The 53,602-nt window shown below is 58.3% G+C and carries 61 protein-coding genes and 1 tRNA gene (1 of these 62 cut by a window edge); 26 read left to right on the top strand and 36 right to left on the bottom strand.

The window, feature by feature from the left end:
• From OK142_RS22310 to OK142_RS22300, 3 genes are all read right to left on the bottom strand, one after another.
• On the bottom strand, window positions 1–518 hold the 5' portion of the coding sequence (locus OK142_RS22310) for a DMT family transporter (RefSeq protein WP_498685234.1). The gene continues 403 nt to the left of window position 1, outside the view; 518 of the gene's 921 nt are visible here — the first part of the coding sequence; its start codon is at window positions 516–518; its stop codon lies beyond the left edge, outside the window.
• A 96-nt stretch (window positions 519–614) separates the two neighbouring features.
• A complete protein-coding gene (gene glnA / locus OK142_RS22305; RefSeq protein WP_003495537.1) occupies window positions 615–2,024 on the bottom strand; it encodes a type I glutamate--ammonia ligase in 1,410 nt (469 codons plus the stop codon).
• 73 nt (window positions 2,025–2,097) lie between these two features.
• Window positions 2,098–2,436: a P-II family nitrogen regulator gene (locus OK142_RS22300; RefSeq protein ID WP_003508042.1), complete on the bottom strand. Its 339-nt coding sequence runs from the start codon at window positions 2,434–2,436 to the stop codon at window positions 2,098–2,100.
• A 358-nt stretch (window positions 2,437–2,794) separates the two neighbouring features.
• Between OK142_RS22300 and OK142_RS22295 the strand changes: the two genes are divergently transcribed.
• Window positions 2,795–4,270 carry an NAD(P)H-hydrate dehydratase gene (locus tag OK142_RS22295; RefSeq protein WP_498685231.1) on the top strand — a complete coding sequence of 492 codons (1,476 nt, stop codon included), beginning with the start codon at window positions 2,795–2,797 and terminating at the stop codon, window positions 4,268–4,270.
• A 166-nt stretch (window positions 4,271–4,436) separates the two neighbouring features.
• On the opposite strand, the gene OK142_RS22290 is transcribed toward OK142_RS22295, so the two are convergent.
• Window positions 4,437–5,474 (bottom strand): GlxA family transcriptional regulator, encoded by a 1,038-nt coding sequence (locus OK142_RS22290; protein WP_082184385.1) that lies wholly within the window; start codon window positions 5,472–5,474, stop codon window positions 4,437–4,439.
• Between the two features lie 271 nt (window positions 5,475–5,745).
• Window positions 5,746–5,961, bottom strand: a complete 216-nt coding sequence (locus OK142_RS22285) for a hypothetical protein (RefSeq protein ID WP_082184710.1) — start codon at window positions 5,959–5,961, stop codon at window positions 5,746–5,748.
• Between the two features lie 241 nt (window positions 5,962–6,202).
• On the opposite strand from OK142_RS22285, the gene OK142_RS22280 reads away from it, so the two are divergent.
• Window positions 6,203–7,141, top strand: coding sequence for a LysR family transcriptional regulator (locus OK142_RS22280; protein WP_175414376.1), 939 nt, complete (start codon window positions 6,203–6,205; stop codon window positions 7,139–7,141).
• A 57-nt stretch (window positions 7,142–7,198) separates the two neighbouring features.
• On the opposite strand, the gene OK142_RS22275 is transcribed toward OK142_RS22280, so the two are convergent.
• Window positions 7,199–8,116 (bottom strand): methylenetetrahydrofolate reductase, encoded by a 918-nt coding sequence (locus tag OK142_RS22275; protein ID WP_498685228.1) that lies wholly within the window; start codon window positions 8,114–8,116, stop codon window positions 7,199–7,201.
• A 95-nt stretch (window positions 8,117–8,211) separates the two neighbouring features.
• Entirely contained in the window at window positions 8,212–8,988 is a 777-nt protein-coding gene (locus tag OK142_RS22270; RefSeq protein ID WP_498685277.1) for a formyl transferase, read from the bottom strand.
• Between the two features lie 176 nt (window positions 8,989–9,164).
• On the opposite strand from OK142_RS22270, the gene OK142_RS22265 reads away from it, so the two are divergent.
• Both OK142_RS22265 and OK142_RS22260 read left to right on the top strand, forming a co-directional pair.
• Window positions 9,165–9,326, top strand: a complete 162-nt coding sequence (locus tag OK142_RS22265) for an entericidin domain-containing protein (RefSeq protein WP_003495552.1) — start codon at window positions 9,165–9,167, stop codon at window positions 9,324–9,326.
• Between the two features lie 132 nt (window positions 9,327–9,458).
• Complete coding sequence (locus tag OK142_RS22260) at window positions 9,459–10,211, top strand: phosphodiester glycosidase family protein (protein ID WP_498685226.1); 753 nt, start codon at window positions 9,459–9,461, stop codon at window positions 10,209–10,211.
• Window positions 10,212–10,220: 9 nt separating this feature from the next.
• On the opposite strand, the gene OK142_RS22255 is transcribed toward OK142_RS22260, so the two are convergent.
• Together OK142_RS22255 and OK142_RS22250 are read right to left on the bottom strand one after the other, a co-directional pair.
• Window positions 10,221–10,571, bottom strand: a complete 351-nt coding sequence (locus tag OK142_RS22255; protein WP_498685223.1) for a hypothetical protein — start codon at window positions 10,569–10,571, stop codon at window positions 10,221–10,223.
• 222 nt (window positions 10,572–10,793) lie between these two features.
• On the bottom strand, window positions 10,794–11,207 hold the full coding sequence (locus tag OK142_RS22250; RefSeq protein WP_498685220.1) for a hypothetical protein: 414 nt from the start codon (window positions 11,205–11,207) through the stop codon (window positions 10,794–10,796).
• 20 nt (window positions 11,208–11,227) lie between these two features.
• Between OK142_RS22250 and OK142_RS22245 the strand changes: the two genes are divergently transcribed.
• Both OK142_RS22245 and OK142_RS22240 read left to right on the top strand, forming a co-directional pair.
• The gene (locus OK142_RS22245) at window positions 11,228–12,631 is read left to right on the top strand and encodes an L-serine ammonia-lyase (RefSeq protein WP_498685218.1); all 1,404 of its coding nucleotides are present in this window, start codon (window positions 11,228–11,230) and stop codon (window positions 12,629–12,631) included.
• A 65-nt stretch (window positions 12,632–12,696) separates the two neighbouring features.
• Window positions 12,697–13,131 (top strand): DUF1489 family protein, encoded by a 435-nt coding sequence (locus tag OK142_RS22240; RefSeq protein WP_498685216.1) that lies wholly within the window; start codon window positions 12,697–12,699, stop codon window positions 13,129–13,131.
• 94 nt (window positions 13,132–13,225) lie between these two features.
• On the opposite strand, the gene OK142_RS22235 is transcribed toward OK142_RS22240, so the two are convergent.
• The 3 genes from OK142_RS22235 to OK142_RS22225 all read right to left on the bottom strand — a co-directional run bounded on the left by OK142_RS22235 (window position 13,226) and on the right by OK142_RS22225 (window position 15,976).
• The gene (locus OK142_RS22235; protein ID WP_137037757.1) at window positions 13,226–13,831 is read right to left on the bottom strand and encodes a transglutaminase-like cysteine peptidase; all 606 of its coding nucleotides are present in this window, start codon (window positions 13,829–13,831) and stop codon (window positions 13,226–13,228) included.
• Window positions 13,832–14,616: 785 nt separating this feature from the next.
• Window positions 14,617–15,234 carry a PilZ domain-containing protein gene (locus OK142_RS22230; protein WP_498685212.1) on the bottom strand — a complete coding sequence of 206 codons (618 nt, stop codon included), beginning with the start codon at window positions 15,232–15,234 and terminating at the stop codon, window positions 14,617–14,619.
• Between the two features lie 184 nt (window positions 15,235–15,418).
• A complete protein-coding gene (locus OK142_RS22225) occupies window positions 15,419–15,976 on the bottom strand; it encodes a PAS domain-containing protein (RefSeq protein ID WP_035242429.1) in 558 nt (185 codons plus the stop codon).
• A gap of 355 nt (window positions 15,977–16,331) precedes the next feature.
• Between OK142_RS22225 and OK142_RS22220 the strand changes: the two genes are divergently transcribed.
• Both OK142_RS22220 and OK142_RS22215 read left to right on the top strand, forming a co-directional pair.
• Window positions 16,332–17,069: a rhomboid family intramembrane serine protease gene (locus tag OK142_RS22220; protein ID WP_003495565.1), complete on the top strand. Its 738-nt coding sequence runs from the start codon at window positions 16,332–16,334 to the stop codon at window positions 17,067–17,069.
• Window positions 17,070–17,225: 156 nt separating this feature from the next.
• A complete protein-coding gene (locus OK142_RS22215; protein WP_498685207.1) occupies window positions 17,226–17,660 on the top strand; it encodes a CBS domain-containing protein in 435 nt (144 codons plus the stop codon).
• A 258-nt stretch (window positions 17,661–17,918) separates the two neighbouring features.
• Here the strand turns inward: OK142_RS22215 and OK142_RS22210 are convergent, their stop codons facing one another.
• From OK142_RS22210 to folE, 3 genes are all read right to left on the bottom strand, one after another.
• Window positions 17,919–18,857 (bottom strand): patatin-like phospholipase family protein, encoded by a 939-nt coding sequence (locus OK142_RS22210; RefSeq protein ID WP_003495567.1) that lies wholly within the window; start codon window positions 18,855–18,857, stop codon window positions 17,919–17,921.
• Window positions 18,858–18,952: 95 nt separating this feature from the next.
• Complete coding sequence (hisI, locus tag OK142_RS22205) at window positions 18,953–19,405, bottom strand: phosphoribosyl-AMP cyclohydrolase (protein ID WP_082184379.1); 453 nt, start codon at window positions 19,403–19,405, stop codon at window positions 18,953–18,955.
• 26 nt (window positions 19,406–19,431) lie between these two features.
• Window positions 19,432–20,058 carry a GTP cyclohydrolase I FolE gene (folE, locus tag OK142_RS22200; protein ID WP_003495569.1) on the bottom strand — a complete coding sequence of 209 codons (627 nt, stop codon included), beginning with the start codon at window positions 20,056–20,058 and terminating at the stop codon, window positions 19,432–19,434.
• Between the two features lie 286 nt (window positions 20,059–20,344).
• On the opposite strand from folE, the gene OK142_RS22195 reads away from it, so the two are divergent.
• The 4 genes from OK142_RS22195 (at window position 20,345) to thrS (ending at window position 23,802) form a co-directional block, all read left to right on the top strand.
• Window positions 20,345–20,791, top strand: a complete 447-nt coding sequence (locus OK142_RS22195; protein WP_498685205.1) for an iron-sulfur cluster assembly scaffold protein — start codon at window positions 20,345–20,347, stop codon at window positions 20,789–20,791.
• A gap of 3 nt (window positions 20,792–20,794) precedes the next feature.
• Window positions 20,795–21,154, top strand: a complete 360-nt coding sequence (yidD, locus tag OK142_RS22190; protein WP_137037753.1) for a membrane protein insertion efficiency factor YidD — start codon at window positions 20,795–20,797, stop codon at window positions 21,152–21,154.
• Window positions 21,151–21,672 (top strand): DUF1697 domain-containing protein, encoded by a 522-nt coding sequence (locus tag OK142_RS22185; protein ID WP_498685275.1) that lies wholly within the window; start codon window positions 21,151–21,153, stop codon window positions 21,670–21,672. The genes yidD and OK142_RS22185 overlap by 4 nt, the downstream gene beginning before the upstream one ends.
• 126 nt (window positions 21,673–21,798) lie before the next feature.
• Window positions 21,799–23,802, top strand: a complete 2,004-nt coding sequence (gene thrS, locus OK142_RS22180; protein ID WP_498685203.1) for a threonine--tRNA ligase — start codon at window positions 21,799–21,801, stop codon at window positions 23,800–23,802.
• 240 nt (window positions 23,803–24,042) lie between these two features.
• Here the strand turns inward: thrS and OK142_RS22175 are convergent, their stop codons facing one another.
• Window positions 24,043–25,035: an RgsD C-terminal domain-containing protein gene (locus OK142_RS22175; protein WP_137037750.1), complete on the bottom strand. Its 993-nt coding sequence runs from the start codon at window positions 25,033–25,035 to the stop codon at window positions 24,043–24,045.
• A 111-nt stretch (window positions 25,036–25,146) separates the two neighbouring features.
• On the opposite strand from OK142_RS22175, the gene OK142_RS22170 reads away from it, so the two are divergent.
• The 3 genes from OK142_RS22170 to OK142_RS22160 all read left to right on the top strand — a co-directional run bounded on the left by OK142_RS22170 (window position 25,147) and on the right by OK142_RS22160 (window position 27,605).
• Window positions 25,147–25,728, top strand: a complete 582-nt coding sequence (locus OK142_RS22170; protein ID WP_498685200.1) for a nitroreductase family protein — start codon at window positions 25,147–25,149, stop codon at window positions 25,726–25,728.
• Complete coding sequence (locus OK142_RS22165; RefSeq protein ID WP_003495582.1) at window positions 25,728–26,339, top strand: flavin reductase family protein; 612 nt, start codon at window positions 25,728–25,730, stop codon at window positions 26,337–26,339. Before OK142_RS22170 ends, OK142_RS22165 begins: the two co-directional genes overlap by 1 nt.
• A 111-nt stretch (window positions 26,340–26,450) precedes the next feature.
• A complete protein-coding gene (locus OK142_RS22160; protein WP_003495584.1) occupies window positions 26,451–27,605 on the top strand; it encodes a DUF2336 domain-containing protein in 1,155 nt (384 codons plus the stop codon).
• A gap of 202 nt (window positions 27,606–27,807) precedes the next feature.
• On the opposite strand, the gene OK142_RS22155 is transcribed toward OK142_RS22160, so the two are convergent.
• On the bottom strand, window positions 27,808–28,245 hold the full coding sequence (locus tag OK142_RS22155; protein ID WP_313611140.1) for a hypothetical protein: 438 nt from the start codon (window positions 28,243–28,245) through the stop codon (window positions 27,808–27,810).
• A 105-nt stretch (window positions 28,246–28,350) separates the two neighbouring features.
• Here OK142_RS22155 and OK142_RS22150 point away from each other — a divergent pair, with 105 nt between their 5' ends.
• Complete coding sequence (locus tag OK142_RS22150) at window positions 28,351–28,806, top strand: GNAT family N-acetyltransferase (protein ID WP_313611139.1); 456 nt, start codon at window positions 28,351–28,353, stop codon at window positions 28,804–28,806.
• A gap of 197 nt (window positions 28,807–29,003) precedes the next feature.
• Here the strand turns inward: OK142_RS22150 and OK142_RS22145 are convergent, their stop codons facing one another.
• Window positions 29,004–30,242 carry an AI-2E family transporter gene (locus OK142_RS22145; RefSeq protein WP_003495590.1) on the bottom strand — a complete coding sequence of 413 codons (1,239 nt, stop codon included), beginning with the start codon at window positions 30,240–30,242 and terminating at the stop codon, window positions 29,004–29,006.
• Window positions 30,243–30,471: 229 nt separating this feature from the next.
• Here OK142_RS22145 and OK142_RS22140 point away from each other — a divergent pair, with 229 nt between their 5' ends.
• Window positions 30,472–32,205 (top strand): ABC transporter ATP-binding protein, encoded by a 1,734-nt coding sequence (locus OK142_RS22140; RefSeq protein WP_498685193.1) that lies wholly within the window; start codon window positions 30,472–30,474, stop codon window positions 32,203–32,205.
• A 25-nt stretch (window positions 32,206–32,230) separates the two neighbouring features.
• On the opposite strand, the gene OK142_RS22135 is transcribed toward OK142_RS22140, so the two are convergent.
• Window positions 32,231–32,458, bottom strand: coding sequence for a hypothetical protein (locus OK142_RS22135; protein WP_498685191.1), 228 nt, complete (start codon window positions 32,456–32,458; stop codon window positions 32,231–32,233).
• 142 nt (window positions 32,459–32,600) lie between these two features.
• On the bottom strand, window positions 32,601–32,966 hold the full coding sequence (locus OK142_RS22130; RefSeq protein ID WP_498685189.1) for a VOC family protein: 366 nt from the start codon (window positions 32,964–32,966) through the stop codon (window positions 32,601–32,603).
• Window positions 32,967–33,280: 314 nt separating this feature from the next.
• On the opposite strand from OK142_RS22130, the gene OK142_RS22125 reads away from it, so the two are divergent.
• Complete coding sequence (locus OK142_RS22125; protein WP_080834675.1) at window positions 33,281–34,606, top strand: Nramp family divalent metal transporter; 1,326 nt, start codon at window positions 33,281–33,283, stop codon at window positions 34,604–34,606.
• A 6-nt stretch (window positions 34,607–34,612) separates the two neighbouring features.
• On the opposite strand, the gene OK142_RS22120 is transcribed toward OK142_RS22125, so the two are convergent.
• The 6 genes from OK142_RS22120 to OK142_RS22095 all read right to left on the bottom strand — a co-directional run bounded on the left by OK142_RS22120 (window position 34,613) and on the right by OK142_RS22095 (window position 43,292).
• Entirely contained in the window at window positions 34,613–34,900 is a 288-nt protein-coding gene (locus tag OK142_RS22120; RefSeq protein ID WP_082184706.1) for a helix-turn-helix domain-containing protein, read from the bottom strand.
• 34 nt (window positions 34,901–34,934) lie between these two features.
• Entirely contained in the window at window positions 34,935–35,936 is a 1,002-nt protein-coding gene (locus OK142_RS22115; protein WP_498685187.1) for an RES family NAD+ phosphorylase, read from the bottom strand.
• Window positions 35,937–36,028: 92 nt separating this feature from the next.
• Window positions 36,029–39,847, bottom strand: coding sequence for a vitamin B12-dependent ribonucleotide reductase (locus tag OK142_RS22110; RefSeq protein WP_498685186.1), 3,819 nt, complete (start codon window positions 39,845–39,847; stop codon window positions 36,029–36,031).
• Window positions 39,848–40,686: 839 nt separating this feature from the next.
• Window positions 40,687–41,184, bottom strand: a complete 498-nt coding sequence (gene gpt, locus OK142_RS22105) for a xanthine phosphoribosyltransferase (protein WP_035223425.1) — start codon at window positions 41,182–41,184, stop codon at window positions 40,687–40,689.
• Window positions 41,185–41,465: 281 nt separating this feature from the next.
• Window positions 41,466–42,311 carry a universal stress protein gene (locus OK142_RS22100; protein WP_035223055.1) on the bottom strand — a complete coding sequence of 282 codons (846 nt, stop codon included), beginning with the start codon at window positions 42,309–42,311 and terminating at the stop codon, window positions 41,466–41,468.
• 189 nt (window positions 42,312–42,500) lie between these two features.
• Entirely contained in the window at window positions 42,501–43,292 is a 792-nt protein-coding gene (locus tag OK142_RS22095; protein WP_082184364.1) for a competence/damage-inducible protein A, read from the bottom strand.
• A 278-nt stretch (window positions 43,293–43,570) separates the two neighbouring features.
• Here OK142_RS22095 and wrbA point away from each other — a divergent pair, with 278 nt between their 5' ends.
• Window positions 43,571–44,170 (top strand): NAD(P)H:quinone oxidoreductase type IV, encoded by a 600-nt coding sequence (gene wrbA, locus OK142_RS22090; protein WP_035242433.1) that lies wholly within the window; start codon window positions 43,571–43,573, stop codon window positions 44,168–44,170.
• Between the two features lie 482 nt (window positions 44,171–44,652).
• On the opposite strand, the gene OK142_RS22085 is transcribed toward wrbA, so the two are convergent.
• Window positions 44,653–44,898: a DUF982 domain-containing protein gene (locus OK142_RS22085; protein ID WP_003495620.1), complete on the bottom strand. Its 246-nt coding sequence runs from the start codon at window positions 44,896–44,898 to the stop codon at window positions 44,653–44,655.
• Between the two features lie 93 nt (window positions 44,899–44,991).
• The gene (locus tag OK142_RS22080) at window positions 44,992–45,297 is read right to left on the bottom strand and encodes a hypothetical protein (RefSeq protein ID WP_003495622.1); all 306 of its coding nucleotides are present in this window, start codon (window positions 45,295–45,297) and stop codon (window positions 44,992–44,994) included.
• Window positions 45,298–46,072: 775 nt separating this feature from the next.
• On the opposite strand from OK142_RS22080, the gene OK142_RS22075 reads away from it, so the two are divergent.
• Window positions 46,073–46,225, top strand: coding sequence for a DUF3309 family protein (locus OK142_RS22075; protein WP_003495626.1), 153 nt, complete (start codon window positions 46,073–46,075; stop codon window positions 46,223–46,225).
• Window positions 46,226–46,463: 238 nt separating this feature from the next.
• Window positions 46,464–46,537 (top strand) — tRNA-Cys (locus tag OK142_RS22070).
• Window positions 46,538–46,741: 204 nt separating this feature from the next.
• Here OK142_RS22070 and OK142_RS22065 read toward each other — a convergent pair.
• From OK142_RS22065 to OK142_RS22040, 6 genes are read right to left on the bottom strand one after another with little or no spacing between them, the layout of a single operon-like run.
• Complete coding sequence (locus OK142_RS22065; RefSeq protein WP_498685183.1) at window positions 46,742–46,993, bottom strand: DUF6074 family protein; 252 nt, start codon at window positions 46,991–46,993, stop codon at window positions 46,742–46,744.
• Window positions 46,990–47,370: a hypothetical protein gene (locus OK142_RS22060; RefSeq protein WP_498685182.1), complete on the bottom strand. Its 381-nt coding sequence runs from the start codon at window positions 47,368–47,370 to the stop codon at window positions 46,990–46,992. The genes OK142_RS22065 and OK142_RS22060 overlap by 4 nt, the downstream gene beginning before the upstream one ends.
• Window positions 47,367–48,185, bottom strand: a complete 819-nt coding sequence (locus tag OK142_RS22055) for a hypothetical protein (protein ID WP_498685181.1) — start codon at window positions 48,183–48,185, stop codon at window positions 47,367–47,369. Before OK142_RS22055 ends, OK142_RS22060 begins: the two co-directional genes overlap by 4 nt.
• Window positions 48,182–48,685, bottom strand: coding sequence for a hypothetical protein (locus OK142_RS22050; protein ID WP_498685180.1), 504 nt, complete (start codon window positions 48,683–48,685; stop codon window positions 48,182–48,184). Before OK142_RS22050 ends, OK142_RS22055 begins: the two co-directional genes overlap by 4 nt.
• A gap of 32 nt (window positions 48,686–48,717) precedes the next feature.
• Complete coding sequence (locus OK142_RS22045) at window positions 48,718–49,086, bottom strand: hypothetical protein (RefSeq protein WP_498685179.1); 369 nt, start codon at window positions 49,084–49,086, stop codon at window positions 48,718–48,720.
• Between the two features lie 57 nt (window positions 49,087–49,143).
• Window positions 49,144–49,305, bottom strand: a complete 162-nt coding sequence (locus tag OK142_RS22040) for a hypothetical protein (RefSeq protein WP_498685177.1) — start codon at window positions 49,303–49,305, stop codon at window positions 49,144–49,146.
• Between the two features lie 107 nt (window positions 49,306–49,412).
• Between OK142_RS22040 and OK142_RS22035 the strand changes: the two genes are divergently transcribed.
• The 5 genes from OK142_RS22035 (at window position 49,413) to OK142_RS22015 (ending at window position 52,465) form a co-directional block, all read left to right on the top strand.
• A complete protein-coding gene (locus OK142_RS22035) occupies window positions 49,413–49,652 on the top strand; it encodes a helix-turn-helix domain-containing protein (protein WP_019564356.1) in 240 nt (79 codons plus the stop codon).
• Window positions 49,653–49,691: 39 nt separating this feature from the next.
• Entirely contained in the window at window positions 49,692–49,895 is a 204-nt protein-coding gene (locus tag OK142_RS22030) for a hypothetical protein (RefSeq protein WP_265612986.1), read from the top strand.
• Window positions 49,892–50,854 (top strand): site-specific integrase, encoded by a 963-nt coding sequence (locus OK142_RS22025; protein WP_498685175.1) that lies wholly within the window; start codon window positions 49,892–49,894, stop codon window positions 50,852–50,854. Before OK142_RS22030 ends, OK142_RS22025 begins: the two co-directional genes overlap by 4 nt.
• Before the next feature lie 67 nt (window positions 50,855–50,921).
• On the top strand, window positions 50,922–51,500 hold the full coding sequence (locus OK142_RS22020; RefSeq protein WP_498685174.1) for a DUF6932 family protein: 579 nt from the start codon (window positions 50,922–50,924) through the stop codon (window positions 51,498–51,500).
• The gene (locus OK142_RS22015; protein WP_498685173.1) at window positions 51,500–52,465 is read left to right on the top strand and encodes a hypothetical protein; all 966 of its coding nucleotides are present in this window, start codon (window positions 51,500–51,502) and stop codon (window positions 52,463–52,465) included. Before OK142_RS22020 ends, OK142_RS22015 begins: the two co-directional genes overlap by 1 nt.
• Window positions 52,466–52,486: 21 nt before the next feature.
• Here the strand turns inward: OK142_RS22015 and OK142_RS22010 are convergent, their stop codons facing one another.
• Window positions 52,487–53,071, bottom strand: coding sequence for a hypothetical protein (locus OK142_RS22010; RefSeq protein ID WP_498685172.1), 585 nt, complete (start codon window positions 53,069–53,071; stop codon window positions 52,487–52,489).
• 4 nt (window positions 53,072–53,075) lie between these two features.
• Window positions 53,076–53,297 (bottom strand): hypothetical protein, encoded by a 222-nt coding sequence (locus tag OK142_RS22005; RefSeq protein ID WP_019564363.1) that lies wholly within the window; start codon window positions 53,295–53,297, stop codon window positions 53,076–53,078.
• Between the last annotated feature and the right edge of the window lie 305 nt (window positions 53,298–53,602).

Below are 53,602 nucleotides of genomic sequence, written 5' to 3'. Positions count from 1 at the left end.
GCGATTGCCGCCGTCAATATGGCGAAATCGCCGATGTTGAAATTCATGTGCCAGAGAGCGGACATATCGCCTTTCAGCACGATCGCCGCCACGCCCGCAAAGGCGATGATCATGCCCACGACTTCGAGCTTTCTGATGGGGCGGCCCTGGAAGATGCGCTGGAACAGGATGATGAACAGCGAGGATGTCGTATAGATCAGCGTGCCGTTGGCGGCCGTCGTCATGGTCAGGCCCCAATAGACCACGCCGCCGCAGATGCCCATGCCGAGAATGCCCAGAACGAGCCACAGCAGCGTTTTCTGCCGCACGAAGGCGAGGCAGTTTCGCCAGTCGGCGATCATGAAGGGTGCGATGATAAGGGTCGATCCAATCCAGCGGATGAAGGCGGCGATGAAGGGCGAGACCTCACCGACGACGCCACGGCCGAAAATGACATTGCTGGAGAAAAAGAACGGCACAGCCAGAAAGATGAGCCAGTCCGTGAGGCGGGTTTGCTGAGAGGCTGGCTTGTTCGACATTGTTCGCAATATGGCTAGGCTTCAAAAGAAAACGGCGGCCTCCTGGGAAGCCGCCGGAATGGAAAGGGACGCCCGAAAGAGCGTCCCGAATGCCGATCAGGCCGAGTAGTACATGTCGAATTCGACCGGATGCGGGGTCATTTCGAAACGCATGACTTCCTGCATCTTCAGCTCGATGAAAGAGTCGATCTGGTCGTCGTCGAACACGCCGCCGGCGGTCAGGAACTTGCGATCCTTGTCGAGGCTTTCCAGCGCTTCGCGCAGCGATCCGCAGACGGTCGGGATCTTCTTCAGTTCCTTTGCAGGAAGGTCGTAAAGGTCCTTGTCCATCGGCTTGCCGGGGTGGATCTTGTTCTTGATGCCGTCGAGGCCGGCCATGAGCATGGCCGCAAAACCGAGATAGGGGTTCTGGGTCGGGTCCGGGAAGCGGACTTCGACGCGCTTTGCCTTCGGGTTGGAGCCGAAGGGAATGCGGCAGGATGCGGAACGGTTGCGCGCGGAGTAGGCGAGCAGAACCGGCGCTTCGTAACCCGGCACCAGACGCTTGTAGGAGTTGGTGGTGGGGTTGGTGAAGGCGTTGATGGCCTTGGCGTGCTTGATGATACCGCCGATGTAGTACAGGCAGTTTTCAGACAGGCCGGCATATTCGTCGCCTGCGAAGGTCGGCTTGCCGCCCTTCCAGATCGACTGGTGCACGTGCATGCCAGAGCCGTTGTCGCCGAAGATCGGCTTCGGCATGAAGGTTGCCGTCTTGCCATAGGCATTGGCGACCTGGTGCACAACGTACTTGTAGATCTGCATCTTGTCGGCGCTGGAAACCAGCGTGTCGAACTTCACGCCCAGCTCGTGCTGGGCAGCGGCCACTTCGTGGTGGTGCTTTTCAACGACCACGCCCATTTCCGACAGAACCGTCAGCATTTCGGAGCGCATGTCCTGCAGGCTGTCGATCGGAGGAACCGGGAAATAGCCGCCCTTGACGCGCGGACGGTGGCCGAGGTTGCCGGTTTCATAGTCCGTGTCGTCGTTGGATGGCAGTTCCGACGAGTCGAGCTTGAAGCCGGTGTTGTAGGGGTCGGCCTTGTACTTCACGTCGTCGAACACGAAGAATTCCGGCTCGGGGCCGACGAATACGGTGTCGCCAATGCCGGATGCCTTGAGGTAGGCTTCGGCCTTCTTTGCGGTGCCGCGCGGATCGCGGTTATAGGCTTCGCCCGAGACCGGGTCGAGAATGTCGCAAAGGATAACGAGCGTGGACTGGGCGAAGAACGGATCAGTATGGGCGGTTGCCGGATCGGGCATCAGCACCATGTCGGACTCGTTGATGGCCTTCCAGCCGGCGATCGAGGAGCCGTCGAACATGACGCCATCGGCGAACATGTCTTCGTCAACGCAGACGACATCCATGGTGACGTGCTGCAGCTTGCCCTTGGGATCGGTAAAGCGCAGGTCCACGAACTTGATGTCGTTATCCTTGATCTGCTTCAAGATATCGTTTGCGGTCGTCATTTAAACGTCTTCCTTGAGTGTGGTGGTGACGAGGTGAAAACCCAAGCCTCCCCGGCTTGAGACCTGGTTCTGATTATATGGCGTCCACGCCTGTTTCACCGGTACGGATGCGGATGACTTCCTCGATATTGGAAACGAAAATCTTTCCGTCGCCGATACGTCCGGTCTGTGCCGCATTGCGGATCGCCTCGATGACGGCTTCCGCATTCTCATCCGCCAATACGACTTCGACTTTCACTTTCGGCAAAAAGTCCACGACGTACTCCGCTCCGCGGTAAAGTTCCGTGTGGCCCTTCTGACGACCAAAGCCTTTTGCTTCCGTGACCGTGATTCCCTGAAGTCCGACTTCCTGAAGGGCTTCCTTCACTTCATCGAGCTTGAAAGGCTTAATGATCGCTTCGATCTTTTTCATGAGAAAATATCTCTCCGCTTCTCCCGTTAAAGCAGGTTCTTCCCGCTCTGCCACAAGAATGCACGTATTGTGCCAGATCGGAAGCGGGCTTGAAGAAAAAACTTCGCTCCCTCGGCTTTCCGGCACAAAATGCATTCGGTTTTTGCGGTTTTCCGGCCAATTTCTCGCCAAAACCCGAAAATTCCATCACCAGTTCTGTGGATTTGTATTATTTTAGGAATCTTTAATATTTCGAGATGTGCGGACGACGCTCGGGCGGTTTGGTTATATTTTATGCATTTGACTATTATTTCGCCGTGGCGATCTGCTTATTTTTGTATCGATTGCCTTTCCGATGTTTTGAAGGGATGATCGGGCCATGAAATCCCTGTCGCACCTCTTCCTCATCGACCCGGTTGTGATGGCACGCATCGATGCGGCGGCCGGTCAATCCGGCATTCCCCTTTACGATCTGATGGAGCGGGCGGGGCAGGCGGTCGCCGCCTCGGCGCTGCGTCACTACCCACAGGCGCTGCGTTTCGTCGTGCTGTGCGGCGGTGGCAATAATGGCGGCGATGGTTACGTGGCGGCGCGTGTGCTTTTGCAAAGCGGGGCAGCGGTTGCGGTCCATCATCTTGGCGATGTCGCAGCGCTCAAGGGCGATGCGCGGAAGGCTTTCGAGCAAAGCGGGGTGAGGCCACTGCCGCTTGGCGACTATGCGCCGCTCTCCGGCGACGTGGTGATCGATGCTGTTTTCGGGGCCGGATTGTCCCGCGATATTCCCCCGGAACTCAACCGGGTGATCGATGCGGTGACAGAGGCGGCAGTGCCGGTTCTCTCTGTCGATCTGCCGTCGGGTCTCTGTGGCCGCCGGGGCGTGCCGCTCGGGGCCTCGTTCAGGGCGCAGCGGACGGTGACATTCATGGCACGTAAACCGGGCCATCTGTTGATGCCGGGGCGGGAGCTGTGCGGGGCACTGGAGGTTTTCGATATCGGCATTCCTTCCCGCATTCTTGCTGCTCACGAGGGCTCTGTGGCGGAAAACGACCCGCTTGTCTGGCGAGGTGCCTTGCCGCGTTCCGATATGGAAACGCATAAGTTCCGACGCGGGCACCTGACCGTCTTCTCGGGCCCGCCGCATGCCACCGGGGCAAGCCGGATGACGGCGATTGCGGCGCTGAAGGCGGGGGCGGGCATTGTGACGATCGCCGCCCCGAAGCAGGCGCTCGACGTGCTTGCGGTGACGCTGACGGCGGTGATGAGCGCCGGTCTGGATGATGCCGAGGATCTGCGGCACTGGCTGGACGACAAACGCCACGGTGCATTCGTTCTCGGCCCCGGTTTCGGCGATCTCGACAAGGCGCGGCAATTCGTGTCTCTGCTCGGCGACAAGGCGGTTGTGCTGGATGCCGATGCGATCACCGCTTTCAAGGATTGTGCGGACAACCTGTTTGACCGGGTGACGTCCGGCTCGGGCAAGTTCGTGCTGACGCCGCATGAGGGAGAGTTTGCCCGGCTGTTCCCCGATCTTGCCGCCGACACAGCGCTGAGCAAGATCGAGAAGGCACAGGTCGCCTCGGCGCGCAGCGGCGCGGTGCTGGTCTATAAGGGCGCGGATACGGTCATCGCTGCACCGGATGGGCGTGCGCTGGTCAACAGCAATGCACCGGCGAGCCTTGCCACGGCGGGGTCGGGCGATGTGCTGGCCGGCATCATCGGTGCCTTGCTGGCGCAGGGAACGCCCGCCTTCGAGGCGGCCGCTGCCGGTGTCTGGCTGCATGGTGAAGCGGGCAACAGGGCAGGCGTGGGCATGACGGCGGAAGATCTGGCCCACGCGGTGCGGCCGTTTGTCTGATTTAGAATTCCGTCACCCCGGGCTTGATCCGGGGTCCAGTGCGATCAACTCCTTGATCGCATAAGACTCGTTTCACGGCGCAGACACGCCGTGGCTGGATGCCGGATCAAGTCCGGCATGACGGAGGAGGGGCCGCACCACTGTGTCTTAACGTTTTAAAGCCGCGTCAATGCGCGGCTTTGCCCTGGCTCGCCATCGCCATTCGCGACGCACTGATCAGCAGCTTGCGCTCGGCGCGTTCCTGTTGCGGGGTGCGATTGTAGATTTCGCGATAACATTTGGAGAAATGCGAGGCCGAGACGAAACCGCAGGCGACGGCAACCTCGACCACTGGCATGGCCGATTGAACGAGCAGATGTCGGGCGCGGTCGAGGCGGATTTCGAGGTAATAGCGGGCGGGTGAGCGGCCCATTTCCTGCCTGAAGAGGCGTTCCACCTGCCGGCGCGACAGATCGGCAGCGTCGGCGATATCGAGCAGCGACAGCGGCTCGGACAGGTTGCCTTCCATCAATTCGATGATCGACAGGACCTTGCTGTTCTGGACGCCGAGGCGCGCGCGCAGCGGCAGGCGCTGGCGGTCGTTGGGGCTGCGGACCCGGTCCGTCAATTGCTGTTCGCAGACGCGGTTGACGAGGTTCTCGCCGAAATCCTGGCCGATCAGGCTCAGCATCATGTCGAGCGAGGCGGTGCCGCCGGCGCAGGTGTAGATGTTGCTGTCGACTTCAAAGAGATCGGCATAGACTTCCACCTGCGGGAAGGCCTCTGAAAAACCCGGCAGGTTTTCCCAGTGGATCGCGCAGCGCTTGCCGTTCAGCAGACCCGCCTGTGCGAGGATATGTGCGGCGGTACAGAGGCTGCCGATGGCGATGCCGCGATTGTAAGCTTCGCGCAGCCAGGCGTTGACGGATTTGTTGATGTGCTGGTCGACATCGATGCCCGAACAGATGATCGCCATTTCCGGGCGGTTCTCGCCGCTCACATAGCGCCGTTCGTCGGCAAGACAGGTATCGGCCTCGAGACAGATGCCGCTTGATGACATGACCTTCTGGCCATCAAGCGAGGCGATGCGCCACTCGTAGGCCGGGTAACCCAGCATTCGGTTGGCGATGCGAAGCGTTTCAACCGCTGCAGCGAAGGGCAGCATGGTAAATTGCGGAATGAGAAAAAAGACGATTGAGCGTTTCTTCTGGGAGTTCTTGCTCATTTGCCCGTGCTCCGTTGCGAATACGCAATTCCTCCCTTGGAATTGGTCTTCTGGATGTCCTGTTTACGACATCTTTAACGAAAAATACGCCGTGGAATCGGGGCTGTCAAAAAATAGCTTTTGAAATATGCAAAATTTGCCGTGAGCCTTTTTAAGAGGCGTTGTGTCGCATGTAAAACAGGCAGGTCATTTTACGCCGTTGCCGTTGTTTTGAAGGGCGAGTGGCGGTGGTTCGCAAGTCTCTAAGCGGTTGCGAACCACCGGTCTCGGTTTATTTGCGAACAATGCGTATGCGGTTGTTGTCTGTCGTCGGCCATCCAATGTCCTTCAATGTTTCAGGGGGCAGCCCTTCCAGCGCACGCAGCATTCTTGCGCGCTGCCACGACTGGTAAAGTCCGGAAACATAGCCCGACAGGCGATTCAGCCAGCTGGGCGAAGGGCGATGCGGGGAGCGTGTCACCGTCGGGAGATAATGTATCATGGTCATTGTCTTGATCCTTTCCTGAACCACGATCCTGTTTGCGACTTGGGTATGCGCCTGCATATTCCATCAAACAAGAGAATGAATTTTATATCACTCATCAACGTTTTGAATGACTGACCGGCGTAGTCTGCCGGCTTCGGCGCCTGCCTGTGCAGGATCAGTGCCTGGCTCCGAAGAGGCCTCGTTCGGCCCTGTCATTCGATGTCCCGGATGGTGCGCCCTTGTTGACATTCAATCAAACGAAATGATATCCATCTATAAATCAAAATATTTGAAGGCACGTGTCATGACCGTAACTTTCCGCCAACCCCTGCCGTTGCTGGATAACGACATATTGAGAACCTTCGTCGCCATTGCGGAAACGGGAAACTTCTCCACCGCCGCCGAGGTGGTGTTCAGAACGCCGTCGGCCGTTTCCATGCAGATCAAGAAGCTCGAGGAACAGTTGAAGACGACATTGTTCCTGCGCGATGCCCGCTCGGTGACGCTGACGGCGCATGGCGAAACGCTGCTGACCTATGCGCGCCGCATGATCGCGCTTTCCAACGAGGCCGTGTCGCGTTTCGTCATGCCCGAACTTTCCGGCGTGGTTCGTCTCGGCGCGCCGGAGGATATTGGAGAACGTGGTCTGCTGCCGGGCATCCTCAAGCGTTTTGCCGAGGTTTTTCCCGGTATTATGATCGACGTCACGATCGATTCCAGTTCCAACCTCTACAAGCGCATGGATGAACGGCGGCTCGATCTGGCGCTGGTCAACTGTGCCTCGCATCCGCTGCGAGATACCGGCGAGGTGCTGATGCGCGAGCGGCTGGTCTGGGCAGGGGCGAAATGCGGCACGGCCTATCTTCGCGATCCGCTGCCCATATCGATCTGGGAAGAGGGCTGTATCTGGCGTTCGGAGGCGATCAATTCGCTTGAAAAGCGCGGGCGCAATTTCCGCGTGGCCTATCTCAGCGGTCACACGATGGCGCAGCGTGCTGCCATTGCAGCCGATCTTGCCATTGCGCCCCTGCCGCGATCCTATGTGTTAAACGACATGGTCATTCTCGGCGACAAGGAAGGTCTGCCGGAACTTGGCTGTTTCGATATTCGTCTGATTACGGGTGAAAAGCCCTCACGCCCCATTCTCGCGGTGGCGGAAAGCATCCGCAACGCCTTTGTCGAAGTCGCCAAGGCGGCGTAAGGTGCATTGAGGAAACGCGCGGCGGACCGTGTCCGTCGCGCCAAAGCAGGCCCGTTCTCAGACAGCCATCGAGCCTGGCGATGCCGAACCATCCTTATCGTACGGCCAGCTTCCGCGCCCCACCAGCCAGTCGGCCGAATTCTGCAGTCCGCCAAAGGGGAAAACGTGGATTTGCCGGATCGGTCCTGACGGATTGGCCTGCCAGTGCCGTTCGATCGGTCCGACGACGCTTTCCGGCGAGTGGCCCTTCGCCAGCGTTGTCAGGGATAGCGCGTTTTTCTTCAGATAGGCGATGGAATTGCCGACGCCGCAGAGAGCGGCATATTTCAATAGCGTCGTGATCTTCGCCGGGCCGGAAACGCCGATATGCACCGGCAGGTCTATGCCTGATGCCGCAAGCCCTTCCGCCCAGGCGATGAAGCGCGCGGGATCGAAGCCGAACTGCGTGACGATGCGCATCGTCGCATCGGTTCTTTCGCCAAAATCGCGTTTCAGCCTGAGCGCGGCCATTGCCGTCTCCTCGCTGAAATCGGGGCTGCCCTCGGGGTGGCCGGCGATCGCGATATGATTTATGCCGCAGCGATCGAAGATGCCGGTCGATAGCATGTCCATGCTGGAGGCGAAGGGACCGGCTGGCCTGTCGACGCCACCGCCGACCGCCAGCACATCCGACACACCCGCTTCGCCGGCAAGTCGCTTCACCTGTTCCTCAAAGTCCGCGCGGGAGGATATGCGCCGCGCTGCGAGATGCGGCACGGGATTGTAGCCGAGTTCACGAAGATGTCTGGCGGCATCCACGAGCCTGCCTTGCGAGGCCGCTCCGGTGTCGGTCAGGTAGACGCGCACACCCTGCGGGAACAGGCCGACAAGACTTGCCGGGCCAAGCACCTGTGCGGGTGAGGCCTCTATGGAAGCAGGGATAATGGAAGAGGTGGCGATATCGGGCAATTTGTGCATGGTCCTTTTTATTATCATGCACCGGTTTTTCACCCAAGTCTTTGCCTGTTGCGGCAAGACAGGCCTGCATCTGCGACGAAGCTTGGCCTCATATGGGCTGATAATGGGCCTGCCTACCAGACCCGCTTCGTCAGCCCGTTCCACAGCCATATCCAGATAGGCGGCGGAAACCGCAGCACCGATTTTCCGGGCGAGGGCGGCTTTGGTGACAGGCTGCCGGAAAGGGCGTCCTCAATGGCGCTGACGGCAATATCAACCGAACCGGCGGTCAAAAGCAGCGGATAGGTGGCGATCGTGTCGGAAGGCGAGGGCTTCAGCCGTTTTTCATAGAGCGTCGCGCCGGTATCCACGCCCTTGTCGACCAGATGCACGGTCGCGCCGAAATTACCCCGGTCCTTTTCCACCAGCGCCCAGTACCCACCCATCTGGCCGCGATAGGCCGGATTGATGCCGGCGTGGAAATTGATGATCGGGCACTGCAATGACTGAAGGGTGTCCGGCGACAGAAGTCGGCAGGAAATGGTGAAGATAGCGGCCGGTTGTAACGTATTGGCCGCCTTGTGGCATTCCGCGTCGTTCAGTGAGGAAAACTGCGTGACGGGCACCGCGTGGTGGAGATCGGGAAGCAGCCCGTGTTCGGCAATGATCTCCCGCGTTCTTTTAAGCGTGAAGCGTTTGCCAAGCCTCGAAGCAACCATGGTTGCCATCTGGCCTGCGGCAGCGATCCAGCCGAGCCGGCGCGCCCGTCGCCTGAGAATCGCCGCTTTGCTCTCGGGCTGTTCCACAAAGACGTGGATGTCGGGGAAACGGGCGGCCAGCGCATTGATCATGACATTGGGGTTCAGGCCACCCGCCGTCATCACCAGAAGCCGATTGTTGATATCAGTCATGTCACTCACACGATTTTCCTCAGGCGCGAGTTTCCGTTACGAACTTGAAAACCATGTTAATTTTCATCGACGTGATTTTTTGAACCGCAGGTGGAACCGATTTTTACGGCTCACGTTATTGTGACGCATATCACATTGGCGCTTGCTTTGGACGCAAGTCATAGGGGAGTTTTCAAATGATCACACGTATTCTTTCGACTGTCTTCGTCGCTTTGCTGACCGTCGTGACCTTGAGTTCATGCGGCAATACCATTCGTGGCATGGGCCGGGATACGGCGAACGCCGTCGATGCAACGCAGGACGCCGGCCGCAACGTTGACCGCGCCGCCCGCCGTTAAACATCTCCCCTTGGAAAAGTGGCGCCATCCGAAATCCGGCTGGCGCCTTTTCTTTGACCTGATTTCACGGTCACAGTTCATGTTATGAGAATCGCGCCATGATGCGGGCGGGAAGGCATGAACGGACGATTTATGAAAAGATTGATGAGGCTCCTGCTGCCATTGCTGTTGCCGTTTTCGGCTCATGCGGGTGGACAGGTGGATTTCTGCAAGACCATGGACCATGCGGGAGGCCGCTATACCGTCTGCAGTTTCGATCCGGCAAAAAGCACGATCCGTATTTACGATAGCGATCATGTCTCGGGTGAGGGATATCGCTCCTTTTCCGATCTTTCCTCCGCGCTCTGGCGGCAGCACATGTTCAGCATCTTCGCCATGAATGGCGGCATGTATCATTCGGATTATTCACCCGTCGGTCTCTTTATCGAAAATGGTGTCGAGACCTCGCCGATCAGCACGGGCGGCGGCTGGGGCAATTTTCATCTTCTGCCGAATGGCGTCTTTTATCTAAAGGGAGCCACGGCGGGCGTTCTCGAAACGCAGGCCTATCTGGCGGCAGGTGTTAAGCCGGATTTCGCCACACAGTCCGGGCCGATGCTGGTGATAGACGGAAAGCTGCATCCGCGATTTCTGCCCGACAGCGACAGCCTGAAACGCCGCAACGGCGTTGGCGTGTCCAGCGACGGCAAGGTGCATTTCGCGATTTCGGAAAATACCGTGCGGTTTTACGATTTCGCCACGCTGTTCCGCGACGTGCTGGATGCGCCGAACGCGCTTTATCTCGACGGCACGATTTCCAGCGTCGACATTCCCGCGATGAAAAGGCGCGATTCGCTGTTTCCCATGGGGCCGATCATCGCTGTTGTCGAGAAGGTGCCCGATTAAGCCGAAAATTCAGATCGTGGCCTTGGGGTAGGCTTTTTCCAGGCCCGCTGATGCTGTCAGCCCCTTGCGGAAGGCAAGATAGGCCGGATGCTGGCTCGCCTTTGCCGTTTCCATGAGGCGGATCTGCAGGCGGGCCGGGGCGTTGCCGCCAAGCCATTCGCCTGATGTCTCCAGCTTCAGGCTGTTGAGGAACGGAGCGTTGGCCTGCTGGTCGAGATAAAGATTGAGGCCGGCCAGCAGATTTTTATCCTGCAAGGCGTTTTCCATCAACAGCAGCACCCAGGCCTTATCCTCGCTCGCAAGCGAAGCCAGTTTCGATGCGACCGTTTCGCGATCGGGAAAGGATGATGCCTGCTGCATGAAATGACGTGTCCCGTTACCGTTGTCTGTCGATAAAGCAGTGGTCGGAGACTTTCAATGCGCAACAGTGCAGCCGCGGAAATTCGACCTTAACGTGCCGGTTGCAACGGTTTTCAACAGGCGTTTGTGCGAAACCTTCATAAATCGGTTACACTTTGGTTCAAATTGAGGCGAGGGGTGGAAATGGCTTTGTTGACAGCCTGCCTCTAAGACTTTGTTTTTTCATATACCTATGCAATGGGCGAATGGCAGCCTGTCAAAAACGCCTTCATTTAGCCGCTTTTTGCATTTGCGTTCCCCGCCGGATTTTAATAAATGCTTCACCCACGGGCCGGGTCTTGAAGATCCCCTGGAGAGTGAATAGCTGGAGTAATCATGGAAGAAACCGCTCAGAAATCCTGCTGGGGCGTCACCTTGCGCGCACTTGCAGGCTTTGCCGCTTTTCTCGCATTGACGTACATTTTTGGCAGCCCATAAGCACTTCTCCTGAATTGACGGGTTTTGAAACGGCGCGGTTTTCCTTTGGAAACCGTGCTGTTTTCGTTTCTGCGGATGAGATGTCGCAGCTGTACAAACCACTGACGCTCTTTTGTGGCGATCCGCCCCGGCTTTGGATATGATGGTGGTGGAATCCATTATTATTCAGGACAAACCTCATGTTTCTTTCGGTTTTCGACGTCTTCAAGATCGGCATCGGTCCATCGAGCTCCCATACGATGGGGCCGATGACGGCGGCGAACCGCTTTCTCGCCCTGATCCTCTCGGATGAGTGGCCGCGTCCGGCAGGTGCCTCCGTTTCGCGTCTGAAGGTCAGCCTGCATGGCTCTCTTGCCTTTACCGGCATTGGTCATGGCACCGGGCGTGCGGTCATTCTCGGTCTCACCGGCGAGCGGCCGGACCTTGTCGATCCCGATGCGATGGACGCCATTATCGAAAAGGTGGAAAAGGCTGGCACCGTGTTGCCGCCCGGCCATCCGTCCTATGAGTTCCGACCGGCTGAAGATCTGGTCTTCGACAAGAAGAACCCGCTGCCGGGCCATGCCAACGGCATGACTTTCTCCGCCTTCGACAATCAGGGCCGGCTGCTGATCAAGCGCATCTATTATTCCGTTGGCGGCGGTTTTGTCGTGACCGATACGGAACTGGAGGCGATCAAGCAGCGCGGCAAGACAATCGATAACGGACCGCGCGTGCCTTATCCTTTCGCCACCGCGCGGGAAATGCTGGATATGGCGGGTCGTTCCGGCCGAACAATCGCGCAGATGAAGCGTGCGAACGAGGAAACGGTGGTTTCCCGCGAGGAGTTGAACGAACGTCTCGACCAGATCTGGGAAGCGATGAACGGCTGTATCGAGCGGGGCCTTAAGGTCGATGGCATCATGCCGGGCGGCCTGAAGGTGCGCCGCCGCGCCCGTTCCATCTATGAGAAGCTGAATGAGGAGTGGCGCAGCAACCGGATGAACCCGGTTCTGGCAAATGACTGGCTCAGCGTCTACGCCATGGCCGTGAACGAGGAAAATGCCGCCGGCGGCCGCGTGGTCACCGCGCCGACCAATGGTGCCGCGGGTGTCGTTCCGGCGACGGTCAGATATTTCCGGCATTTCCATGAGGATGCGACCGTCGATGACGTGCGCGATTTCCTGCTGACGGCTGCGGCCATCGGCGGCATCATCAAGCACAATGCTTCCATTTCAGGCGCTGAGGTGGGCTGTCAGGGCGAAGTCGGCTCGGCGGCGGCCATGGCGGCCGCGGGCCTTGCCGCAGTTATGGGCGGGTCGCCGGAACAGATTGAAAATGCCGCTGAAATTGCGCTGGAACATCATCTCGGCATGACCTGCGATCCGATTGCCGGGCTGGTGCAGGTGCCCTGTATCGAGCGTAACGCGCTGGGCGCCGTGAAAGCGGTGACGGCGGCGTCGCTGGCGCTGAAGGGTGACGGCCAGCATTTCGTGCCTCTCGACGCCTGTATCGAAACCATGCGTCAGACCGGCAACGACATGAGCGAGAAATACAAGGAAACCTCCACCGGCGGCCTTGCCGTCAACGTTGTGGAGTGCTGAGCGGGCAGGGCGGCGGGCATTGTCCAGATGCTTGACGCCCGCCGCAAAAAGGCATTGATAGGGCCATGCCTCTACATCTGATAAAACTTTGCGTCGGCGCGGATTCACTCCAGGATTTGAGAGACTGGGTCGCGCATCGCTCGCTGACCGCGATTGCCGCCGGCCTTGAGCCGCATAGCGTCCACACGACCCGGATGATTCCCAAGCGAGTTGAGGAGCTGCTGGAAGGCGGCTCGCTCTATTGGGTCATCAAGGGGCAGGTGCAGGCGCGGCAGAAGCTTCTCGATCTCCGCTCCTTCAAGGGCGACGACGGTATTACCCGCTGCGATCTCATTCTCGACCCCGAGGTGATCGAAACCTCGCCAGCGCCGAAGCGGCCGTTTCAGGGCTGGCGTTACCTTAAGGACGACGAAGCGCCACGCGATCTCGGGGGCGGCGGGGGCGGCGAGGATATGCCTTCCGATCTGCGCCGGGAGCTGGCCGAGCTTGGCCTGCTCTGACGCTCAGCGAATTGCATGAAAACGAAAAAGCCGGCTTCCTTGCGGAGCCGGCTTTTTCGTTTGGGGAGACGGTATTGCTGTCGCTTGAACGGCGTTAGTTGATGCCGCCGACGGCGTTGGTGGCGCGGCCATCCTGAATTTTCATCCAGCGGCCGGGGTTGGCCGTGTCCTGGCGCTTCAGGTAGGTATATTCGGTCTCCGACCAGTTCATGACCTTGTTGCGCATGTTGTCGAGGATGAAATCGCCGCGATCGGTGCGAACAGTCAGGACAGCGTGGCCTTCGCCATTCGGCTGCAGAACTACCGTGATCAGCAGGTTGGAGGCGGAGAAGCCCTTGTTCATCAGCATCTTGCGCTTCAGAAGCACGAAGTCTTCACAATCGCCGACCGTGGTCGGATAGGCCCAGCGTTCCTCAACGCCGTAGATTTCCATGTCGGTCATCGGCGTGATCGTCGTGTTGACGGTGTAGTTGACGTCCAGCATCGTCTTCCAGCGCTCTTCGGTCAGCTTCATCGGACCGGCGTCCAGCGAGGTCGGCTGGCATTCGCTCTGATAGGTCTGGCAGAATTCATAGTGGCCGATCGGCGGGTTGGCCTTGCCGATCACACGCATGACTGCGGCCGGCGATGCGCTTGCCTGGCTTGCGAAGGCGCTCACGATGAATGCGATCAGGACGAAAACGATACGGTTGTTGTTCATTGCTTGTCTCCCCGTGTTGAGGAGACATTCGCAGGTATATTTTGACCCGCCGGAAATTTAGGTGGGGCAATTTGAGCTTAAATTTCAGCAAATTAGCCGCTATTTTGAACTGTATTTGAGTGAGTTTTTATGCGTGTTCGAGATAAATTTTATTAGAATTTTAGGCATCCAGCTCTTAGTCATTTGGTAGCCATTTATTCCACTGTATTGACAGCGATTTTCTGAGCGGGGCTGTTTTCACGGCCGCGTGAAGTCATCCGGTGTAGCAGGACGGGAACGTGGATTTCCCGTTTTGGGATGGCTGTTTCTGGTTGGGACAGCATGGAAAAGCAGCGAAAAAAACTTCGAAAAAACTGCTTTTTTCTTGGAAAAAGTTCTGGAACGGGCGTTTTCCTGAGGGTCCATGTGCAGGAAACTGCCCGCAGTGGCGCTAAGTTACGCGCTGTGACCGGCCATATGGCATCTGGGTTAAGCGGAATAGACGGTGCAGGAAGTGCTGTTTAAAACCCAATCTCCGCCGCCGCCATTCCGGTTTTGCGGGAATCGCGCCGACGCGCGTTCGCGCGGTGGCATGTTTGTTCTGAACTAGGGACTTGAGCTTACTTGATCCGGCTCGAGGCCGTCATAACGGAAAGCAGTATTCGTGACCGGCTCTGGCGCACCGAAATGCTGCGCGGATATCAAGCCTGCGTCACCTTCCATGGATTGAATTTGTCGGGGCATTTCTCACCCCCAGTTTTACGCATTCTATGCGTAAAACTGCTCCAGACTGCCGCTGGAAATGTCTAGAGAAATTCGATCAGGGCGTCGGGCGACTGGACGCGGTCGAACTCGACCGCCACGCCTTCCATGAAGTGGCGCACGATCTTGCCGCTCATGGCCTTGCCGAGCTGCACGCGGCTGCCGAGCGGCGGCCGATTTTCGATTTCGATTGCGGCACCCGACAGCGAAAGGTCGATCAGCCGGCAGGTGACGAGGACGCCGTCTTCCAGAACCAGCTGGGCCTTGGCGTTGCGCGGTGTCAGGCGGTCGTGGCGGCGGTCTTCAGGCAGGCCAAGCAATTGGCGCTTGGCGATCCATGCCAATTGGGCGGCCAGCTTTTCGCGTTTGCGCTCCGGTGCATTGATGGCGATGATGAAGCCTGATGCCGTGAGCGATGTCACGGTGCCTTCGATCCGGCCGATATGCTGGAGATAGGCGATGACGCGGTCGCCGTTGCGGGCGATGCCGGAGCAGCTGAACTGTGCTTTCTCGGCAGTCATCTCGGTCGCTGTGCAATCATATTCCTGATGGTCGGGCAACATGAGACGGCCGGTGAACGACACGCGAACGGCGTCGTCGAGGGTTGCCTCTTCAACGGGACGCAGAATTTGGGCGGTGTTGGCCGAGCGAGATGAAAACATGGACAGCGCAATTGTGACGGATAATGATCACAAATCTCTACCTTGCCCGGGTTAACAGACTGTATTGTTTGATCTCTACAATTTTTCCAAATGGCAATAATCGTTACACATATGACGTTTTTTACGCGAAATTCCGGGAGGGCTGCGTGCCATCTGCCCGCACCGAGGCAGGTGGATCAGTCTTTCAACAGTTTCCCGTGCGCGGTGTGACGGCGGCTCCCGCATTCGCTGCATAATTTGCTGAGGCGATGTCCAGGTGCAGCAGGCGGCTGCCTTTCATCACAAGGCAATTGACGGGCGCGTCGAATTCGTGACGCGGCCGTTCCGGAAGCAGCGCTCCGAGCAACCGCGGGGCCGTGCCTTCGTCGGTGCGCAGCGGCAACAGCAGCATCTCGAATGCCAGCGGCGCCGCGCCATGATTATCCTCAGCCTCTACGTCGAACACGACGGGTAACCTATGCTGCAGGATGCCGCGCGCGACGCGGCAGGGGAAAACGGCTTTTTCCGCCGGCCACAGCTCCGAAAACGGACGATCCCGCAATTCCCGGCCGAACAGATCGCAGAGACGAGTCCCGGCCAGGCGAAAGAACGGTGAGTGTTCTCCCTTGTCCGTGAGGATGAAGAGATCGCCCAGATGATGTTTGAGCTTTGCGGGATCGATATCTTCGCGACGGGGGGCGGGCTTATTGCCGCGCAACTCGTCCCAATAGTTATATATGTCCAGTCCGCCGATGCTTTTCATGGCATTGTTCTCCATGTTCGTTTTTGGGACATCATGTCGTTTCGAACGTCTGTATGGACAGGTGTAGCGAATTTCGTGCCAGCCGATTTTGTTAAGGTTAACAAATGGTTGAGATTGCGCGGCGGCAGAGGCCATGGCATCGGTGCAGCCATGTCGGGGTAACGTCCGTCAGCACAATTGATGGCTCCGCCCGGGACTTTCATGGCGCTGTCTCAAGCCGGACTGTCCTTGATCCCGGCGCTTGGACCGATAGGGTTTTCGCGTCAGGTGCATCAAAGGCAGGACGGCTTTTTTTTCGTCCGGGCTTCCTATATTGCTCGGAGACGTAAAGTTCTAAAAAGACAGGGATGGGATCATGTCCTATGGCGACGGCGAGCAGCCGCCGGTTTCGGAAACGCCGGAACCGAAAGACGACACGAACAATCCCGTCTTCAACCTGCCGCCGTTTCTGGTCGGTCTATTGGCTGCATTGCTCCTGGCCTATGTGCTTCCGGCCTATTTTCTGTCGGAAGATGGCACCGCCTGGTACATTTTCACATTTGGCTTCATTCCGCTGCGTTATGCCATGTCTTTCTCCCAGCAGGGAATGGAATGGCTCTGGACGCCGGTCACCTATTCTTTCCTGCATGGCGGCATCGAGCATATTCTCTTTAACGGATTGTGGCTGATGGCCTTCGGCGCGCCGGTTCTGCGCCGGATCGGCACACTTCGATTCGTGTTGTTGTGGTGCATTTCCGCCGCCGTTTCGGCTTTTGGCCATGCGGCGCTGAACTGGGGTGATGTCACGGTGCTGATTGGCGCGTCCGGTGTTGTTTCGGCACTGATGGGAGCAGCGTGCCGTTTCGCTTTCCCCGCTCGCGGCGGTTACAGCGCCTCCTTCGGGCACCTGATGCCCCGGCAGAGCATTCTGGCGGCGCTTTCGAACAGAACCGTGCTCGTCTTCACGCTGATGTGGCTTTTCGGCAATGTGCTGATTGCGGTCGGGGTTCCGCTGTTCGGCGATGTCGGCGGTGCAATCGCCTGGGATGCGCATATTTTCGGCTTCCTGCTTGGCTTTCTTTTCTTCGGCCTGTTCGATCGTCCGCTGCGCTGAAGCGATCACGCTCCTTGACGGCCGTGGCGCAAATTTGCTTGCGCGCGTCCCATCCGGGATTGCATTCACGCGGGCCTCAGCGCACCATGCTCCATGATTTGCAACCGTCGGGGGAGACCGCGGCGTGATGCGAATTGCTGAAAAGAGGAGGAAGGCATGGCAACATTCGTAAAAGATCTTCTCGACCGCAAGGGCCGGGATGTCGTGACTGTCGGTCCGGGCGTAACCATCGGCGAGGCGGCGGGAACGCTGCATGCGCACAAGATCGGCGCTCTCGTGGTGACCGATGGCGACGGTGTCGTTCTCGGCATTTTCACGGAACGCGATCTGGTGAAAGCCGTGGCAGGCCAGGGCGCCGCTTCCCTCCAGCAACTGGTCTCGGCGGCCATGACCAGGAACGTCATCCGCTGTCATCACAATTCCACCACCGACGAGTTGATGGAGATCATGACGGGCGGACGTTTCCGCCATATCCCGGTCGAGGAAAACGGCCGTCTTGCCGGCATCATCTCCATCGGTGACGTGGTGAAGGCGCGGATCGGCGAGATCGAGTTGGAGGCCGAACATATCAAGGCCTATATCGCCGGCTGAGGTTTTGTGCGAGGGCGGGCGATGGTTTGCTGCCGGACATTGCCCAAGGTTTGACCGAGTGCCCTGACATCCTCATTCCTGTGCTTGTCACAGGAATCCAGTCGACGCGCGTCTGCGCGGCGGAAAGAGTCCTCGCAGCCCAAGGACTTGGGCTGGCTGGATTCCTGTGACAAGCACAGGAATGAGGGTGTGGGGACGAAGTGTGCTACCCCAAGCTCGAAATTCTCAGCGCTGACATAGACCCCTGTGCGCCACGCTTCAGCGTCGGAACGCCTGCTGCATGCGGGTGAGTTCGGGTATGCGGGAGCGCGTTTCCTCATATCCTCTGTCGATGGCCTCGCTGGCGCGATGGAATTCCGACAGGCCGATATCGTTTATGCGGGGATGCAGCATGAGGTCGGGCGGATCGCCCGCCAGGCGCGAGCGCGAAATCCGGTCCTGAATGATGTTGAAGGCCTGCACCATAACGCCCGGCAGGCCGGGGCGCGGCGGGTGGTCGGCAGGCGGTGCGCCGCCGCCAGGTGACGAAGCGGAGTGCTTGACCACGGCGGAGCGGCCGAACAGATCGTAATTGAGGTTGACAGCGACGACGAGCGCCTGCTCATAAGCCCGGCAGACCGAAACCGGCACGGGGTTGACCAGAGCGCCATCGATCAGGGTGCGGCCATTGCATTGCACCGGCTCGAAAATCCCCGGCAGCGCATAGGATGAGCGTAGCGCCGTGACGAGATCGCCCTGATGAATCCAGACTTCATGGCCGGTGCGCAATTCCGTGGCGACGGCGATGAAGGGATGATCGAGATTTTCGACGCGCAGGCCTTCCAGATGTTCCTGCATGCGCTTGGTCAACCGCATGCCGCCGAAGAGGCCGCCGCCGCCGATCGTCAGATCGAGCAGCCCGGCAATGCGGCGCATCGTCAGCGAGCGGGCGAATTCCTCCAGCTCATCGAGCTTGCCGGCCAGATAACAGCCGCCCACGAGCGCGCCGATCGAAGTGCCGGCAATCATGCCGATCTTCACTCCGGCCTCGTCCAGTGCCCGCAAAACGCCGATATGGGCCCATCCACGCGCTGCACCGCCGCCAAGCGCCAGCGCGATGCGGCGTGTGTCGACGATTTCGGTGACGGGCGGCTCGTTGCCGATGTTTTCGGGATTTCCAACCGCAAGAGGATTGTGACGATTTCCCCATCCCAACATGACCGCACTCCCTGCCAGTTTTCAGGTCCCGCCCTTTATCTCCCGGAACCCGCTATATTGGTAGCAAATTGATGCGGCCGATGGAAGATCGAGGTTCACTTGTCCGAATAGATGGCGGATGGATCGAAATGGCGGGTATCGTCGGTGATTTTTGTCACGGCATTGCCATCGGCAAGTTCCACCGTGCGGTAGAAGCACGAGCGGCGGCCGGTATGGCAGGTCGCATCGTGGCCGGCGACGGACACTTTCAGCCACACGGCATCCTGATCGCAATCGGTGCGGAATTCCTTCACCGTCTGCAGGTTGCCTGAGGTCTCACCCTTCTTCCAGATCTTGTCGCGCGAGCGGCTGTAATAGTGGGCGATGCCGGTTTGGAGCGTCAGCGACAGGGCTTCCGCATTCATGTGGGCGACCATCAGCAATTCGCCGTCACGGGCATCGGTGACCACGGCGGTGACGAGGCCGTGGGCATCGAATCGCGGTGAAAAAAGGCCTGCGTTTTCTAGCACTTCCTTGTCCGCGGGCGCGGACGGAAACGATGTGGACATTGCTACCCCGGAGGAAAAGCGGAACCTTAGCGGTTCCGCACCATGGTCATGAAGCGTACCTGCTCGGCCGGATCGTTCTTGAACGTGCCGGTGAAGCTGGTGGTGAGGGTCGTGGACCCCTGCTTGTTTACGCCGCGCATGGACATGCACATATGTTCGGCGTCGATCATGACGGCCACGCCGCGCGGTTTCAGCGTTTCCTCGATGGATCTCGCAATCTGCGCGGTCATGTTTTCCTGCGTCTGCAGGCGGCGGCCGAAGATTTCGACGACGCGGGCGATCTTCGACAGGCCGAGCACGCGTCCGGCCGGAAGATAGGCGACATGAGCCTTGCCGACGATCGGCACCATATGGTGTTCGCAATGGGAGAAGAAGGGGATGTCGCGCACCAGCACCACATCGTCATAACCGCCGACTTCCTCGAAGGTCGTGCCGAGCACGTCCTGGACGTTCAGCTCATAACCGGCAAAAAGTTCGCGATATGCCTTGGCGACGCGCTTTGGCGTATCCAGAAGGCCTTCGCGGGCGGGGTTTTCTCCTGCCCAGCGCAGAAGAACGCGCACTGCTTCTTCCGCTTCCGCCTGACTTGGGCGAGCCTCGGCCACATCGGGTTTTGCGCCAGCGCCGGGGAAATTCTTCACGATCGCATCCATTCCGTCTCTCCCGATGCGGTTCAAGGCCGCACCTGAACTTCGTTTTTATAAAAGCGGGATTCTGTCCGCTGTTGCTGCTATCTGGTTGTTTTACAGCATTTTGGCAAGACCGATGCTGATATTTCGGTATCGGAGCCGTTAATTTCATCACGGCTTGATGTCCAGAAAGCTCGTTAGCATATAATGAGAATGAAGGGCAGGAAAGCTTCACCGCGAGAAACGCAGTGTTTGAAAAATTTGACCTGTCCTGTTTTTGGGCATTCTTGAGCGCGCCGGACACCTGACGATGGACGATATCTACAATAATCGCATTCTGGAATTTGCCGGAAACATTCCGCTGATTGGTGTTCTCGAGGATGCCGATGCCAGCGCCGAAAAACACTCCCGGCTGTGCGGCTCGAAACTCAAGGTCTATCTGAAGGTCGAAGGCGACATCGTCACCGGTTTTTCACACGAGGTTCGCGCCTGTGCGCTCGGGCAGGCATCCGCCTCCATCATGGCGCATCATATCGTCGGTGCTTCCAGTGCAGAGCTTCGGCAGGCGCGTGAAGACATGCTTGCCATGCTGAAACAGGACGGCGAGGGGCCGAGCGGCCGTTTTGAAGATATGCGGGTGCTTTTGCCAGTCCGCGACTTCAAGGCTCGCCACGCCTCCACCATGCTGACCTTTGAAGCGGTGGTCGATGCTCTCGACCAGATCGAAGGCCGGCCAGCTCTCAACGCTGCGGGTTAGGTGATGTGCGGCGAACCGGATTGCCGGCACCAGACGAGCACGGGCAAGCCCGCACGATCCCGCAACTGGGGCGGAACTTTTGCGAAGACGCCGGGGCGACTTCTGGGCGTCGGTCTCATCCGGCTCTATCAGCTGACGCTTTCCGGCTTCATCGGAAACTCCTGTCGCCATATCCCGACCTGTTCCGAATATGGCTATGAGGCGATAGCCCGCCACGGGCTCTGGCCGGGCGGATGGATGACGCTGTTTCGCGTCGCGCGCTGCGGCCCAGGCGGCACCAGCGGGCTGGACCCCGTGCCGGAAGCGCTTGCCGCCAACAGGCACTGGTGGACGCCCTGGCGCTACTGGACATCGCACCGATGACTTATGTGGCTTTGCTGCACAGCATCGTCCTTGGCGCCGGCAAGCGGCTCCTCATGGCCGATCTGCGTGAAATGGCGCAGGAGCTCGGTTTTGGCGATTGCAGAACGCTGGTCGCGACTGGAAATCTTGTCTTTCACGCGCAGGCTGCTCCTGTTCGCGACATCGAGGACAGGCTTGAACGCGCCTTCGAGAAACGGTTCGGCAAACACGTGGATATTCTCGTTCGTTCAGCCCCTGACTGGCTGAGACTGACCGCTGAGAACCCGTTTACTGACGGTCATCCACCGGACGTCTGCGTGCGGGTGATGCGCGAACCACTCGGCAGCGACGTCCTTGGGTTTCTGGAGAAATATCGCCGGGATGAAAAGATCACCCTTGTCGGCGGCGACCTCTGGATCGATTTTGGCGGCAAGCCAAGCGAAAGCCGGCTTCTATCGGTATTGACCACCAGGAGACTTGGGGTAGGGACGACCCGCAACGCCAATACCGTCAACGGACTCGCTGAAATGCTCCGGTGAAACGCCGTTCACCTTTGACTGAAACGGCAAAATTCTTTATCAGCCTGCCTGCCCACCACTAGTCGGGCGATTATTATTCCAACACCACCCGCATTCGTTGGCGGGACTGGACAGGAGAGTTAAACAATGTCTGAAGCTGTTTCCCTTACATTTCCCGATGGATCCGTGCGCAGCTACCCCGCCGGTACGACCGGCCGCGAGGTCGCTGAATCAATCTCCAAATCGCTTGCCAAGAAGGCCGTCGCCATTGCGCTTGATGGCACCGTGCGCGATTTGTCCGAGACCATTACCGATGGCAAAATCGAGATCGTCACGCGTGAAGACAAGCGTGCGCTGGAACTCATCCGCCACGATGCAGCCCACGTCATGGCCGAGGCCGTGCAGGAACTGTGGCCCGGCACGCAGGTGACGATCGGTCCGGTGATCGAAAACGGCTTTTATTACGACTTTGCCAAGAACGAGCCTTTCACGCCGGAAGATCTGCCGAAGATCGAAAAGCGCATGAAGGAAATCATTCTGCGCAACAAGCCGTTTACCCGCGAAGTCTGGTCGCGCGAGAAGGCCAAGGAAGTGTTCGCCGCCAAGGGCGAGAACTACAAGGTCGAGCTGGTCGACGCCATTCCCGAGGGACAGGACCTGAAGATCTATTACCAGGGCGACTGGTTCGATCTCTGCCGTGGTCCGCATATGGCTTCCACGGGGCAGATCGGCACGGCCTTCAAGCTGATGAAGGTGGCCGGGGCCTATTGGCGCGGTGACAGCAACAATGCGATGCTGTCGCGCATCTACGGCACCGCCTGGGCGACGCAGGAAGAGCTGGACAATTATCTGCATGTGCTGGCCGAAGCCGAAAAGCGCGACCATCGCCGTCTCGGCCGCGAAATGGACCTCTTCCATTTCCAGGAGGAGGGACCGGGCGTCGTGTTCTGGCACGGCAAGGGCTGGCGTATGTTCCAGACTTTGACGAGCTATATGCGCCGGCGGCTCGCCAATACCTATCAGGAAGTCAATGCGCCGCAGGTGCTGGACAAATCGCTGTGGGAAACCTCCGGTCACTGGGGCTGGTATCAGGAAAACATGTTCGCGGTGAAATCCGCGCATGCCTTTACCCATCCCGACGACGAAGAAGCCGATCAGCGCGTCTTCGCACTGAAGCCGATGAACTGCCCGGGTCACGTGCAGATCTTCAAGCATGGCTTGAAGTCTTACCGCGAAATGCCCGTCCGCCTTGCGGAATTCGGCACCGTGCATCGTTATGAGGCTTCCGGGGCTCTGCATGGCCTGATGCGCGTTCGCGGCTTCACGCAGGACGACGCGCATGTCTTCTGCACGGAAGAGCAGATGGCGGCGGAATGCCTGCGCATCAACGACCTCATCCTCTCCGTCTATGAGGATTTCGGTTTCAGCGAAGTCGTCGTCAAGCTCTCCACGCGCCCTGAAAAGCGCGTCGGTTCCGACGATCTCTGGGATCGCGCCGAAAGCGTGATGATGGATGTTCTGAAGACCATCGAGGAGCAGTCCGAAGGCCGCATCAAGACCGGCATTCTGCCGGGCGAGGGTGCGTTCTACGGGCCGAAGTTCGAATATACGCTGAAGGACGCCATCGGCCGTGAATGGCAATGCGGCACGACGCAGGTGGACTTCAACCTGCCGGAACGTTTCGGCGCCTTCTATATCGACCAGAACTCCGAAAAGACGCAGCCGGTGATGATCCATCGCGCCATCTGCGGCTCCATGGAGCGCTTCCTCGGCATTCTCATAGAGAACTTTGCCGGCCATATGCCGCTGTGGTTCGCCCCGCTTCAGGTCGTGGTCGCGACGATCACCTCGGATGCGGATGATTACGGCCGTGAGGTTGCCGAAGCGCTGCGCGAGGCCGGCATGGCGGTCGAGACCGATTTCCGCAACGAGAAGATCAACTACAAGATCCGCGAGCATTCGGTGACCAAGGTCCCGGTCATCATTGTCTGCGGCCGCAAGGAAGCGGAAGAGCGCACGGTCAACATCCGCCGTCTCGGTTCGCAGAACCAGACGCCGATGTCGCTCGAAGATGCGATTACGAGCCTTGTGGACGAAGCGACGCCGCCGGATGTGAAGCGCAAGCTTGCGGCGAAGAAGCAGGTTGCTTGATAATACTTACGGCCCCTTCGGGGGCCGTTTTGTTTGTGGGAATGTGCTGGCAGAAGGCGGGGCATCCGCACTCCGTCACCCCGGACTAGATACGGGGTCCAGTGCGATCAAGTCCTTGATCGCGAAAGACTCGTTTCTCACGGCGCAGACGCGCCGTGGCTGGATGCCGGATCAAGTCCGGCATGACGGCGGAGAGGTTTTTGGGTCATACCGCTGGCCTCGCGATTAGTGCAATCGAGCCTACTCGAAATCCCCGGTCATATCTTCCGGCGCCTGATCCTTCATCAGCACTTCCACATCCGAATCCCGGCCGGAGGTGACCTTGAAGTTGCGCTGGAAGACCTTGTCCTTGTTGCGGGCGATGGCGGTGTATTCGCCTTCCGCCAGAACCATGGTCGAAAAGGCGCTGACGCTTTCGTTGACCACGTCACCGCCGCCGTTCAGCACTGACCACGCCGTATCGGCAATGGCCTCGCCACCCTCTTCGGAAACAAGCTTGAGGGTGATCTGGGCGGCCTGATGCTGCAGGGTCGCTTCCGTCAGCTTGCCGGCTTCCACCTGGATATCGGCGCGCACCACCGCATTGACGTTGCCGTATTCGGAAACCACGTGATAGGTGCCGGCATTGAGCCGGACGATGGTGTTGGGCTTGATGTCGGCCATGACGAGGCCGCGCTCGCCATCCGGCCGTGCATCCGACGAATAGACGGAAAATTTCAGCTGGGTGCCGGCGATCTGCTTGTCGGATCCTGCGACCGCGTTCAGCACGAAGCCGCCGGCATCGAGAATCAGCACCTGTTTCTGAACGTTGCCTGATGTTGGAATATTGAGTTTCTTGGTAACGCCGGCGCGGCCGAAGGCGACGTTGACGAAATATTCTCCGGGCACCAGATTAAAATGTGCCGAGCCGCCCTCGGAGCTTGCCAGCATCGGTAATTTACCGTCAGCGCCGGGAATGGGGCTGAAAACGCGCCAGGAAAGGCCTTCCTTCACCGCTTCGCCTTCGCTCGTCAGCTTGGCTTCCATGGCGATATCGCGGGCGGTGCTTGTCGGGGCATTGGGCGCAGTCGGGGCGGTAAAAGCATTGAGTTTCGGCATTTTCGGCGTGCCGCCAAGCTGCTTGAAGTCCTTGAAAGCGTCCTGCGAAAAAGCCGATTGTGATAAAACGCCGACCGCGGCCAACGCAATGGCCAGACGTGTCGCGAATTTGGCCACGAATTTGATTGCCGACATTTTTGGATACCGATTGACTTCTTGAATTTCCCGGACCACTTCAAAACCAATGCCGTGGCTATTTCAAGGCCCATAATTTCGCGATGACAGCAGAATGGAAGATTTTTGATCATGACAAGCGATATCAAGCTCCTCGACTATCTCAAGGTTCGCCGCTCCACGCCCGCTTTGCAGCTTGCCGAGCCGGGGCCGGCGAAAGCGGAAATCGAGGAAATCCTGCGTCTTGCCGTACGCGTGCCCGATCATGGCAAGCTCGCGCCCTGGCGTTTCGTCGTCTACCGCGGTGAAGATCGCGTGCGTCTTGGCGAGGCCGCGCTCCGGATCGCGCTGGAGAAGAACCCGGAGCTGGACCTTCAGCAACAGGATGTGGAGCGCACCCGCTTCACCCGCGCGCCTGTCGTCATCGCCGTCATCAGCACCGCCAAGCCGCATTTCAAAATTCCGGAATGGGAACAGGTCATGTCCGCCGGCGCCGTCTGCCTCAATCTCATCTTTTCGGCCAATGCCAATGGTTATGCGGCGAACTGGCTGACGGAGTGGCTTGCTTTCGATGCGGCCTTCCTGTCCGAGCTGGGCGTTGCCGCAAACGAGAAGGTGGCGGGCTATATCCACATCGGTTCGACGACATTCCCGCTGGTGGAGCGGCCAAGGCCGGAGCTTGCAGATGTGGTCACCTGGGTTGGGGACGTCTGATGTTCTACACCACCGACACCAACCAGCACGGTCTGCCGCACGATCCATTCAAGGCCATCGTCGCGCCGCGACCGATCGGCTGGATCGGTTCGAAGGGCAGGGACGGCTCTCTCAACCTCTCGCCCTATTCCTTCTTCAACGCGATTTCGGATAGGCCCAAGCTCGTCATGTTCTCTTCCAGCGGGCGTAAGGACAGCCTGCGCAATGTGGAGGAGACCGGCGTCTTTACCGCCAACCTCGTCAGCCGCCACTTGATCGATCGGATGAATGCCTCTTCCGCACCGGTTGCCTATGATGTCGACGAGTTTGCCCTTGCGGGTCTGACAGCCGTTGATGGCCGGGTCGTTGATGCGCCTTTCGTTGGGGAGGCGCTCGCCGCTCTGGAATGCCGGGTAACCCAGATACAGCAGCTCACGGACATCGACGGCAAGCCGGCGGATTCCTGGATGGTGATCGGACAGGTTATGGCGATCCATATCGACGATGCGATCATTCGCGACGGGCGCATCGATATGGGGCTTGCGCGCCCCGTGGCGCGCATGGGCTATATGGACTATTGCGACGGTGGCAGCGATGTATTCCAGCTGCAGCGCCCTTCTACTGCGCCATAAACATAGTTCTTCGCCGGCAACGGTTAAATTTTATGGTGAACCAAACGTAAACCATTTGCGCCTAGAGTTTTATACATGGTGGCGGCGATGATGCCGTCATCCATTGTGTGAATGTGTTTCGAGGCTCAGGTGATCGTACAGGCATTTCTTCGCTGGTCTGAAAAGGCTGGATCGACCGAGCGGGCAAAAGCCGCCAATGCTCTCGGCCGCGCCTATCTGCAGTCCGACATGGCGCGGGAAAACCGCGACGCCGCCTATATGGCCATGACCTATCTTCTCGACGATCCGTCGCCGCGTGTCAGGCTGGCGCTTGCCGAGGCGCTGGCGGATGCTCCAGAGGCGCCCCGCGCCATTCTCGTTTCGCTTGCCGAAGACCAGCCGGAAATCGCCTGCACCGTGATTGCCCGCTCGCCCGTACTCACCGAGGCAGATCTGGTCGATCTTGCCGGGCGCGGCGAAAGCCTCACCCGTGCCCTCATCGCCGCAAGGCCGGGCCTGCCGCGCGGGGTCTGCGCGGCGCTCGCCGAAGTCGGCGACCTCTCTGAAACGCTTGTGCTTCTCGAGAATGACGATGCTTTCATCACGCCATTTTCCTTGCGGCGCATTGCCGAGCGGCATGGCTGCGATGCCGACATCCGCGCTCTCCTGCTTTGCCGCGAGGCGTTGCCGGCCGATGCACGCCACCTGTTGATGGGACGCGTCAGCGAGGCTCTGGCGGGTTCGGCGCTGGTGCATGCCCTGATCGCGCAAAACCGCGCCGACAGCATCTTTCGCGAGGCGGAGGATTCCGCCACCATCCTTATTGCCGGCAACGTTCCTTCGCCCGAATTGCCGGCACTGGTGGAGCATCTGCGGCAGAGGCTGGAACTGACGCCGGCGCTTCTCATTCATGCCGTCTGTTCAGGCAGGCTGGAATTCTTCACGGCGGCGATGGTCAATCTTTCGGGCCTCGACGACCGCAAGGTGCGCGCCATTCTGGCGACGGGACGGCCGCATGCGCTGAAGGCGCTGTTCAAATCCGTTGGCCTTCTTGGGGATGCCATCGATGTCTTCACGGAAGCGACGCTGATGTGGCGCCGCGCCGCACGCTCGCATCTTTCAGAGGCAGCAGCCTCCGTCTCGGCCGAACTGCTTGCGCATTTCCGCCATGTCGATGGTTCCGAAACGCTCTTTGAGCTGCTGCACGCCGTGCGCAAGCTTGCCATTGCCGAAGAACGACAGAAGGCGCGGCACTATGCGGAAGCGCTGACGGTGGAAGCGGCCTGAGGTCTGGGGAATTTCGGCGAGATCGCCACCTGCGCTAGATGTTGCGATGTTTCGGGATCGGTTTGGCTCTCCTCATGCCTGTGCCTGTCACAGGAATCCAGCCCGACGCGTGTTTACGCGGCGAGAGGTGTCTTTTCAGCCCAAGGACTTGGGCTGGCTCGATTCCTGTGACAGGCACAGGAATGAGTAGAGGTCATTTTCCTTATTTCTCGAACCGCTTGGCAATCCACGAATAGCTGTTTTCAACCATCCGTACCGGCGTGCCGAGAAGGTGCTTCACACCTTCTGTGGAGGGCAGGATACGGCTGACGCGGCTGATCGCCTGTCGGGTCAGGCTCTCTTCTTCCTTCTGCGTCACCTGTTCGCTGGCCGGCGGCTGGGTCTGCGCCGGTGCTGCGGCGGCCGGAGGCTGGGTGCCAGGGGTGTTGCCCGCCGTCTGGGGCGTCTGCTCGCCCGGCGTCTGGCACACGGCCACCACGACCGGATAGGACGCATTGGCGTAGCGTTCCAGTTCCTTCTCGGAAACCGCGTCGCAGAGCTCGATGCTCGTCCAACGCTGCTGCGATGTGGCGATGTAATGGCAATCGGTGGCGCTGTCGTCGCAGCCTAGAAAGGTCATGAGAACGAGGGCTGTTTTCATGGTGTGTGTTGCCTCTGTCGGGAGTAATGCTCTAGAAACTCATCTATCCGGATTGCAGTGACATTACGACGAAATACGCATTTTATAGAGAAGGCAGGCATCGCAATGACTCCCGAAATCAAGCTTGAATCCCCCCGGCAGGAGGCGGTTCTGCGTCTCATTGATTTGTCCAACGCCTATATGGCATCGCTTTATCCCGCCGAAAGCAATCATCTGGTCGATATCGGCCAGCTCGAAAAGGACAATGTCTCCTTCTTTGTCGTGCGGCATGACGGCCGCGTCGTCGGCTGCGGTGCGCTGGTGGAGGCGGGCGACGGCACGGCGGAGGTCAAGCGCATGTTCGTCGATCCCGAAGCGCGGGGATTGCGGATCGGCAAGCTGATCATGGATACGCTTGTTGCGCGTGGCTTGGAGCTTGGCCTGACCGCCATCCGGCTCGAAACCGGCATCAGCCAGCCGGAAGCGATCGGTCTTTACCGCAAGGCGGGGTTTGTGGAGATCGAAGCTTTCGCGCCCTACAGGCCTGATCCGCTCAGCCTGTTCATGGAGAAGGCGCTTTAAGCCTGCTGCGCGTTTGCCGGCAAGCCGTGCCACACTCGACGTCATCCTCGGCCTTGTGCCGAGGATCCAACCACGTAGCGTGAAATCAATCAGTCGCAGATGCTCGGGACAGGCCCGAGCATGACGGAGGCGTGGTTCAGGGATTTTTCCCCAGCTGAGCCGCGTTAGAGCAAGCCCTTCACTGCAGGCATCAGCAATCAGAAAGCGGCTTTCCGAAATGCCGTCGTTTCCTCGCTATCGTCTTCAAGCGCTGCGACCTCATCAACTGGATCGTCCTGCGTGGGCGGTGAGGGCGGAAGCTCGGCGCTTGCGGTGCCGGAGAGTTCCACTTCGCGCACCCATTCGCGCCAGATTGCGACCAGAAGCGCCATCAGCACCGGGCCGATGAAGAGGCCGAGGAAGCCCATGGTCTTGACGCCGCCGACGAGGCCGAAAAAGGTCGGCAGGAAGGGCAGCTTGATCGGGCCGCCGACGAGTTTCGGGCGGATGGTCTTGTCGACGATGAAAAGCTCGACCGAGCCCCAGACGAACAGCGCCAGCCCGTAAGCGGGGGAGCCGCTGGCGACGAGATAGATCGACACCAGTGTAAAGGAGAGCGGCGCGCCGCCTGGAATAAGCGCCATGACGCCGGTGAGAACACCGAGCGTGACAGGCGAGGGCACGCCGGCGATCCAGTAGGCGATGCCGAGGATGATGCCTTCGCCGATTGCGATCAGCGTCATGCCTGTTACGGTGGAGCTGATGGTTGCGGGCACGACGCGGGAGATGCGCTCCCAGCGCGTTGGAAGGATGCGTTCGCCCACAAGGTCGACCTGGCGGGTGAAGCCGGCGCCGTTGCGATAAACGAAGAACAGCGCGATCAGCATGAACAGCAGGGTGAGCACGAGGTGGAACGCGCCGTTGCCGGCGGCAAGGATCGCCCGGTAGATATTGCCGATATTGGCGCCGCTGACGAGCTGGATCACTTCGCCGATGGCGCCCGGCGTGCCGATATATTTCACCCATTGCTCGCCGAACCAGGGGCCGACGCCGGGAAGCGCGGCGATCCAGTCCGGCACTGGCGCACCCGTCTTGTTGACGTGTACCGCCCAGCCGAACCATTCGCGGATTTCGCTTGCCGTGTAGGACGCCGCTATGAAGATCGGCACGACGAGGAAGGCGAGGATGAGGATGATGGCGATGGTGGCGCCGAGCGTGGTGTTGCCGCCCACCTGCCGCAGGAGCCTCGTGTAAACCGGCCAGCTGGCAAAACCGATGACAAGGGCGGCGAGGACGGGAACCAGAAAACCGTGGAAGAAATAGATGCCCGCAAGGGCAACGAGAACGAGCAGCCAGCGCGCAGCCGAGATAGGCGGGATCAGGGCGATCCGCGTGGGGCTGGCGGGACCAAGCCATCTCGGTTCGCCACTGGGCTTACGGCTGTCAATGTTACTCACGGCAGGCTCTTTCTCGCATTCTCCCCGAAGGGTGCATTCACTCTGTCACACCGACACATATAAGTGCAATATAATCGGATCACATTACCGTTGTGTGTTTATTGCCTAGCCTATTGAACGATTTTGGTAAAAATAGAACAACGGTCTTGGCGCGCGCATTGAAATATGACAATTGAACTCCGTTTTTCTTGCGGTGTAAGGTTGCCGCGTCCGATCTCCAGGTCATGCCATGCTCCGCCGTTTTTTCGCCTATTACCGTCCCTATCGCGGTCTGTTCATCCTCGATTTCTCCTGCGCAGTGCTGTCGGGCGTGCTCGAGCTCGGCTTTCCGATGGCGGTGAAGGCCTTTGTCGATGTGCTGCTGCCGGGTGGTGAATGGGCGATCATTCTTGCGGCGTCGGTGGGTCTGCTTGTCATCTACGTGCTGAATACCGGGCTGATGGCGACCGTCACCTATTGGGGACACATGCTCGGCATCAATATCGAGACCGACATGCGGCGTCTGGCCTTCGATCATCTGCAGAAGCTCTCTTTCCGTTATTTCGACAATCAGAAGACCGGCCATCTTGTCGGGCGGCTGACGAAGGATCTGGAGGAGATCGGCGAGGTGGCCCATCATGGGCCCGAGGATCTGTTCATCGCCATCATGACCTTCATCGGCGCTTTCCTTTTGATGATGTCCGTCAATGTGCAGCTGGCGCTCATTACTGCTGCTGTCGTGCCTGTTACCGCCTGGGTGACGAGCCGTTACGGCGGCCGCATGACGCAGAATTTTCGCGCGCTCTACGGTCGTGTCGGTGATTTCAACGCCCGTATCGAGGAAAATGTTGGCGGCATGCGGGTGGTGCAGGCCTTTGCCAATGAGGACCACGAGCGTGCGCTGTTCGAGAAGGACAACCAGAAATATCGCCGCACGAAGCTCGACGCCTACAAGATCATGGCGGCCAGCACTTCGCTCAGCTATATGAGCATGCGGCTGACGCAGATGATCGTGATGATCTGCGGCGCCTGGTTCGTGCTCACCGGCAGCCTGACGGAAGGCGGCTTTGTCGGCTTCCTGCTGCTGGTCGGCGTGTTTTTCCGCCCGGTGGAAAAGATCAATTCGGTCATCGAGACCTATCCGAAGGGCATTGCCGGTTTCCGCCGTTTCACCGAACTTCTGGACACGGCGCCCGATATTGTCGATGCGCCTGATGCGATCGAGGCGCCGGCGCTCTCCGGCGCCATCGAATATCGCCATGTCGGTTTCGGTTATGCTGAAGGCAAGCAGGTTCTCGACAATATCGACCTGAAGATCAATGCGGGCGAGACGGTAGCCTTTGTCGGGCCTTCGGGTGCGGGCAAGACGACGCTGTGCTCGCTTTTGCCGCGCTTTTACGACGTTACCAGCGGTTCAATCACCATTGACGGCATCGATATTCGCAGGATGAAGCTTGCCTCGCTGCGCAACCAGATCGGCATCGTGCAGCAGGATGTGTTCCTGTTCGGCGGCACGATCCGCGAGAATATCGAATATGGCCGTCTCGGCGCTTCGGATGTGGAGATCATGGATGCGGCGCGGCGCGCCCGTCTTGACGGCGTCATCGAGGCGATGCCGCTCGGGCTCGATACGGTTATCGGCGAGCGCGGTGTCAAGCTTTCCGGCGGCCAGAAGCAGCGCCTTGCCATTGCCCGCATGTTTCTGAAGAACCCGCCAATCCTCATTCTCGATGAGGCGACCTCGGCGCTCGATACCGAGACCGAACGGGCCATCCAGCAATCGCTGACGGAACTTGCCAGGGGCCGCACCACACTCGTCATCGCCCACCGGCTGGCGACGATCCGCGATGCCTCGCGCATCGTGGTGGTGGACCAGACGGGCATTGCCGAAACCGGCGCCCATGCGGAACTTCTGGCCGCCAAGGGACACTACAGCCGCCTGCACGAGGCGCAGTTCAGCGGGCATCTTGCAGGCCTGAGCTGATGGACGGCGCGTTTTGCACCGCCGCTTAAACGGCGTTTTCGGCTGCCTGTTCCTCGGCGATGCCGGGGTTGGGCTCCGGCTTGCCTGGATGGCTGGTGACGAGATAACCCATGGCGACGGCGCCAGCGACGATGAACAGCAGAACGATGCCGCTGATCGTCATCAGCCAGTCGCGTGGTCTTCGATGCGCCATGATATATTTCGGCCATCGGCTCGGATGATGCACCACGCTGAATTTATTGCCGTATCGCATGAACTTCCCCGGACTATCGTTGCTTCGTGAAAGATCAACGCAGCCACGCAAGTGGCTGTTCCGCAATGACGGGGCAGGGGCGATGACAAGGCTGTGAGGGCTGCCCGGCCATCGCCAACGTTATTTTGCAGCGGAATCTGTTTCAGGCGGATTGGATGGCGATGCGGTTTCCCTCGCTGTCGGAGATTTCCGCGACGAAGAGATTTTCGTTGACCGGCGTCTTCGGAAACAGGATTTCGCTGCCGTGCTGAACGGCTCTGGCAAGAACATCATCGATAGTCTCGACGCTGAGATAGATAATCGCCCCATCTTTCGTCGGCACATAAGTGTCGCCCTCGGCAAGCGCGCCGCTCGCCCCGTCCTTTCCCTCCTCGAAGGGGAAATAGGCCATCCGGTTATCGTGGATGGTGACGATCTCTTCGAAGCTCACATCAAAAACGGCGGTGTAGAAACGCATTGCCCTTTCAAGATCAAGGGCCGGAATTTCGACGTGGGCAATCAGGTTCACTTCGCTGTTCCTTCTGAAATAGTGCCGCAAATGTATCGACCGTCTGTGTACACGGAACGACATCCCGGCTGTCAATCGCCAAACGAAATAGTCCTCCATGTGGTGGCAAAAACCCGCCGCTCCGGGCGCATCTAGCGGCCCTGATGTCCCGCGGCGCTGCCGGAGCAGGGGCTTCCCGTGTCGGGATAAACGCCGGCAAAATGACCGACAATCTCCAGCGTCAAAAAGAGGTCAAAAGCCCGCTTGCCAGTCAATCCCGTTTATGCGAATGATTTGCAATTGCATTAATAAAATTCCATTTGAAAGTTCGCAAGATGGACAAGCCTGTCTTTGGATGGCGGCGGAATGGCGACGACCTTTCGCTCTCCGACGTTCACAGCACGATCAGGGTCAAGCCGAATGCCGGCACGTTTCGCCGGGCCATGGCCTTTTTCGGACCCGGATATCTCGTCGCGGTTGGTTATATGGATCCCGGAAACTGGGCGACCTCGCTCGCCGGCGGTTCCAGATTCGGGTACACGCTGCTGACCGTTGCGCTGGTGTCGAACATCATGGCCATTGTCCTGCAATCGCTCTGCGCGCGTCTGGCGATTGCTTCCGGGCGCGATCTCGCCCAGGCCTGCCGCGATGCCTATCCGAAACCCGTGGCGATGGTGCTGTGGCTGCTCGCCGAAATCGCCATCATTGCGACCGATATCGCCGAGGTCATCGGCACGGCCATCGGCCTTAATCTGATTTTCGGCATTCCGCTTGAGCTCGGCGTCCTCATCACCGCGCTCGATGTGTTCCTGATCCTTTATCTGCAAAAGCTCGGCTTCCGCTGGGTGGAGGCGCTGGTCATCACGCTGCTTGGCGTCATCGCCGTGTGTTTCGCCATTCAGGTGGCGCTTGCCGATCCCGACTGGGGGCAGGTGATCCTTGGGTTCGCGCCGACGACTGATATCGTCACCAATCCGGACATGCTTTATCTGGCGCTCGGCATTCTGGGTGCGACGGTGATGCCGCATAATCTCTACCTGCATTCGGGCATCATACAGACCCGTGCCATCGGTGAGACGCTGCCCGAAAAGCGTGAGGCGCTCAAATTCGCGACGCTCGATTCCACCATCGCCCTGATGTTCGCGCTGCTCATCAACGCCTCGATCCTCATTCTCGCGGCGGCGACCTTCAATAAAACCGGGCAGACGAATGTATCGGAACTGGGGGAGGCGCATAATCTGCTCGCGCCGCTGCTCGGCCTTGCCATTGCGCCGACGCTGTTCGGCGTGGCGCTTCTGTGCTGCGGCATCAACTCCACCGTCACGGCGACGCTTGCGGGCCAGATCGTGATGGAAGGTTTCCTGAAGATGCAGCTCGCCCCCTGGCTACGCCGCCTCATCACCCGCGCCATCGCCATCGTCCCGGCCGCCGGCGTCACCATCTTCTATGGCGACAGCGGCACGGCGGAACTGCTGATCCTGACGCAGGTGGTGCTGAGCCTGCAACTCTCCTTCGCCGTCTTCCCGCTGGTGATGTTCACCTCTGACAAGGCCAAGATGGGTGCACTGAAAGCGCCGTTGTGGCTCTCGGCCTTTGCCTGGCTGATTGCGGTGGTGATTGCAGCGCTGAATGTGAAGCTGCTGGTGGATTTTATGGGGTGAGGCGGGTCAGGCCGCGCCTTTTCGAAGCGCGGCCGCTGTGCCTTCCGGATCGACGGCGATCACTTTCAGATAGGCGCGGGCCGGTTGATCCGGCTCGCTGCGGCCCTGTTCCCAATCCCGCAGGGTGCCGAGTGGAATATGATAGCGCGCAGAAAACTCTTCCTGCGTCAGCTTCAGAGCCCGGCGGATGATCTTGATGCGCGGCATTCGGGGAGCTGCGGCGAGCTGTTCGGCGGAAAGCGGTATATTATCAGGGTCGGCCAGCGCATTGGCCTCCGCTTCTTCGTCGGTCATGGCGTGAAGACGGGCCCAGTCGGAATTGCACGACTTATTCAAACACTGGACCCAATCTATATTGATAAGAGGCTTGTCTGAGGAACGCGCGATTTATACTTCTGACAGCCAATCTGCCGTCACTAATTGGGCGGCCAAAAATGGCAATGTTATAGATTTTTTCCGGCTTCCAACTGCTAAAGTAAGAAGGATATATTATTCCTTCATATCCCTTTTCGGCTGCAGCAAAGGAAATGCTCCGAGTTATATCATAAGATACATTTCCGGCGCTGAAAAGATAATGAATAGCGAGGTTTTTGCTTTCGAATTCTGTTGGGCCGTCATTTTTAATTTCAGCACGCATATCCAGCAATCGCAGGGCGCGGGTGGGATGAATGTGGGCGACAAAGCTCTCTTGAGGTAGTGTTATCTTACATTCGTGAAAGCAGATTTCGAGATCTTGGGAGCCGTAAAGGACGGGAAAGCTCTCCGAATCCAAACGCCCAGTACCTAAAAATCTGTCCGGAGGAGCATCATACTGACTGATATCCGCTTCTTTACCGTCGGTAATTCCCGTTCTAAGCCGACAAAAAATGAAGTCCGGCTGAGCTTCGAAGGCTGGAAAGTCATCAATTAAGTCGCTAGCCGCTTTTTTACGAGATTTTCTAGATTTAAGTCGTTTTAGTGGCTCTATTTCTCCCACGCGCCAAAGTGGTGGTCCATAGTGAAAGAGACCTATCTCTAATGTCTCCTGAAGTAATTCTGCGTCGTCGCTTAGCCAAGGCGCAAAAGTTACGTCAGAATCTTTATATCTATAAGGATTGGAAACAATGCGCGACGCGCCACCGAACTCGGATCGAAAGAAAGAGCCATCCCAAAAAAAGTGCTGTACTAAATCTTGAAGGTTTTCAGAGGTTAGTTTGTGGCCATGTAGGTTGCTGCAATTTGCACATCGACTGATGATTTTGCTGCCTACTTTCTCAGACTCGATTCTCAGCCCATCATCCTTGAAGCATGCCGAGCATAGTAAAAAATCAGCGAATTTAGGTCCTGTCAAAATATATCCCCATAATGGAGTTTGCATTGTGGGGATATATTTAGTCGTCGCTGCAAATTAGGGAAGTGGGTTCACCACCTGTCCTGTAATTTTCAAGAGCAACCGCTCGTCGCACCGCAAGTATCGCACTTCTCACAAGTGCCATTCCGCACCATCGTGAAGTTCTGGCATTCCGAGCACATGTTGCCCGTATAGCCCTGTGCAATCGAGCGCATGCGGCGTTCGTTTTCCACCTTCTTGGCTTCCGCCTTGGCCGATGCAGCGTCTGCGGCGGCCTTGTCTGAGAAGAGGGCGGTGGCGGTCTGTTTGGCTTCCTGGACGACGTCATCGATCACCTCTTCGGCAATCTCTTCCGCCAGTTCCCTGGCGCGTTCTTCATAGTCCCGCTTGAAGGAGACGATTTCGGAGGTTGCGATGGCGACCGTCGGTTCCAGCTTGCGGGCGGCGGAGCCTGCAAAGGAGGTCACGTTGGCCGAGGCGCGGGCCGGGGCTGCCGTTGCCGAGCCCTTGGGTTCGGAAGCGGAGCGTTCGCCTTCGTTGCTGGAAACCAGCGTCGGCTTGTAACCGCGTGTCCAGCCGGTGGAAAGCAGGTTGGTCTTGCCTTCCTGGATGCCCTTGCCGAGTGCAGTATTGGAGAAATCAGACGTATCGACGTGGGCGAGGTCGTGGCGGCCGAGATAGGACACAGCGAGTTCACGGAACACGTAGTCGAGGATCGACGTGGCGTTCTTGATCGCGTCGTTGCCCTGCACCATGCCGGCCGGCTCGAACTTGGTGAAGGTGAAGGCCTCCACATATTCTTCCAGCGGCACGCCATATTGCAGGCCGAGCGAAATGGCGATGGCGAAGTTGTTCATCATCGCACGGAAGGCGGCGCCTTCCTTGTGCATGTCGATGAAGATTTCGCCGATGCGGCCATCGCCGAATTCGCCGGTGCGCAGATAGACCTTGTGACCGCCGACGGTTGCCTTCTGGGTGTAACCCTGACGGCGGTTCGGCAGCTTTTCACGCTCGCGCGAGACACGCTCGATGACGCGTTCGACGATCTTTTCGGTGATCGTCACGGCCTGCTGGGCGAGCGGCTGCTGGATCAGCTCTTCGACGAAATCTTCTTCGTCCTCATCCTCCACCAGCGACGCGTTGAGCGGCTGGGAAAGCTTGGAGCCATCGCGGTAAAGGGCGTTGGCCTTCAGCGCCAGCTTCCAGGACAGCATGTAGGCTGCGCCGCAATCTTCCACCGTCGCATCGTTCGGCATGTTGATCGTCTTGGAGATCGCACCCGAGATGAAGGGCTGTGCCGCCGCCATCATGCGGATATGCGATTCGACCGAGAGATAACGCTTGCCGATCTTGCCGCAGGGGTTCGCGCAATCGAAGACCGGCAGATGCTCGTTCTTCAGGAACGGCGCGCCTTCCAGCGTCATCGCACCGCAGACATGCACGTTTGCCGCTTCGATGTCCTTCTTGCCGAAGCCGAGATGCTCCAAGAGGTTGAAGCTGATGTCGGAGAGCTGTTCGTCGGTGACCTTCAGGGTGCCCTTGAGGAAATCGGCGCCGAGCGTCCACTGGTTGAAGACGAACTTGATGTCGAAGGCGCTCTTCAGCGCAGCGTTGACGGCTTCGATCTTCTCATCGGTGAAGCCCTTGGCCTTCAGGGTCGATGGGTTGATGCCGGGCGCCTGGTTGAGATTGCCATGGCCGACGGCATAGGCCTCGATCTCGGCGATCTGGCTTTCGGAGTAGCCGAGCGAACGCAGGGCATCGGGAACAGCACGGTTGATGATCTTGAAGTAACCGCCGCCGGCGAGCTTCTTGAACTTCACCAGCGCGAAGTCGGGTTCGATGCCGGTCGTGTCGCAATCCATCACGAGGCCGATCGTGCCGGTCGGCGCGATAACGGTGGTCTGGGCGTTGCGGTAGCCGTGCTTTTCACCAAGTTCCAGCGCCTTGTCCCAGGCGGCGGTGGCGTGGGCGATGAGGTCCTGATCCGTGCAATCGGCATGGATGAGGGCAACCGGGTTCACCGACAGGCCTTCATAACCATCGGACAGGCCATGGGCGGCGCGGCGGTGGTTGCGGATGACGCGCAGCATGTTGTCGCGGTTCGGCGCAAAGCCGGGGAAGGGGCCAAGCTCGCCGGCCATTTCAGCCGAGGTGGCGTAGGAAACGCCCGTCATGATCGCGGTCAGCGCACCGGCAATGGCGCGGCCTTCGTCGCTGTCATAGGGAATGCCCGAGGACATCAGCAGGCCGCCAATATTGGCGTAACCGAGGCCAAGCGTGCGGTATTCATAGGAGCGTTCGGCAATCTGGCGCGAGGGGAACTGCGCCATCATGACCGAGACCTCGAGAACGACGGTCCACAGGCGCACGGCATGTTCGTAATCGGCGATGTCGATGCGCTTCGTTGCCTGATCCTTGAACTGAAGCAGGTTCAGCGAGGCAAGGTTGCAGGCCGTGTCATCGAGGAACATATATTCCGAGCACGGGTTGGAAGCGCGGATCGGGCCTTCGGCCGGCGAGGTGTGCCAGTCGTTCATGGTGGTGTTGAAGTGCAGGCCGGGGTCTGCCGATGCCCAGGCGGCGTGGGAAATCTTTTCCCAGAGGTCGCGGGCCTTCAGCGTCTTCATGACCTTGCCGTCCTTGCGGGCGGTGAGGTTCCAGTCGCCGTCGTTCTCGACGGCACGCAGGAAGTCATCCTTCAGCGAGACGGAGTTGTTGGAGTTCTGGCCTGACACCGTGAGATAGGCTTCGGAATCCCAATCCGTGTCATAGGTCTTGAACTGGATGTCCTTGTAACCCTGTTCGGCGAACTGGATGACGCGCTTGACGTAGTTTTCCGGCACCATGTCCTTCTTGGCAGCGCGGATTTCGCGCTTCAGGGCAGGGTTCCTGGCGGGATCAAAGCAGTCGCCATTATCAGCCTCGCAGTTGACGCAGGCCTTCATGATCGCCTTCAGGTGCTTGGCGACGATCTTGGAGCCGGTGACGAGAGCGGCAACCTTCTGCTCCTCGTTCACCTTCCAGTCGATATAGGCTTCGATATCCGGGTGGTCAGCATCAACAACGACCATCTTCGCTGCACGGCGGGTGGTGCCGCCGGACTTGATGGCGCCGGCTGCGCGGTCACCGATCTTGAGGAAGCTCATCAGGCCGGAGGACTTGCCGCCGCCCGAAAGTTTCTCGCCTTCGCCACGCAGGTAGGAGAAGTTGGAGCCGGTGCCGGAGCCGTATTTGAACAGGCGCGCTTCACGCACCCACAGGTCCATGATGCCGCCTTCATTGACCAGATCGTCTTCGACGGACTGGATGAAGCAGGCATGCGGCTGCGGATGTTCGTAAGCGGATTTGGACTTGGTCAGCTTGCCGGTGAAGGGGTCGACATAGAAGTGGCCCTGACCGGGGCCGTCAATGCCATAGGCCCAGTGCAGGCCGGTGTTGAACCATTGCGGGCTGTTGGGGGCGACGCGCTGGGTGGCGAGCATGTAGGCAAGCTCGTCGCGGAAGGCGAGTGCATCTTCCTCGGAAGAGAAATATTTGCCCTTCCAGCCCCAATAGGCCCAGGTGCCGGCCAGACGGTCGAAAACCTGGCGCGCATCGGTCTCGGAGCCGTAACGCTCGGATTCCGGCAGCTCTTTCAGGGCTTTCTCATCGGCAACCGAACGCCACAGGAAGGAAGGAACATCGTTTTCCTCGACCTTCTTCAGCACCTTCGGCACGCCGGCCTTGCGGAAATATTTCTGCGCCAGAACATCCGTGGCGACCTGCGAAAACTGCGCGGGAACGTCGATATCCGCCAGACGGAACACGATGGATCCATCCGGGTTCTTGATTTCACTGACGGCCTTGCGGAATTCGATCTCCGCGTAAGACGATTGGCCGGGCTTCGTGAAGCGGCGTTCAATGCGCATGGTTTCCTGTCCTCGTCCATTGGGCGCCCGGTGAAGGGCGCAAAAATCCGGTCCAGCCGTGCGAACTATGCGCGCAGCCGGTTGTTGCCGTTCTTTAAGGGATGTTCATCCTTGGATGTGATCCCTGTATCTCGTGGCTTATTCGGCTGCAAGCATCGTGTGGAATACTAAATATAGTATCAACAGCTTCCTGCCGCCAGTCCCCGCGTCATGTTTTTGGCGGTACTCGAAAGCACGCGGAATCCACCGGCGAACCGCCCCCTGATGGCCGGGACGCCCCGTTAAGGACTTGCGAGCTGAGATTGAGAGGAACCGGCCTCGTTACTTTCCGGTCCGTTGCCGCCGCAACATAACTGTCACTTTCCTCCCGTGGCATAGATTCGTCAAGCCATAGATTGAAACCGTTTTTTAACCACAAGATATTGTGTGAACAGCCTGTGGAAAACGGGGAAAGCAAAAGCGTTCAAAAAAATCAGTGACTTGGCGAGAGAATTTGAAGCTTGCGCGAGGCTGGTTTCCGCAGCGGAATGCGAAAACCGCGCATTTCCGGGGTGAGACATAAAGGCGACACTGCGGTTTTTCCGTGTTTTTCTGTCGTCGTCAAAAGGGCCGTTTCACACAAAAAAGCCGCCCCGGCAGGACGGCGAAAGAGTGGATATTGCTGGGGCAAGTTTTACGCGGTTGGTGCATCCGCACTCCGTCACCCCGGACTTGATCCGGGGTCCAGCGCGATCAAGTCCGTGATCGCGAGAGACTCTTCTCACGGCGCAGACGCGCCATGGCTGGATTCCGGCTCAAGGCCGGAATGACGGATGAGAAATGGGTTCCTCTGTGGGCAATCAGCCGCGCGATCCCTTGGCGATCGGCTCCTGATAGGTGAAGCCCATGTCCCAGGGAAAATAAATCCAGGTGTCCTGGCTGACTTCGGTCACAAAAGTGTCAATGGTCGGCACGCCCTTCGGCTTGGCGTAAACACAGGCGAAATGCGCCTTCGGCAACATTTCGCGCACTTCCAGTGCCGTCTTGCCTGTATCGGTCAGATCGTCGACGACGAGCACGCCTTCGCCGCTATCCGTCATCAGTTCCGGCGCCACGCCCTTCAGAAGAACCGTGTCGCCCTGATTGACGTAATCATGGCGGGTGGCGATGCAGACCGTATCGATCATGCGGATGTTCAGTTCGCGGGAAATGATCGCCGCCGGCACGAGGCCGCCGCGGGTGATACAGACGATTGCCCGGAACTCTTTGTCGAGACCGGCAAGACGCCAGGCAAGCGCGCGGGCGTCGCGGTGGAACTGATCCCAGGATACGGGAAAGGCTTTATCGGGAAGGGACATGTCGTCTACCATCTGGTCAAAATTGTCGATGGCTTTGGCTAATAGCCGCAAGACCGGCAAAAAGGCAAGCTTTCCGCGCAGGGAGCATTGTGTCGACTGCAAGATCGCAGCTTGTTTCTTCTCCCCTGCCGGGGAGAAGGTGGCCCGAAGGGTCGGATGAGGGGGCAACGTCGCCGTAACTCACTGCCCTTGCCCCCTCATCCCGCTGCCGCGACCTTCTCCCCGGCGGGGAGAAGAAACACGCGGCAGGCGCTCGGCCCACATTCAAACGTCAATGTATCCTAGCGCGACAGCAGCGTCAGCGCCGTCATGGAATCCAGCAGGGTGCGGGTCACGCCGCCGAACAGCAGCTCCCACCAGCGGGAATGGCCATAGGCGCCCATGACCAGAAGGTCGATGCTGTGGTCGGACAGGCGGTTTTCGATGGCCGCCTGCGGCGAGACGCCGGCGATCTTTTCCTGCGAGGTGACCGTGACGTTGACGCCGTGGCGGGCAAGTGTGGCGGCCAGCTCCGCACCGGCAAGGCCGGACGATTGCGTTTCGCTCTCGGCCTGATCGACAGAGAAGATCTCAACGCTTTCGGCCGCGATCAGGAAGGGCAGGGCGTCGAAGGTAGCGCGTGTCGCTTCACGGGAGCCGTTCCAGGCGATCAGCACGCGCTTGATCGGTTTGGCGACTGTGAGCACATGCGGGACGAGGAGAACGGGGCGGCCGCTTTCATAAAGAAAACCGTCAATGTCAGAGCGGCTGTCGGAGAGTGCGGAAGAACTGCTCTGGCGGGCAACGATGAGATCGGCGCAGCGGGCGCTGTCGATCGCCGATGCGGAGGCGTAACCAACCGAGGTGATGAAGCTGCGCCATTCATGCGAGATGCCATTGGCCGATAGGGTGCGCTCGAAAAGCGTGCCGACATCGGTGGTTTCCTTGTGCGCGACGTCCTGAAGCGCCTGGACGGTTGCGGGGTCGGGAATTTCCATCGGCGCGACAAGCGGAACGGCGGCGAGCGTTTCCATGTGCAGGCCAATCACATGGGAGGAAAACTGGTCGGCAAGGCTGACGACGAATTCGCCGAGCTTTTGCGTGTTCGCAACATTATCGACCACTGTCAGTATCGTTTTATAACCCATTTTTCTCTCCTCGGTGACGCGTCGTTTTCAGATCGTTCTGGCCTGTCTTCGAATAGCCGTAACGATCTAGGTCATTGTTTTTCGCATTGTCCGGACAGAAAAGCGGTTCCGCTCTTCCTGGAAATGCTCTGGGGGAGAGTGGCCGCCTTTGCCGGCCGCCACCTTGATTTTGGTCAACCCGCTTACGGCTCAGGCGGTTGCATCGCCCTTGCCGGCAGCCAGCCGTTTTTCCTCGCCGATTGTTTCGATCATCGCCGCTACCGCGTCCGCCGCTGCCTTCAGGACGGTGGCGTCGCGGGCGCGAACGACGATCTCCGTCGAAAAGCGCTGTCCGTCATATTTGGGGTAGGAGCCGATGCTGGTTTCAGGGTGTGCTTTCTGGATGGCCGTCAGCGGCGTACCGATGTCGCCTTCGCCATAGGGCGAGCGCACCGCCTGCGACATGACCTTCGAACCGGTGCGCAATGTCGGCATGACATTGTCGAGCATGGCCTGAAATACCTGCGGCACGCCGGCCATGACATAAACATTGCCGATGACGAAGCCGGGGGCGACGGAAACGGGATTGGCGATATGCCTTGCACCTCTTGGCATGCGCGCCATGCGCTTGCGCGCTTCGGTGAATTCCATTTCGCGGACGCGGTACATCTCGCCGAGGAGGCGCAACGCCTCGGCATCGTGTTCGCAGGGCAGGCCGAATGCCACTGATACCGCATCGGCAGTGATGTCATCATGGGTCGGGCCTATGCCGCCGGAGGTGAACACGTAATCATAACGGCTGCGAAGGGCGTTCAGCGCCTCGACGATCGCATCCTCCTCGTCGGCGACGATGCGCACCTCCTTGAGGTCAATCCCTGACATGGTGAGAACATCCGCGAGATGCCCTATATTCTTGTCCTTGGTGCGGCCCGACAGCAATTCATCGCCAATGGCGAGCATGGCGGCGGTCACGACGGATTGGGTGGAGGAGGGATTGGACATGGTTGCACTCGTCATCTGTTTCGAGCGACGTTAACGCCGCGTCGGCGTGAATGCAAAGCGGTTTTGAATAAACGCAAAACGGGAAATGGTTGACGATGCCAGTTTGCGTTCACTCATGGTGAACAGTGCGTATGCCAATCCCCGGCTGGCGGGATGCGGGCTCGTCCGCTACCTTTCCTTCACACACATTTGACGGGTCAACGCCGATGATCATCGAGTTTTTAAAGAAACTTATCGCCGGTACGCCGGAAACAGTTCCAACAAGGGAAACGAAGAGAATGACGAAAGTTTTGGTCCTCTATTATTCTTCTTACGGTCACATCGAGACGATGGCCTACGCTGTTGCAGAAGGCGTGAAATCGACCGGCGCGGAAGTCGTCGTCAAGCGCGTTCCGGAACTGGTGCCGGAAGAAGTCGCCAAGTCCTCGCACTTCAAGATGGATCAGGCAGCGCCGATCGCCACCGTGGACGAACTGGCCGATTATGACGCCATCATCGTTGGCGCCGGCACGCGTTTCGGCACGGTCGCTTCGCAGATGCGCAATTTCTGGGATCAGACCGGCGGTCTGTGGTTCAACGGCAAGCTGGTCGGCAAGGTCGGCTCTGCCTTCACCTCGTCCGCCACGCAGCATGGCGGTCAGGAATCGACCATCCTCGGTTTCATTCCCACCTTCCTCCACCACGGCATGGCCGTTGTCGGTCTTCCCTATGCCTTCCAGGGCCAGATGGGCGTCGATGAAATCAAGGGTGGTTCGCCCTATGGCGCCTCCACCATCACCGACGGTGACGGATCGCGCCAGCCTTCGCAGATCGAGCTGGAAGCTGCTCGCTATCAGGGCGCGCATGTGGCGAAGCTTGCCGCCAAGCTTTCGGCTTGAACCGAATTGCTGAAAAAAGAAATGCGGCCCGAAAGGCCGCATTTTCTTATTCCGGCATCTCACATCGCCGGTCCCGGAGGGGAATGATTTTAAGGCGGGTCAGATCGGCAGGTTGACCATGAAAAGGCAGCTTGCGACCACGAAGCCGAGCATCGAGATTTCTAGAAAACCGTTCAATCCGTCACGCATTTCAATCCTCCTTGTTTGATCGAAAAGAGAACGGAAAAAATCTATCGCGGTTCCATAACAGAAGAATGAAATTTAGGAATTTTTAACGGGCCACCGTTCCGCCGTGCGGCGGAGAGGGATTTCGCGTTCAGCCGGTAACGACGAAGGCAACGACGAGATGGCCGAGAAGGCCGATTGCGAGGCAGGAGAGGAGGAATATGAACAGGGCTTTTTTCATGTTTCCGGAAGCTTCCATCTGTTTCGTTCCATCAAACCCGTTATCTTGAAAATTCAGCATCAAAGAGCGCGTATTGTCACGCCTTGATATCGAGACCCGCTTCGATTGCCGCGGCGATGAAGGCCTTGCGCGCATCTTCGGGCTTCTTTTTGCCAGCGTCGACGGCGGCGCAGACCAATAGCGCCTTGTCCAGCGCGTCACCATCCTCTATCGGCCAATCCTCGATCAGCGCCCAGGAAGCCGCCTGCGTGGTCTCGATACTCGTATAGTCGCCCGGCGTTTCGAACGCGATCAGGACGGGTTTTTGCCAGCGCGTGTTCATCGCTTATCCGTATTGGTTATCGTCCCCGGCTCTAAACGAAGCGGGTGGGATGCGCAATCCCGTTAGCGGGCCGTTTTGCCAGGTGCGGTGCGGTCAGTCGTCGCGCCCGAACAGCCAGTCGCGAATGATCCGGCGGTCGATGAGCTCCAGCGAGCGATCCGGCGCGATACGGTAGGTTTCCACCGCCCTGGTGCTGCCGTCGATACGGAATTCATGGCTGAAGGTGCTGCCGATCGGCGACTTCGTCAGCTTGGTGCGCGGCTGGCCTCTGTAGATGATGCTGCCGGGGATGGGTTCGACATAGGGCGCGGGGCCGACATAGCCGGCCGGCCCGGCTGTGGTGCATCCGGTAAGTGCCAGCGCAAGCGCGATAGTGGCCGATGATACGAGCGTTTTCATTCTGTCCTCCGAAGTGCGTCTGCGAAAACGATATGGAGGCGCGGCGGTTCCCGACAACGGCAGGGACAATTTGCCCCGGCTATTTGCTCTTTGGATTTTGAATGTCGCGCGCAACCCAGCGAAAGAAAGCGTAGACGACGAGGCCGAAGATGAAAAGCGGGATGAGGTTCGCAAAACCGGACATATGATTCTCGTTTCTCCCTCCCATTCCGGGGGTCTAACCGGAGACAAAGAGGCAAGGCAAGAGCTGCGTACGGCACCGCCGGTCAAAATTCCGTGTGCCTGTGGGGAGGGGGTAATTGTCGGCTGAAGAGGTAATGTCTGTGCGGTGGAGCCTGCGGGGGGAGGCCTGGCGCACTGCCAGTGATACCAGGCCTCTCCGTCCTCCCGCCAGTTTCAGGGGTCGGGTGACTTCTTCAAGTATGACGAGTGATCGCTAATATACATAGACCGAGAAATTACCTCGAATAAATAGCTACTATAGTTGATGTTCAGGACAGGGCGCCTGTGGTGCACCGTGACATGCGGCTGCAGTCTCCGGATCCTGAGGATATTATCCGGCAAATCTTTATACAGCCATGGAAACGGAAGACGCTTTTTCCCGCCATGCGGGAGCTCAATTGGCCGCACTGTTCGTCAAGGACGGTTTAACCCGTTGAAAGGGAACGGGATGCCCGTTTCGCTTCAAGTTGCAGCAGACGAAGGAAACGGGAACCATTTGCACCCTTTCATCATTAAAGCCGGCAGGACACATGCCAATAATGGAGGGTTATACATGCTCGGCACCATTCTCGTTATCCTGCTCATTCTTTTCCTGATCGGCGCTCTGCCAAGCTGGGGTTACCACAATTACGGTTATGGCCCATCGGGCGGCCTCGGGCTCGTTCTTGTCATCGTCCTCATCCTGGTTTTGCTTGGGCGTATTTGACCGACAGCATTGAAGATGCAGCAACCGCCCGCTTGGCACAAAGGCGTCAATGCGGGCGTTGTTTCTTCTGAAATATGAGGAAGATACAAAAAAACACGAAATTCGAATGGCTTAGAGGGCCGCCGCCCGAGCTTGTTCGATCGGGTCCTAAAAAACATCACATTCGGAACGAACCCTCTTGCGCCCAAAATGGATTCGTTCTAAATGCCCGCCATCGCTCGAATTGAAGAGCGTGTGAGGCCTCGTGGCGGAGTGGTGACGCAGAGGACTGCAAATCCTTGTACCCCGGTTCAATTCCGGGCGAGGCCTCCAAAAAATTCACCAGTAAAATCAAGCGCTTGCAGTCAAAACCTCACTTAGATTGTGGGGTTTCGTGTTGCATCGTGTTGCAATCTGATCCCCTTCAATTGCGGGCGATTCCTTCTGGCCACGGCGAGTCCATGCAACACGTCGCGCGACATGCGAAACTGAATTTAGCGTCAGCGAGAAAAAGAATCGCCATGCAGTCATCTGCTGTCATTCTGCTGTAATCGCACGCTCGGCATAGGCGCGCTGCATCTCCTCCATAACGGCACCGGTGAAGAGAAGCGCCTGCTTCGACACTTCTGCCTCACACATGCCGATCGCTGATAGCCGGGCGGCTAGGAGGCGCATTTCCTCCCGCCAATACCGGCTCGCGGCTTCACCATTCAGCCGGTCGAGATTGCCGGCGCAACGCTTGATCTCGCTACGCTGGCGGTGGATGGGGAAACAGACAATCGTGGTCATCGGCGCATCCCTCTGAAATCGTACACCAGCGGAATGGCTGGTGCGTCGGCGTATGCACGGGCCCTCTTTGCGGCTTTCGCTGAGCCCCTGATTAGGCGTTCGGCATAATCCACCCCGGAGCCGTCATAAGCTGTGTCGCCGCTGAACGGCCGCCACTCGTCCTCAATGTGGCAGCAATCCTGCTCGTCGCCGTTCTGGTCGGTTTCTTCGGGCTCGAAGTCGCTATCGTCGCCCTCAATATCCGCATGCTTCGGGTCAGTGTCTGCCAAATAGGGTTCAAGGTTCTCGTCGCCGTCCACGAGATCGAGGAGTGCCACCAACTCCTCAATCTTCGCCTCAAGGCGAGCGCGGGTGATTTCGATGGGAGCGTGTTTCAAGCCGACGCCCTCCCGCTCATGTCGATAACCTGCTGGATGAAGCGGGCCATCTCACCAATGATACCCTCACTGCGCTTGAAACCCTCCATGTATCCGGTCGCGTTCATCGCTTCGGCTTTGAGGCGCAATCCCTCGATTCCGAATGCGGGTATCTTGGAAATCTCGCTGCATGCATCGAAGAATGCGTCCTTGGCGTCTTCAATACGGCGTTTCGCTGCGTCCACGCCGGAGGCTTTGCGCAGGCTTGCGGTTTTTGTCTCATACTCCTTCGCCAGAACTAGTTTGTGATCGAAGCGCTCAATCGCAGCTTCCAAGTCTGCACGCGACTTGGCGAGCGTCTTCTCGCTTTTCCCTCCAGGCTTGCGGTTGCGCAGCGCGTCCAGGGTTTCTTGCGAGTCTTCTGACGTCATCACGAAGAAACACGCAGTCGGCGTTTCCTGCCGTTGCCGCTTGCTGAACCGCTTGCACAAGGCACTTGTGTCCCGAACCAACAAGCGCCCGACAATATCCCTCTCGGCGCCATCGGAGCGTCCGCAGTACCCAGCGTGCGCGCCTAACAGCAGTTCTTCGGGTGCCAGCGGCCAAAGATGCCGCCACTCGTCTGCGATCCACTCCAGCGCGTCTTTCGCTTCACGCAGTTCGGTCTGGGCATCCTGTAGGCGAGCATACGCGGCCAGCAGATCGGGGTTTTCGGTGATGGGCGCAGGTGTGGCGGCATCAGCCTGAATTGCTTTAACAGCAACGCAGGCGCCAGCAGTGACCGGCAGAGAGGCGACAGCAGCGCCGCCAAGGAAAGTGCGACGGGTCGTTTTCATGCTTTTGCCCTCAGATCGAACACACCGAGCTTGGTAAGCATGACGGTATGGCCAGCCGAAGAAGAAGGCAGAACGACAGCCTGAAATGCGCCGTTCTGATAGCGGCTCAGGGCTTCCGAAAGCTCCCATGACAGGCGCTCGACATGATCAACAGGGATCTCATCCGGCTTCTGCCCCATTGGATAAGCTGCGAACCCGTTAAACACGGGCGGTACCGGCGGCATGACGTAAGCGGACCATTTCCCGCCGCTGCAGTCGCCAAGCGTGTCCGAAAGCTCTTTCATCAGACGGCGCGCCTTGGTCCACGGATGTTCCTCGGCTCCGGGAATGACAAGGCTCGTGTAGATGCCATGCTTGTAGGCGATAACGTGCTCAATCATCAGATCGGGATTATCCCGGATGATTTTCACTGCAGCTTCAAGAAGGGAATCAAGCTGCTTTTTCGGGGATTTCACTTCTATGGGCTTAGCTTCGCCAGCGGCCAGAATCGAGTTCGGCATGATGGTGTCTCCTGATTTTCGGGTTGGTGCGGTCAGTGCGCCGTGAGGGCGGCTATCTCGGATTTGATGGCAGCACGGCGGGCGGCGGCGCTGTAGCGGAGCGACAGGTAATTCGTGCCTGCCAGAGCGGACTGGAGAGCGCGAAGACGGTCACCGGCAGGGGTTTCCATCACCTTGGCCACCTTCTCGGCTTGGCGGGCTTCCTCGCGGCGCTGCTTGGCAATGCGCCATGCGGTCTTGAGGCATGTAGAGAACGAGGCATCAACAATGCCGCGCTCAATCTGCCATTTGCCGTACTGGCGACGGATGTAACGGTAACGCTCCCATGCATCTGCCATGATGGCCGCGCGGTCGAATTTGGGCATGCCTTCGGCGGTGGCCGGAACGGTGCTGTTCGGCATTGTCATTCTCCAAATTGTCGAGAGGGTTTTGTCACTCCCTAAAAAGGGAGGCGGTCTTTATGCGAGTTCGAGAGCGGCGCCACCGGTCAGCTGCGGATCGCGAGGAGCCGGGACAACCAGAGCCGCGCCATTGTCGCGCTCTGCGCGTTCGAAGGCCGCCTTCAAGGCCGGGTTAGTGAAGAGGCTGAAGAGGCGGACGTTAACTGTGTTGCGTGTCATTGTTTGATTTCCCTTGTTATGATTTGCTTACAGGTGTATTCATAACTACAAGCGTAGTGAACGTCAAGCATTTAAATACAAGTGTATTCATTTTTGGAGAAAACAGCATGGCTGAACTGACACCAGAGGCAAATAGGGCGGCTCGGGCGATCCTGAAGTGGTCTGTTCGAGAACTGGCAGACAATGCCGGTATCGCTTTCTCGACCGTGCACAGGTTCGAGACCTCTGGCACCGCGACAGAGGCGACTAAAGATAAGATCAAGGCCGCCTACGCGGCGCATGGCGTGGAGATTACCAACGGGGAATATACCGGTGCACGCCTGAAGCTGAACCGCTCGACAGAGTAACGGGAAACCCGATTATCACTACCATTCCGGGGGTATTGCATGCGCAATATTGAAGTGCGGCGTGACGGAGCGACTATCAATTTAACAACGAACGAACTGCTGATTTTGTGTAACGCGCTAAACGAAATTCTAAATGGGATTGCTGTCACCGAGTTTGAGACCCGGTTGGGCGCGGCCAGAGTGGATGTCACGACCCTTCTGGAGAACTTGATCCAGACAATAGAGAAAGTTGTCGAGACATGAACGCATTGACGTTAGTATCCACGCAGCCGAGCTTAGACGCTGCGACAGAGCTTTCCGACGCCGCGCTCGACTATGGCCGCGCTGCGCTGTCCAGCAACACCATGCGGGCCTACAGAAGCGATTGGCAGGATTTTGAGGACTGGTGCACTGATCGAGGCCGATCGCATCTGCCGGCGAATCCTGCGACCGTGGCGAACTATGCTTCGTCGCTGGCCGATGCTGGCAAGAAGGTGCCGACAATCGCCCGTAAGCTGGCCGCCATTCGCTTCTTTCACCGCGGCGCTGGTCTGGATAACCCGACTGACAATGCGGGCGTGGCGGCCATCCTGAAAGGCATACGCCGCACAGTCGGCACAGCGGCCCGCCAGAAGGCACCGGCAACGGTAGAGGTCATTCATGCCATGCTTGCCCGGATCAACGCTGACAGCCTCCAAGGCAAGCGCGACAGGGCATTGCTCTTGCTCGGCTTCGCTGGCGCCTTCCGTCGATCGGAGCTTGTGGCGATCACCGTCGAGGATCTGACCTTTAGCGAAGAAGGCGTGGATGTATTCCTGCCGAAGTCCAAGACCGACCAAGAGGCGAAAGGCCAATCGGTTGCCATCCTGAACGGCAAGGCGCTAAAACCAGCTGACAGGCTCAAGGAGTGGCTTCAGGCGGCCGGGATAACCTCGGGCCCTATCTTTCGTCGCTTTAATCGTGGCGACCGCCTGACAGGCGAGACGCTGACGGATCAAGCCGTGGCTCTGATAGTCAAGAAGTATGCCGACGCCGCCGGCCTCGATGTGGCGAGCCTATCTGGCCACTCGCTGCGCGCTGGCTTTGTCACCTCGGCGGCAGAGAACCGGGCGAGCATATCCCGCATCATGGAGGTGACTCGGCACCGCGACCCTAGGACGGTTGAAACGTATGTGCGCCGAGCGGATAGGTTCAAGGATCATGCAGGTGATGGGTTCCTCTAGCAAAACTGTTAGTTAACTATTGCAGCGATAATGTCGGCAAAGTTGTATTTCAAAATCCGAGGTCAAATTGCCAATACCCGACTTCGACGCGCGAGGATTGATACCGCCAGTCAACATGTTGAACCCGGCGGGCCCTGAACGATCGCCGTATCATGCTACCATCGGAGAATTGGTGCAGCGCTTCGGCACCACTCCTCATCGTCGCGGTTTGCTGCGCAACTTAATTTCTTATCGGCAGTTACTCGCTCAGGATGGATACGACACCGGTGTGCAGTTCATCGACGGTAGTTTCGTGGAGAACGTCGAGATGGTCGGAAACCGTGACCCAGGAGATATTGATGTTTTCAGCCTGGTAAAAATTCCAGAAAAATATCTTGCCGATTTCTCGCTTTGGGAGAATCATGGAGCGTCATTTTGGGCAGAAGAGATCGTCAACCGGGGGCGGAACAAAGCACGGTTCTCCTTGGACACTTTTGCAAATATAATTGATGACGCAGTTCCAGTTTTCGATGCTATGAGCCTCATCATGTACTGGTATGGGCTTTTTTCGCACCAAAGAGACACTTTCCACTGGAAGGGTTTTGTCGCCTTGGACATCAACTCTGCGGGTGACGCAGCTGCACTCGAGCTTTTGGAGGGGTTGTGATGCCAAATCTATTGTCGCTCGAATCCCTGGAAAATGACCGGAAATTCGTGGAGCATCAGCGAGATAAAGCACCGAAAGATCGATGGGGCACCACCAAGATGATGTGGGACCAGCGCCTTTCAGAGATAAATGAGAAAATCGAGGAAATTAAATCGACGCAGGGAAGTCGCGCGAGCGTTGCGCTGATCTTTGATGGTCTTCCAGTTATTGGGCAAGGGGATATCAGGCTAGACTTCTCGACTGAGGCTCTATCATCGTATCAACGAATTATTTCAGCCGCGTTGGCGAGCCAAAACGACGAAACAATTGGCGCCAAGGGGAAGGTAAAGGGCGAGAGCAAATCCAAACTTTATATTCGCGACATCGTGCGCGGATCAATGGGATTCATTTTGGAAGAACTATCGCCTGCTCAATCTGACATGTTCAACTCGCCTCTCAAGAACGCTGTTGAGCAAGCTACTTTGTTGATCTCGGATCTCAGCCGTGGATCTAACGAGGAGTTCTCTGCTAAGCTGGAGGCCACGTCGCCACGCTTGCTAGGGGCTCTTCAAAAATTTACGAAAGTCTTGCGTGACGCCGGGGCCACGACCAAAATCGTGGGCGACGAAAACCGCGTAACGCTGAGTCTCGAGGATGTCAGCCGGCTGGCTGAGCGCTTTAGTGATGTCGTGGTGAGCGAAGAAGATGCGGTCTTTGACGGCGTCCTTCTAGGAATTCTTCCCGACGCACATGAGTTTGAGCTTCAGCTTCCGGATGGGCAAGGTACTATCAAAGGTGCAGTAACAGACAACTTGGCAGAGAAGTACATAAACGACCAAAAATTCAAAGAGCAGCTACTCCTTAAGCCGGTGAAAGCTACCATAAAGTTCACGAGAACATTTCGAAACGAGACCTTAATCAAGCAGCAAATCTCGCTTGAGAACCTTGAGCCTCGTATAGAGAATCCTCTTTTTGGAAGCTTTTAATAGCGATAACTGGTCTTCTCGCTACTCATCCCAAGCAGCCTCGAGGTGTCCGCCGAGCGCCTTCACACCGCGCTGAATTGCCTTGAAGTTGGGGTATTTGCTCTTGTAACCGCGTGATCGAAAATAACGACCGGTCCCAGCCTCGTCATCGAGATCCGGCATATACCAGCCGATATCGTAAGCCCGTGATCGAGCTTGATCGAGAGATTTGACACCCGTGATTTTGTAAGGCTTCCGTTTACGACGGTAGCCGTAATAGTAGGCCACCTTCCGGATGCGCTCGATCTCCACCCCGGGGAAGGCAGCGCGAAGCTCGTCGTGGGTCGCTTCTGGATACAGCTTGCGCAACCTCTGCTTATCGAGCGGACCCCACGTCCTGCGAGGAGAGGTCAATCCGAGCTTTCGGCATCGCGCTCGGATCGCGCATTCGGTCCGGTTATAAAGAATTTGGCGCAGTGCGAAAAAATCAGGGTGGAACAGGCGGCAAATGAAATCTTCATTCTCGGTCCATAACTTCTGGCCAAAGAGGGTGAAGCCAGATCGCAGCATCCTTTCACGGATACGCTCAGCAGACGCTGCGCCTCTGACAAACTGCGCGAGCGACATCGCATCAAGCCGGCTTTTTCACTCTCAACGTGCGATATGCGTTGAAGGTGCCTGCCTTGTCTGTGAACAGGTCGACCAGTGAGGATGGAAGGGAATTGAGTTCTCGCAACTGCGTGGCCAGATCAACAAACTGAAGCTTCAGGCGCTCGACCTCTGAAGCCTTCACTTCCTCGATCTTCGCCTCAATCTCGGCTTTAGCTCTCAGCAATTCCTGCAGTTCACTCATGACTCCGTCTCCGCTTCTGGTGGGAATGGAGCGACCTTATGAAGGGCTGCGGGCCCTTGTCCACGCCTTCTCAATCGTACGCTTTCTGACAGGCTAACGACGAGGGTTTACTGTTTCGATATGGACGCTATCGGCGCTTCTTGCGCTGACGATAACGGTCAGTATTGCTCGAACAAGGTCAATGACTGAACCGCACCGGGTTTGCCGGAGGCTCCAACTTCTGAGAGAGTGGAGCCGATATGAGCAAGACAACGAACAAGTTTTCACCTGAAGTCCGCCAACGCGCCATCCGTATGGTGCTTGAT

It is taken from the genome of Agrobacterium sp. BT-220-3, from assembly GCF_025910175.1.
In the GTDB taxonomy this organism is placed as follows: Bacteria; Pseudomonadota; Alphaproteobacteria; order Rhizobiales; family Rhizobiaceae; genus Agrobacterium; species Agrobacterium oryzihabitans.
This window is presented reverse-complemented; position numbering and strand designations above follow the sequence as displayed.

Bases quoted from the DNA above. Each gene is read 5' to 3' on its own strand.
- glnA (WP_003495537.1), bottom strand. From the start codon at position 2,024: ATGACGACCGCAAACGATATCTTGAAGCAGATCAAGGATAACGACATC.
- OK142_RS22300 (WP_003508042.1), bottom strand. From the start codon at position 2,436: ATGAAAAAGATCGAAGCGATCATTAAGCCTTTCAAGCTCGATGAAGTG.
- OK142_RS22295 (WP_498685231.1), top strand. From the start codon at position 2,795: ATGAAATCCCTGTCGCACCTCTTCCTCATCGACCCGGTTGTGATGGCA.
- OK142_RS22290 (WP_082184385.1), bottom strand. From the start codon at position 5,474: ATGAGCAAGAACTCCCAGAAGAAACGCTCAATCGTCTTTTTTCTCATT.
- OK142_RS22285 (WP_082184710.1), bottom strand. From the start codon at position 5,961: ATGACCATGATACATTATCTCCCGACGGTGACACGCTCCCCGCATCGC.
- OK142_RS22280 (WP_175414376.1), top strand. From the start codon at position 6,203: ATGATATCCATCTATAAATCAAAATATTTGAAGGCACGTGTCATGACC.
- OK142_RS22275 (WP_498685228.1), bottom strand. From the start codon at position 8,116: ATGATAATAAAAAGGACCATGCACAAATTGCCCGATATCGCCACCTCT.
- OK142_RS22270 (WP_498685277.1), bottom strand. From the start codon at position 8,988: ATGACTGATATCAACAATCGGCTTCTGGTGATGACGGCGGGTGGCCTG.
- OK142_RS22265 (WP_003495552.1), top strand. From the start codon at position 9,165: ATGATCACACGTATTCTTTCGACTGTCTTCGTCGCTTTGCTGACCGTC.
- OK142_RS22260 (WP_498685226.1), top strand. From the start codon at position 9,459: ATGAAAAGATTGATGAGGCTCCTGCTGCCATTGCTGTTGCCGTTTTCG.
- OK142_RS22255 (WP_498685223.1), bottom strand. From the start codon at position 10,571: ATGCAGCAGGCATCATCCTTTCCCGATCGCGAAACGGTCGCATCGAAA.
- OK142_RS22250 (WP_498685220.1), bottom strand. From the start codon at position 11,207: ATGGATTCCACCACCATCATATCCAAAGCCGGGGCGGATCGCCACAAA.
- OK142_RS22245 (WP_498685218.1), top strand. From the start codon at position 11,228: ATGTTTCTTTCGGTTTTCGACGTCTTCAAGATCGGCATCGGTCCATCG.
- OK142_RS22240 (WP_498685216.1), top strand. From the start codon at position 12,697: ATGCCTCTACATCTGATAAAACTTTGCGTCGGCGCGGATTCACTCCAG.
- OK142_RS22235 (WP_137037757.1), bottom strand. From the start codon at position 13,831: ATGAACAACAACCGTATCGTTTTCGTCCTGATCGCATTCATCGTGAGC.
- OK142_RS22230 (WP_498685212.1), bottom strand. From the start codon at position 15,234: ATGTTTTCATCTCGCTCGGCCAACACCGCCCAAATTCTGCGTCCCGTT.
- OK142_RS22225 (WP_035242429.1), bottom strand. From the start codon at position 15,976: ATGAAAAGCATCGGCGGACTGGACATATATAACTATTGGGACGAGTTG.
- OK142_RS22220 (WP_003495565.1), top strand. From the start codon at position 16,332: ATGTCCTATGGCGACGGCGAGCAGCCGCCGGTTTCGGAAACGCCGGAA.
- OK142_RS22215 (WP_498685207.1), top strand. From the start codon at position 17,226: ATGGCAACATTCGTAAAAGATCTTCTCGACCGCAAGGGCCGGGATGTC.
- OK142_RS22210 (WP_003495567.1), bottom strand. From the start codon at position 18,857: ATGTTGGGATGGGGAAATCGTCACAATCCTCTTGCGGTTGGAAATCCC.
- hisI (WP_082184379.1), bottom strand. From the start codon at position 19,405: ATGTCCACATCGTTTCCGTCCGCGCCCGCGGACAAGGAAGTGCTAGAA.
- folE (WP_003495569.1), bottom strand. From the start codon at position 20,058: ATGGATGCGATCGTGAAGAATTTCCCCGGCGCTGGCGCAAAACCCGAT.
- OK142_RS22195 (WP_498685205.1), top strand. From the start codon at position 20,345: ATGGACGATATCTACAATAATCGCATTCTGGAATTTGCCGGAAACATT.
- yidD (WP_137037753.1), top strand. From the start codon at position 20,795: ATGTGCGGCGAACCGGATTGCCGGCACCAGACGAGCACGGGCAAGCCC.
- OK142_RS22185 (WP_498685275.1), top strand. From the start codon at position 21,151: ATGACTTATGTGGCTTTGCTGCACAGCATCGTCCTTGGCGCCGGCAAG.
- thrS (WP_498685203.1), top strand. From the start codon at position 21,799: ATGTCTGAAGCTGTTTCCCTTACATTTCCCGATGGATCCGTGCGCAGC.
- OK142_RS22175 (WP_137037750.1), bottom strand. From the start codon at position 25,035: ATGTCGGCAATCAAATTCGTGGCCAAATTCGCGACACGTCTGGCCATT.
- OK142_RS22170 (WP_498685200.1), top strand. From the start codon at position 25,147: ATGACAAGCGATATCAAGCTCCTCGACTATCTCAAGGTTCGCCGCTCC.
- OK142_RS22165 (WP_003495582.1), top strand. From the start codon at position 25,728: ATGTTCTACACCACCGACACCAACCAGCACGGTCTGCCGCACGATCCA.
- OK142_RS22160 (WP_003495584.1), top strand. From the start codon at position 26,451: ATGTGTTTCGAGGCTCAGGTGATCGTACAGGCATTTCTTCGCTGGTCT.
- OK142_RS22155 (WP_313611140.1), bottom strand. From the start codon at position 28,245: ATGAAAACAGCCCTCGTTCTCATGACCTTTCTAGGCTGCGACGACAGC.
- OK142_RS22150 (WP_313611139.1), top strand. From the start codon at position 28,351: ATGACTCCCGAAATCAAGCTTGAATCCCCCCGGCAGGAGGCGGTTCTG.
- OK142_RS22140 (WP_498685193.1), top strand. From the start codon at position 30,472: ATGCTCCGCCGTTTTTTCGCCTATTACCGTCCCTATCGCGGTCTGTTC.
- OK142_RS22135 (WP_498685191.1), bottom strand. From the start codon at position 32,458: ATGCGATACGGCAATAAATTCAGCGTGGTGCATCATCCGAGCCGATGG.
- OK142_RS22125 (WP_080834675.1), top strand. From the start codon at position 33,281: ATGGACAAGCCTGTCTTTGGATGGCGGCGGAATGGCGACGACCTTTCG.
- OK142_RS22120 (WP_082184706.1), bottom strand. From the start codon at position 34,900: ATGACCGACGAAGAAGCGGAGGCCAATGCGCTGGCCGACCCTGATAAT.
- OK142_RS22110 (WP_498685186.1), bottom strand. From the start codon at position 39,847: ATGCGCATTGAACGCCGCTTCACGAAGCCCGGCCAATCGTCTTACGCG.
- gpt (WP_035223425.1), bottom strand. From the start codon at position 41,184: ATGTCCCTTCCCGATAAAGCCTTTCCCGTATCCTGGGATCAGTTCCAC.
- OK142_RS22100 (WP_035223055.1), bottom strand. From the start codon at position 42,311: ATGGGTTATAAAACGATACTGACAGTGGTCGATAATGTTGCGAACACG.
- OK142_RS22095 (WP_082184364.1), bottom strand. From the start codon at position 43,292: ATGTCCAATCCCTCCTCCACCCAATCCGTCGTGACCGCCGCCATGCTC.
- wrbA (WP_035242433.1), top strand. From the start codon at position 43,571: ATGACGAAAGTTTTGGTCCTCTATTATTCTTCTTACGGTCACATCGAG.
- OK142_RS22085 (WP_003495620.1), bottom strand. From the start codon at position 44,898: ATGAACACGCGCTGGCAAAAACCCGTCCTGATCGCGTTCGAAACGCCG.
- OK142_RS22080 (WP_003495622.1), bottom strand. From the start codon at position 45,297: ATGAAAACGCTCGTATCATCGGCCACTATCGCGCTTGCGCTGGCACTT.
- OK142_RS22075 (WP_003495626.1), top strand. From the start codon at position 46,073: ATGCTCGGCACCATTCTCGTTATCCTGCTCATTCTTTTCCTGATCGGC.
- OK142_RS22065 (WP_498685183.1), bottom strand. From the start codon at position 46,993: ATGACCACGATTGTCTGTTTCCCCATCCACCGCCAGCGTAGCGAGATC.
- OK142_RS22055 (WP_498685181.1), bottom strand. From the start codon at position 48,185: ATGAAAACGACCCGTCGCACTTTCCTTGGCGGCGCTGCTGTCGCCTCT.
- OK142_RS22050 (WP_498685180.1), bottom strand. From the start codon at position 48,685: ATGCCGAACTCGATTCTGGCCGCTGGCGAAGCTAAGCCCATAGAAGTG.
- OK142_RS22045 (WP_498685179.1), bottom strand. From the start codon at position 49,086: ATGCCGAACAGCACCGTTCCGGCCACCGCCGAAGGCATGCCCAAATTC.
- OK142_RS22040 (WP_498685177.1), bottom strand. From the start codon at position 49,305: ATGACACGCAACACAGTTAACGTCCGCCTCTTCAGCCTCTTCACTAAC.
- OK142_RS22035 (WP_019564356.1), top strand. From the start codon at position 49,413: ATGGCTGAACTGACACCAGAGGCAAATAGGGCGGCTCGGGCGATCCTG.
- OK142_RS22030 (WP_265612986.1), top strand. From the start codon at position 49,692: ATGCGCAATATTGAAGTGCGGCGTGACGGAGCGACTATCAATTTAACA.
- OK142_RS22025 (WP_498685175.1), top strand. From the start codon at position 49,892: ATGAACGCATTGACGTTAGTATCCACGCAGCCGAGCTTAGACGCTGCG.
- OK142_RS22015 (WP_498685173.1), top strand. From the start codon at position 51,500: ATGCCAAATCTATTGTCGCTCGAATCCCTGGAAAATGACCGGAAATTC.
- OK142_RS22010 (WP_498685172.1), bottom strand. From the start codon at position 53,071: ATGTCGCTCGCGCAGTTTGTCAGAGGCGCAGCGTCTGCTGAGCGTATC.
- OK142_RS22005 (WP_019564363.1), bottom strand. From the start codon at position 53,297: ATGAGTGAACTGCAGGAATTGCTGAGAGCTAAAGCCGAGATTGAGGCG.